This is a genomic window from Deltaproteobacteria bacterium (assembly GCA_016235345.1).
GTDB lineage: Bacteria > Desulfobacterota > Desulfobacteria > Desulfobacterales > Desulfatibacillaceae > JACRLG01.
The window spans coordinates 1-40,633 of sequence record JACRLG010000021.1 but is presented as its reverse complement, the minus strand read 5'-3'; the positions used below and the strand labels follow the sequence as shown (position 1 = coordinate 40,633).

The window sequence follows — 40,633 nt, the reverse complement described above, 5'->3', positions numbered from 1 at the left end:
GGGAGACACAACATGGAAATTCTGGTTTGCGTGAAGCGCGTTCCCGACACCGCAGAGAACGAGATTGCGGTGAACAAGGACGGAAGCGACATCGTGCGCGACGATCTGGTCTACTCCGTCAACGAGTGGGACAACTACGCGGTTGAGGAAGCCATCCAGATCCGCGACAAGGTGGGCGGCTCGGTGACGGTTGTGGCGGTGGGCGACGACGACGCGGAAGAGATCGTCCGGCGCGAAATGGCCATGGGCGCGGACACCGGCATCATCATGAAGGATTCGGCGTTCGAGGGCTCCGACGGCCTTGGGATCGCAAAGATTCTGGCCAAGTGCGTAAGCATGGGGAAATACGATCTGGTGCTCACGGGCGCCATGGCGGACGACGGCGCGGGCCAGGTGGGCGGCATGCTGGCGGCCCTCCTTGACTGGCCCTACGCCTCGGTGGTCAACAAGGTGGAAGCCGGAAGCGGCAAGCTCACGGTTGGCCGTGAAATCGAGGGCGGCAACCAGGAGATGAACGAAATCGAGCTTCCCTGCGTGCTTTCCATCCAGACCGGCATCAACGAGCCCCGCTACGTGGGCATCCGGGGCATCCGCAAGGTGGCCTCGGTTGAAATCCCCTGTCACGGCAAGGACGCCTGCGGCCTCGACGCCGCCTCCATCGGCGACGCGGGCGCGAAAGTGAAGCGGGCCGCCTATTTCGTGCCGGTTCTTGGCGAGGGCGCGGAGATGATCGAAGGCTCCACCGACGAGCAGGTTGATAAGCTCATCGAACTTCTGAAGGCAAAGGGAGGGATAAAATAATGGCCATTTTCGCCATCATCCAGCACAAATCCGGCAAGGCCGACGACACCGTGGCCGAGCTTTGCCTTGCAGCCAAGAAGATTGACGCCGCTGCCGCCGTCACCGCCATCGTGGTGGGAAAGGCCGCAGATTGCGACGCCGTGGCCGCCGAGGCCGCCAAGTATTACGCCAACGTGTGGAAAATCGCGGCGGACGCTTTGGCCTATCCCAACGCCGAGCTTATCCGTCCCATGCTGGTGAAGCTCATCCCGGCGGGCTCCATCGTTCTGGCGCCCTTCACGCCCTTTGGCATGGACCTCTGCCCCGGCCTGTCGGTTAAAATGAACGCGGCCTACTGCGCCGACGTGGTGGGCGTAGACGGCCTCGAAGGCGCCGCCCTCACCGTCAACCGCCAGGAATACGCGGGCCAGGTTTACGCCAAGATGAAGATCGACGTGTCCGGCGGCGCGGTTCTCACCTGCCGTCCGGGCGTGTTCGCGTCCGACGATGTTCCCGTCGTTAACGGCGCAGTTGCCGACAAGACCGCCGACGCCGGAGCCGTCCCCGCCGCCAAGCGCCGCTTTCTCGAAGTGGTGGAGGCCGAAGTGGGCGACGTGGACATCACCAAGAGCGACGTCCTGGTCTCGGTGGGTCGCGGCATCGAAAGCCAGGAAAATCTCGAAATCGCATTCGATCTGGCCAAGATCATGGGCGCGGACGTTTCCTGCTCGCGGCCCATCGTGGACGCCAAGTGGCTGGAAAAGAGCCGCCAGGTGGGCACATCCGGCCAGACCGTGAAGCCCAAGGTGTACATGGCCATGGGCATTTCGGGCGCTTTCCAGCACCTGGGCGGCATCAAGGGCAACCCCTTCATCGTTGCGGTGAACAAGAACCCCAAGGCCCCCATTTTCCAGGTGGCCGAGGTGGGAATCGTGGGCGACATCCTGGAGCTTATTCCGGCACTCACGGAAAAGATTTCCGAGATGAAGGGCTGAAGCCCTGAAAGCGCGAATTGCTGTGTCAGCGCGGGTGGGCGGGGTCGTTATGTACCTTGAGTACACGGCCTCCCCCGCCCACCCGCTTGCACTTCATCGCTTTCAGGACTTCAGCCGCGTGCCGTAATTGCGGGCGGCGAAAGATGGATTTATAGGGGACGCCGGCTCATCGCTTGTGATCACCCTGGTACTGCCGGTAGGGAAAGTTGGGAAAGCCCTTGTCAGGAGGCGTTGCACTTGGGGTGAAGTCTCAAACCTGTCCTTGGAGTTGGAATGGCGCAGCAATTCCAACTCCAAGGCCCCGATAAAAGGGGGTCTGGGGGAGCGCAGCTCCCCCAGCCGCCGGAGGCTGCTTTTGCCTTTGCCTTTAGGGGGCGGATGAGCGTGATCTTCAATGCTGCGGCTCTTGCACAGATCATGAAGCGCCTTGCGTGCCCGCATTGCGGGCATTGGCAGGACCGGACCCGCAGCATTCTTGCCCACGGGCGGGTAACCTGCCATAAATGCAAGAAAACCTTTGCGGTGGCCGAGGGCAGGAAGGCCGGGGAAGCGAAAACGCAGCTTAGAAAGCGGCACTGAAACGGCTGAAGTATTGATGAGCGATTTTTGAGCCCCCTGACGGTTTTTCCGTCACGGGGTTTCGTTTTTTTCGGGGGGCGGGGTGATTTTTGCGCCGAAAAGTTTCATGGCCCGGTTCATGGCCTCCAGCTGCCCGACGAGAAAAAGAGTGTCACCCGTTTTTATGGGGCCTGCCGAATCCGGCGGATCGAAAAGCACTCCGTCCCGTTTCACCGCAACGGCCAGAGCTCCGGTTTTTCGGCGAAGGTCCAGTTCTGCAAGGGTGTTTCCAACGGCTGTCGAATCTGCGGCAACCATTACGGATTCTATCTTGAGTTCCGAAAGCGCCCCGGTTTCGCACACGGTTATTCGAGGCACGGTAATTCGCCGGTTGAGGGATCCAAGCTCCTGCCTTGTCTCGCTGATCCTGTTTTCTATCACGTTCCGGGGAATTTCAAGGCGGCGCAAAAGCCTTGCCAGGACTTCGACCCCGGCTTCCACTTCCTCGGCCACAACGTCTGTGGCCCCCATTTCCAGAAGCCCCTGGGCCTCCCCAAGATAGCGGCAACGTATGATGACCGGAATCGAAGGCGCTGCTGCGTTGACGGCCAAAGTCACCCGGCGGGCGGCTTCCGGGTCGTTAATCAGCACCACCACTGCGCGGGCGGTTTCCACGCGGGCGTGCAGAAGGGCTTCCCGGCTTGTGGCGTCGGCGTAATAGATCGGCACACCCGTTTTTCTCGCCTTTGAAACGGTGACTGAGTTCAGTTCCAGTATGATGTGGGCCGCGCCGCTTGCGGTGAGGGCCTCGGACACCAGCTTTCCGGCCACGCCGTAGCCCACCATTATAACGTGGCCGGAGAGCTTTTCGGTCTCCGGGTCGTCATCCATGCTTTTTGCGCCCAAAAGTCTGGCAAGGGGTGCCAGGATGCGTTCTCCGGCGGTTATGTGGGGGGCGAGCCCGATGAGGACCGGGGTCAGAAACATGCTGATCACCCCGCCCGCCATGAGGATGTCCGAAAAATCCTTGTCTATGAGCCCCAGCGGCTCCCCGGCTTTAAGGAGCACGAATCCGAATTCGCCGAACTGGGCAAGGCCGATGCCGGAAAGCCATATCGCCCTTGCGGGAAATCTCATGATGGCTGCGGCCAGCCCTGCCAGAAGTGCTTTTCCGAAAACCAGTGCAAAAAGCACTCCGGCCACTTCCAATGGATGATTGGCGATGGTGCGAACATCGAAGAGCATTCCAAGGGACACGAAAAATACGCTCACAAAGGCGTCCCGGAAGGGGATGATGTCGCCCAGGGCCCTGTGCTGAAATTCGGTTCCGGCAACCACCATTCCGCCCAGAAAGGCCCCAAGGGCGAGGGAGAGCCCGGCCAGGGAGGTCAGCCAGGCCGTGCCCACGCACATGGCCAGCACCGCCAGCAGGAACACTTCCCGGCTGCGGCTTGCGTCCACGCGCCTAAACACATAGCCCGCAAGGTGGCGGGCGAAAAAAAGGGTCAAGACTATGGCGAAAGCTGCTTTTCCAAGGGCGGCGGCCAGTTGCAGGGCTGTTTCGGCGGGCGGAGCCGGGCTGGCGAGGACCGGCAGAACCAGCATCATGGGGACTATGCACAGGTCCTGAAAAATGAGGGTTCCCACAATGAACCTGCCATGTGGGGCGTCGGTTTCGCCACGGTCAGCCAGTGCGCGCAAAACGATGGCGGTGCTGGAAAGGGATACTGTGATTCCCATGAATACGGCGCGGGGGGTGGAGGCTCCGAAGGCATGGGCGACAAGGGCGGATACTGCGAGGGTCCCGGCCACCTGGACAAGGCCACCGACCGCCACCCGGCGGAAAATGTTGGCAAGGCGGTCCAGAGAAAATTCAAGGCCGATGGTGAAAAGGAGAAACACCACCCCCACCTCGGCGATGGCCTCGATGGCGTGGATTTCACTTACCAGCTTAAGCCCGTAAGGCCCCACCAGCGCCCCTGCCGCCAATAGCCCGGCAACGGCGGGGAGCCTCAAGCGCCAAAGCGCAACCGTCACGGCGGCCCCCACGGCGGCGATGACCGCAAGTTCCCTTAAAAGAAAAAGATCGGGCATCAATTTCCAGTCGCAGTTGCGGCCTTTCTGGGCACTATTCCCAGCACGTTGGGAAGCGGGTAGAGGTCGAACGAGCCTGCCCACTGTTTCCGCACCGAGCCAGCCGAGACGTACAGCCCGGCGGGCGGCCCCCCTTCGGCGTACATGGTTGTCCGCACGTCCATTGGAAGCAGGAGAATGGCCCTGGCAAAATCATGCACGGTGTATAGGGATTCCGAAAAAATGAAAAGCGCCCTGCCCTTGCCGTCCACCGAAACGCAGGCGATGGGCGTGGCCGATCCGCCTGCAGCCCAGGTGATCTTGCGTTCGGAATTGATCATGCGGTAATTCTGGACCGCAGAGCGGTACTTTTTGAGAGATCCCTTGAGGGACCTGTCTTCCCGGTCCATCATCCTGAAGGCGGGCAGATCGGCGCTTGAGGGGTCGAAGAGCAGATAGGCCCCGAAGCGCTTGTTTTTCCTGGGGTTGTTCACGTGGCCGGGGCGGCGCATGAGGCCGGTGGATGTTTTGTGGTCGGCCTGATACATGCTGGCGTTGATACATGCCAAAAGCTCCCCCGCCTCCGCCCATTCCTTTACCGTGGCGAGCCGCCCGCCGGTGTGTGAGGACATAAACAGGGCGAGGTTGGTTTTTTCCGGATCGGCCCTGACCGCTATGATTTTTGAGGTTCCGGTGGTGGCCTTTACCGGGGAGTCGAACTCGGCGAGCCAGATTCCGGGCGCGATTTCACGAAACCCGTCCTTGGACGCCTGGGAGGCGCAGGCCAGAAGGGCGAAGGCGGCCAGCACAAGAAGCGGGATCGGCCTTCTCAGGAGACGCGCAAAAATTTCATTCCGCATTGCCATATTCATGTCCACCCCGGTCAAAACGACAAGCGGGCAAGGGCGTCAATCGCTCCCTGATGGCCCGGATTGCGGAGCAATACGTCCCGGCATAGAATCGCCGCTTCGTCCCTTCGGCCCTGGCCTTCGAGAAGCTCCGCCAGGGCCAGGGCGGCCCGGATCGAGCCGGGGTCCTGGCGAAGCGCCCCGTAAAACTCGGCTTCCGCGCCGCGAGCGTCCTTTTTCACCAGGAGAGTCACCGCAAGATTTATCCGGGCGTCGACAAGTCCGGGCTCATTTTCGCATATCTGGCGAAAGAGCCTTTCCGCCCGCTCCACCTCTCCTGCGGAAAGACAGGCCGCGCCCAGGCCCATTTTGGCCGGTACGGACGAAGGGTCCACCTTAAGCGCCGCCTGGAATGCGTCCACGGCCTCCGCGTTTCTTTTGCCCCTCAGCAATACTTCGCCGAGCACCCTGTGGTTTTCCGCCTCGTGGGGAGCCAAACGGATCGCCTCGCGCAGATGGCGCAATCCGGCCTCCATGTCCCCGGTTTCGGCCAGAAGAGCCCCCAAGTCCTTATGGGCCGGAGAAAGGTCCGGCTTTATCCCGATGGCCTTTAAAAACGCGCTCTTGGCCTCGCCTGGCCGGTTTTCGTAGTAAAGGGCCTTGCCCACGTTGGTCCAGGCGCGGGAGTTGCCCGGAAGTTTTTCCACGGTATCGATCCAGATGGAAAGCTCGGTGGCGTAGGCCGCGTTCCGGTTATGTGTGGCAAGGGCCAGTACCGGCACCAGGACGGCGAAAAGGCCGATTGCCCAGCGTGAGTCCTTCAAATATCTTGCGAAAAATCCGTGCACGGCAAAAACGAAAAGTACGGTTAGGCCCGCCAGAGGCAGGTAGGCCCTTTGCTCCGAGGCCACGCACCATAGGGGAAGCACCGATGACGTGGGCGCAAGGATCACGAAAAACCAGACAACCGGATAGGCCCAGGCCCGGCGTTGAAAGGCCCCCCAAAGGGCCAGGGCCAGAACCGCCCCAAGGGGGAGGGCGTAGGCGAGAACCCTTAAAGCCTTCGGATGCGGCCAGCCGAAAAGGCCGTCCGAGGGCCAGCCGTAGTCGAAGCAAAGCCTGTCCGGCCAGAAAGCGAGCCTTATGTAGCCCGCCACGGCTTCGGGCTGATTCAGGAGATAAGCGAGGGACGTGTACTGGTCGTGGCCCGCGTACGCCTTGGACGAGGTGCCGCCCCCCGCCACCAGGAAGAAGAGGAAGCCCAAGCCCAGGGCCAGCCCGCCGTAAAGGACCGGAGATCGCCTGATTATCCTGGCCGAAGACGCCTCGGTGAAGGTCCTTTCGTACAGAAAGACCAAGAGCGGCGCGGCAACGATGACCTCCTTCGAGCCTGCGCCCAGGAACATGGCGCAAACTGCGCCAATCTGCCACAAAACGGGCCTTTTTGACCCAAGCGCCCGAATTGAGCAATAAAGTACCAAAAGAAAGAAAAAGGCCATCATGGCCTCTATACGCTGGGTCACATATGTCACAGCCTGGGTCGTGAGCGGATGCACAGCCCAGACCAGCGCGGAAAAAAAGGCCAGGCGGAGGGACCATTTTCCGTACCGTTCATTGAGGGCGGGCAGAAGAAGGCTCCGCCGCACTACTCCGAACAGGGCGAAGGCGCAGCCTAAGTGAATCAGGATATTGAAAAGGTGGTATCCAAAAGGGTTATCAGCCCCGAAAGCCCAGTTTACGGCCAGGGTAAGGTTGCTGACCGGGCGGCCCGCCACCCCGGTATGAGCCGAACCGGCCAGTACCGCCGCGATATCCCGCAAATTCCTTATGGACGGGTTGTTTCCCACGTTCAGGGCGTCGTCCAGGAGAAAGGGGACCCTGACCGCGTTGCCATAGGCCGCAAAAACCGCCACGGCGATCATGGCCAGGGCCGCCGCCGCAAATCGGTCGTCCGACGCCTCTTTTATGACGCGATGTGTCGTATTTTCTGTTTCAATCGCTACCATTTTTTGATAATACTACCACTGTCTTCATCCATCAACCCGAAACCGGCAAAGGGCCGCCGAATCTTTCCCTTGCGGCAAAGCCAGGATTCATAAGCCTTCTATTGCTTGCCAAAATTTTTTTCCGGGTTTAGGGTTATTTGTTTGTATGAAGCTGATCAAGACAAGGGTAAAATGGCCGCCTTTCGCATAGCGAGCCGATATCACAAGGAAAAGCTGAGCAATGACAAGCCTTGAACCTGGAATCGCCATGCCGGGCGAAGGAATCCCGCTTTCTCGCCTTGCCCCTTACGTGAAGGGCCTTCGGAAGTTTTTCATCAAGGATTTCGAGCTGATAAACCCGGAAGCCGCCCTTCCCGACGGCGACCGCCCGCTGGTTTTCATAGCCGCCCACGGCCCCCTTTACGCGCCCACGCCAATGCTCTTGCTGCTTGGGGAATATTTCATCGATCACGGCCTTTCGGACAAGGTGGTTGGCATCTATCCCCATCCCATGCTCATGCGCTTTCCGGGCATGAAGGCCCTTTTTTCCCGCCTTGGGACCCCCACCAGGGTCTACGACCTGGAAGGGCTGGTTGCGCGCCTGAAGGACGGCAGGATCAACATCACCGGAACCGGGCCTGAGGGCATGTACTGCCACCTTTCGTGGACCGACTACGTGGGGCCCTTTGACAACGCGGGGATGATCGCCGCCGCAGTTCTCGCGGACGCGGACATCTGCCTCCTGGCCCACCAGGGGGGCGACGCATGGAACCTGCGCCTCAACCTGCCCTTTGGCTGGACCGTGCCCCTGACTCGCGGACTTCGGGGGATCAACGTTCCCATCGGGCCGGTAAGAAGGGTTGAACGCATGGTGGTCTCCTGCGAAAGGTACTCTCCCGGAGTGTCGCGCAAGGAACTTGAAAAGGCCGATGGCCGCGAAAGAAGGCTTCTCATAACCCTTGAGGTTGAAAAGATAAGGCACCGGCTGAACAGCATGACGGATGAGCTTGTGGCAGGCCGCTAAATCCGGTTTTTAGAAAGGTATTGTTCGTGAAGATTGAAAGATTGATGAAAAAAGCCCGGCACCGCATGTTCGAGGGCCTTTTTGAAGGCATGGCCCTTGTTTCGGATTTTTCCAGGCGTCAGAGGGAAATAAGGGACTTGAGCGACATAACGCGGGACCTGCCCTATGACGGGGGAGCCGACCCCGCCTGCACCCTGGACGTTTACAGGCCGAAACAGTCCGACGGAAAGCTTCCGGTCCTCATCTACCTACACGGCGGCGGCTTTTCCATGTGCTCCAAGGAGACCCACCGGGCGGTGGCCCTTGCCTACTCCCATTACGGGAAAATGGCGGTTTTCAACGTGAATTACAGGCTGGCCCCCAAGCACCGCTATCCTGCGGCCCTGGAGGACTCCTGCCGGGCCTATCGCTGGGTTACGGAAAACGCGGCCCGCTTCGGGGCCGACCCGTCCCAGCTTTTCGTGGCCGGTGAATCCGCAGGCGGCAACCTCACCCTGGGCCTTGGGATCTGCGCCTCCTTCGAGCGCCGTGAGCCCTATGCAAGAATGGTTTACGAGACCGGAATTACGCCCAAGGCCATAATGGTCCTGTGCGGCATCCTGCAGGTGAGCGAAACCACGCGGTTCGACGCCCAGGCGATAGAGGGGTTTTCCGGCAGGTGGCTGGGCGTTCACAGCAAGATGGCCCAGGACGTCTCCCGTGGCTACCTCGGGCGCGGCTGGGAGAAGCCCTCGCCGGAAACCGCCCTGGCCGACCCGCTTCTGATACTGGAATCGGAGGCCAGGCCGGAGCGTCCGTTTCCCCTGGTTTTCGCAATGGTGGGGGACAGGGACATCCTCCTTTCGGACACCCGCCGCCTGGAAACCGCCCTTTCCGGCAGGGAAGCGCCCCACGAGGTGAAATACTACCCCGGAGTCGGCCACGCCTTTCACATGCTCAAGGGCAACAGCCAGTCCAAGCGCTTCTGGGGCGACAATTTCAGCTTTCTGCGCCGGAACATCGTGCGGGGTTGACCAAGGAGGAGGGGCGCGAGCGGTTTCCATTTAAAACGAATCTGCCCGCTGGAAGCCTTCCCCTGAATTTATGAGCGGAATAAGCAAAAGGCCCGGAAATCTTTCCGGGCCTTTTGCATAAGCAGGTTTGACAACATCATGAATGCAGCGTTTTTCCGTACTTCTCCACCATGCGGATAAGATTTTCCTTTTTAAGGGGCTTTGAGATGTAATCGTTCATTCCTGCGGCAAGGCAGCGTTCCCGGTCTTCGGGCATGGCGTGGGCCGTCAGCGCTATTATGGGAACGTCCGTGAATCCGTCCTTGCGGATCATCTTCACTGCGGCAAATCCGTCCATTTTGGGCATTTCCACGTCCATCAGAATCAGATCGTAGCCCTCATGCGATTCCAGCACCATCTTTACGGCCTGCTCCCCGTCCATGGCCCCGTCCACCTCGTGGCCCGCCTTGGTTAAAATGAACTTGGCCAGCTTGTGGTTGTCCGGGTTGTCCTCGGCCAGAAGGATTCTGAGCGAGTTGACCGGCCTGCCTGCGGACGTGCTCACCACCGACCCGCGCGTGAGCAGGCGCGCCAGGACCTCGTACAGGGCCGCCTTGCGGATGGGGGAAGTCATCACCTCGTCGAAACCGGCCTTGGCGCTTTTTTGGGCGTCGAGCCCGGTTAAAGGGGCGATGGCCACCAGGGGCAGGCGGGCGAAGTCCCCGCCGAGAAGCCTTATCTGGCTGCCCACCTCGTAGCCGTCCATTCCGGGCATGGCGAGGTCGCAGAGTACCAGGTCCAGGGGGTTTCCCGCTTCCCTGGCCCTTTGAAGGGTGGGGACCACCTCCAGGCCGTTCATGATGGGAACGACCCTCATGCGGGCTGCGGATAAAATTTTGGTGAGGCTTTCCACGTTGCGCTCGGAGTCGTCCACAACAAGAATTTTCTTGCCGGTGAGGAGCTTGGGAGGCTGGGCCATTTTCTCGGCATCGGGAACCCGGCCAAGCCAGGCCGTGAAGGAGAAGGTCGAGCCCGACCCTTCCCGGCTGCTCACCGTGAGGTCGCCGCCCATGAGAAGGGCGATGTGGCGGCAATAGGCCAGGGAAATGTCGCCGGCCTCATCGGCGGACCTTTGAAGGCGGGGCTTGGCCGAAGGCTGGAAAACGCCGCCAAGCCTCTCCTTTGGAATGCCGATACCCGTGTCTGCCACCGAAATTTTTATCTTGATCCTTTCGGCCTCAGCCGCCTGGGATTCCGCCAAAACCCTGATTTCACCGCTTTCGGTGAAGCGCACGGCGTTTCCCACAAGATTTGAAACCACCTGCCGGAACCGGTCCGGGTCTCCGCTCACCACCTCTGGAATTCCCGGATCAACCTGAAAGGAAAGGGAAAGTCCCTTTGCCGTCGCCTTCACGCCGAAGGACTCAGCCACGGCAAGGATGATGCCTTCCGGGTCGAACTCAGTCTGAATAAGGTCAAGCTCCCCCGCCTCCATCCTGCTTGCGTTCAAAAGCCCGTCGATCACCGCCAGAAGCTCCCGGGCGTTTTTCCCGATGCTCCGGGCCTGATCCGCCTGGGTGGGGTCCTGCCTGTTTTCGGCGAGTATGTCGGCGAAACCCAGAACCGAGTTCAAGGGCGTGCGAACCGCGGTGGAAAGCCTCTCCAGAAGCTCGGCCTGGCGGGCCTGGGCGTCCTCCTCGTTTCTGCGGGCGCGGGCAAGGTCCTCTTGGGCCAGTTTGAGCGCGGTGATATCGGTGACGGAAAACACGAAACCCCTGGCCACGCCCGAAACGTCTCGCAAGGAGGCCACCGCGACGCGGGCGGCCAGCCTTTTTCCATCCTTGCGCACAAGGGTCCAGTCGCGCTCGAAGGGGCGTCCGTCGCGCGCCCTGGCCGTGATGGCCTCAAAACCCGTGACCTCGCGTTCCATTTCGGATGAAAGGACCTTTGCATAGACATCCAGTTCGGCGGCCAGGAACAGTTTTTCGATTCCCTGGCCCAAAACCGCGTCCGACGGAAGGCCGAACATGCGGGACGCGCCGGATGAAAAGGCCGTGATGAGCCCGGATGGGTCGGTCACGGCCACGGCTGCCTGAAAGGCGGCTTTTAAAACAACGCGCAAAGCTCCCTTTTCCACCGGATCGATGGAAGAAGCCGCGGGCGCAGGGTCGCTTTTGGGCGGAACCGCAAAATTCGGCGAGGTCACCTCGTTTCTTTCCATCTCCTTCCTGATTTTTTGGAATTCCCCTATCATTTCGTCCGTGGGCGGCTCCCCGAACTCCTCCAGAAAGGTCTGGCTGAATTTGGCCGCAGTGGGGTTCGCGCCGATGGCAACGTTTCTGGCAAGCGCGAGTTTCATGCCGTGGTAGGCGTCTTTGGAATTCATGATGGCCGGTCCATGTGCGGGTCGTGGAAGGGGCAGACATATTTTTCAATAATAACATCCGGCCCGTCCGAATACAATATTTCCCGATTCCTCCTTGTTAAAACGATTCCGAAAAAATCCGACTTTTTTTATGCGCCGGGCGTGCGCCCGCAAACCGGATTTCGCCCTTGCAAGCAAGGCCTCAAACGGCGTATACAATGAGGTACTTTCATGGAATGAAATCACGGCCATAAACGCCGGATAGGTAACGCTTTTTTGATCCGGGACCGACACCTTGGGAGGGCGCATGATACGAAGGGCGGATTTTGCCGGTTCCTGGTATCCGGGAACCCCGGGGGAATGCAGGGCGGCCATAGAGGGCTTTCTCGAAAATGGCCTCCCTAAGCCCGCTCATGGGATTTTGGGGGTGGGAGGAATAGTCCCCCACGCGGGCTGGTATTATTCGGGCGAGGTGGCGGCAAAGGTGATGGCCGTGATGGCGGCCCTTAGAAAGCCAGATCTAATCTGTGTTTTCGGAATGCACCTGGGGCCTTCGCATCCCAACATAATAATGGATAAGGGCGAATACGAAACCCCGCTGGGAAACCTTTCCGTGGCCGAAGACGCTGCGGCGCTATTGGTGAAGGGCTTCGATTTTCTGGTGGAAAGCCCTGAAAGCCACAGCCCGGACAACACCATAGAGCTTCAGCTTCCCCTTGTGAGGTATTTTTTCGGGGACGTGAAGGTGCTGGGAATCGGCGCGCCGCCCACGATCCGCTCCCTGGCAGTTGCCCGCGCGGTGGTTGACGTGGCCTCTCACCTCGGATACCGCCTTTCGGTAATAGGCTCCACGGACCTCACCCACTACGGCCCCAACTACGGGTTTTCGCCCAGGGGCCAGGGGCCGGGGGCCGTAAAATGGGTGAAGGAGCAGAACGACTTTGCGGTTATGAATAAAATGATGGAACTGGATGCGGAGGGAGTGATAAGCGAGTCGCTTTCCAACCATAACGCATGTTGCGGGGGCGCGGCTGCTGCTGCCATTGCGGCGTCAAAGAGCCTGGGGGCGGTAACGGCCCAGAAAATCGCCTACACCACAAGCCTTGAAAAGGGCGGGGGATCGAGCTTCGTGGGCTACGCCGGAATGGTTTTTTAAGGCCGGAAACAGCTTCCGGGTGCAGTCAGTTGATGCGAACCACCCTAAACCCATCGTTGTACCTTCTGAAATTGGCCGTTCCGTAGCTCCGGTTCGCGCAACGGACCCCGGCTGGCGGGTTGTCCCAGCTTCCGCCCCTGACCTGGCGGCCCTCCTTTGACTGGGCGGGCCCCGTGGGATTCACCAGGGGAGCCTTCAAATCCTTGGGGTAATGGCCCTTCCAATCTATGCACCATTCCCAGACGTTGCCCAGAATATCGTAAAAGCCCCAGGGATTGGGGGCGAATTTCCCCACCGGCGCGGTCACCACGTACTTGTCGTCGCAGGGAAACATCTTCTTCCACTTGGAAAATTTTTCCTTGGCGGAAGCGTCGGCCACATTGGCGTATTTGCAAGCGTCTTCTGGCGCGTCCCCCCAGAAGCGGATGGTGGTTGTACCGGCCCGGCAGGCGTATTCGTGTTCCGCCTCGGTGGGGAGGCTGAATATCCACTTGTTGCCGGACTGGTCGGAAAGCCACCTGCAAAAGGTCATGGCGTCGTTCCAACTCACGTTCACCACGGGCTGGTCGTCGTCGTTCAAGGTAAAGGCCTTGGGAACGTTTCCCGGAACCTTGTACTCGCCGCTGTTGTGCTCCTTGCGAAACTTTCTGTACTGGGCGTTGGTCACCTCGTACCTGCCCATGTAGAAACCGGTTAGGCACACCCTGGTGACCGGCCCCTCGTCGTCGTCGTCCTCAGGCTCCCTCAGTTCCGGCGGGCTGCCCATCATGAAGCAGCCGGAAGGAACATAAAGCATTTCCATGCCGGTTACAGGTTCGACCCAGACCTCGCCCTGTTTCGGCTCCGTTGCATCCTTGGGCATGGCCCTGTCGGACGGGGCATGGAGCCAGTCCAGGTCGGGGCCTATCTGTTCCCCCGGAGCCCAGGCCAGGGCCGGGGAAAGCCCGGAAAGCAACAGGAAGGCTGCAAGACCGGCAGCCACGGCGAATCGTTTCGCGTTCATTTTCAATCCGTTCTCCGCCTTTCCATGATTTTTCCGTCACTATGCCATAATTTCCACCCCCTGGGCAAGTCCAATGAGGTTTTTCACGGGTACGGTCTGCACTCTTGACTTAAAGGTCCTGGCCGGGAATAATCCCTTCATGGGACGGAGAAACTCAAAGATCAGGGTCGAGCCGGAGGCCTTTTCGCTGGTTCTGGACCGAATCATGGGAAAGGCCGGAAAAACGGACTTGGGCGCAGTCTGGCGCGCCTGGGAAAAGGCCTGCGAGGCCGCGCCCATACCGGCGACTCCTGCAGCGTTCAAGAACGGGGTCCTGGTGGCCAGCGTGGAAAACGCGGCCCTGTGCCAGGAACTGATCTATCTGCGGGACGACCTGAAGGCCCGCATCAACGCATTTTTGGGCGGCGACATCGTTTCTGAAATCAGGTTCAAGGTGGGAAGGTGAACCCTTTGAAGGAAACCGCAGAACCTGAGGCCGGGATTGATGCCTCTTCGGACGGAGACGGCGGGCGGTACACCGAAGACGCTATTTTATCCGGTAAAATCACCGTGTTGCAACCGAAGAACGGCTACCGGTTTTCATTGGACGCGGTTTTGCTGGCCTTTTTCGTGAGGGCCAAAAAAAGCGACACCATTGTTGACCTGGGCTGCGGAAGCGGAGTCATCGGGCTCATACTGGCCCACAGGTTTCCGGATGTGTGCGTTTACGGCCTGGAGCTGCAGAGGGAGCTTGCCGAAGCCGCCGCGCAAAACGCCATGCGCAATGGCTTTTCGGACAGGGTGAAGGTCATTCAGCGGGACTTTACGACTCTCCCCTGCCCCGGCCTTCCCGGAAAAATCGACGCGGTTGTCTCAAATCCCCCGTTTCGCAAGTCCGGGTCAGGCAGGCCCAACCCTCTCTCCCCCAAGGCCATCGCCCGCCACGAAATCGCCGGAAGCCTTGCCCAGGCTGCGGAGGCCGCCTCCCGGCTTCTCTCTCCCAGGGGGAGCTTTTTCTGCGTTTACCCGGCGTCCCGCCTGGCCCACTGCGTAAGCACGCTTTGCGCAAACGGGCTGGAGCCCAAGCGCCTTCGCATGGTCCATCCCAAAAAGGACGAGCCCGCAAGCCTTATACTGGTGGAGGCCAGAAAGGGTTCAGGCCCGGAACTTCTTCTGGAGCCTCCCCTTTTCATCCACGAAAACGGGGGCTATACGGCGGAAATCTCCGCCATGCTGGGCCTGGACGGCTGAGGGAAGGGCCTCGAAGGCCCTATGATTGAAGCCTACTGCCCTAACTGCTCGATGAAAAAAGCCCCTGCCCGCTCGATGAGGGCTTCTGCGGAACCCACCAGGGGGGCAAGGGCCTGGAACACGTGAACCGGACCATCGTAGGGCAGAAACCTTGCGTCCACCCCGAAGCTGCGGGCGTGTTCCGCAAGAATCCTTCCGTCGTGCCGGAGCGGCTCCGAGCGGCCCGCTGTTATCAACATGGGGCAGACGCCGGTGAAATCGCCGTAGACCGGGCTGATGAGGGGATCGGCAGGGTCACTTTCCCCCACGTACATGGCCGCCATGGCGTCGGCTCCCCAGTCCACAACGTGTTTCGCCCTATGGCGCATGAAACGGTAATAGCGGCGGCTGGCGGTGAGGTCCGCCCAGGGGCTCATGAGATGGGCCGCGCAGGGCATGGGTAGATTCTCTCGGGCGATTGCCAGCAGAAGGGCCGCCGTAAGACCTCCGCCTGCGGAATCCCCTGCCACCAGGATGTTTTTTGAATCCATCCCGTTCTTCACCAGAAAGCGGTATACGTCCAGGACGTCTTCCAGGGCCGCCGGAAAGGGATGTTCGGGGGCCAGCCTGTAATCCACAACCAGCCCCTTGGCCTTGGACGCCCGGCACAGGTAGGCCGATAGGCTGCGGTGGGTTCTTGGCGAGCCCATCACGTAACCGCCTCCGTGAAGGTAAAAAAGAAGCGGGCCGCCCTTTTTCTCGTAGCCACCTATCCACATGACCGGAACGCCCGCGAGGCGCGAATAGCGATACCGCGCCCCCTTTGGCGTGGGAAGCAGGGCCACCGCCGAATCCATGAAAAACCTGTGGGAGCCCAAGGCATAGCCGCGTGTGTTGAAAAGGAGCTTGAACAGGAAATCCGGCTCGGAAAAATCCGGGGCGTTTCTTGCCGTGGCGCTGCCCGCATGAACCGACGGACGAAGGCTGTTCCGTAAGGAGACGCCGCCCACCGGCCCCAAGGGGCTGATGAGCCTTCTTGCTGCGGCCACGCCCCTGGCCGCTCCGGGCTTGATGACCGAATTGATCATGACTGTTTCAGAAGCTCTTTCCTGGCAAGATCGAGGTCCAAGGGCAGCACCTTGTCCGGGTCGGCGTAAAGGCTTATGGCCCCCTGGGCGCAGCTGTCAACGCACAGCTCGCAGCCCATGCAAAGGGCCTTGTCGTAGACCGGCGCACCGCCCTCCATGCCCACCGCCCCGAAGGGGCAGATTTCCGCGCATTTTCCGCAGGAGATGCATTTTTCCGTGTTACGCTCTACAGAATAACCCGATTCCGCGTTCATATAAAGATTTTTGTCGAATTTTTTCGCTATCCGGCTGGCGTCCAGGCTGACGCAGCACTTGGGGCAGCAGTTGCAGATGACGCCGGTCAAGCCCCCGGTCCCCACCTTTAAAAAGGCCTGCTGAACGTGGCCGGTCTTTCGCATCCTGTCGATGAGCTCCAGCGCCTCGGCCTGGGTCACCTGGTGGGCGTTGTAACGCTCCCGGCAATGCTCCAGCCAGATGGGGGCGAAATCCCTGCCCACCGCTATGCAGCAGCCCACGGGCTTGCAGGACTTGCGGGCGACCTTGCACGGGCAGTCCATCACCGCGATCAGGGTCGGCTCCCGGAAGATCACCTTGTTGGCAAAGGCGAAGGGGATTATGCGCTTGTCCCTGTCCGGGCCGAGCAGTACGTCACGGTCAAGGGTGAGTATCTTTTTCACGTCCCCCCGTGAAAGCACCTTGGAATGATAGCGGTTGAACACGGCCCGCACGGGCTTCGCCAGGGGCTTGAACCACAGAAGGTGTTTTTCGATCAGGCGCTGGCTTATGAACGCCGATTTCACATACGGGCGGTAAAAGAAGAAATATACCCAGTTGTGAAGGGCCCGGTCTATCCGCAGCCCATGCCGCGCAATAATTTGCCAGGATGATGGTTTCAGCATTCCTTCTTCTCCGCCCGGTGGATTGATTCGCTTTTTCGTGAGGTTCCGGCCCTGTTTCCCTTTTCCGCAAACTATACCCGACTGACGGGTCAAGTCAAGTGGCCAATTATCCTCCACAGCCTTTCCAGCCGGTAATTGCCGAAGCATTTCATGAAGGCGGGCCTTCCGGGAAAAAAGCCCGGATTCATGCTTGCCTGTAAGGGGCAAACGTGATTTAATGCAGGGCGTGATCAGGATGCCCGACCGCTCATTTCGGGCGTCCGCTCCGGCCTGCTATGCGCGTGTCGAGTCACTTCGCGCCATACGGCCCGCCTCCTCTTTTCGGAACGCGGCAAATAAATTTTTTTGGGGCCTTTACCGAAACCGGCCCGCGCGCGGTTTTCGGGACCTGTGTATCAAGCTGTTTTTCGGGCAACTTACAGCCTGTATGAAGACGGTGAGGCCTTCCAGCATTTCACCGTTTTCATCCGGGCTTCGCATTTAGCCTTTTTCAACGGGTGTTCAAGACGCCAGGAGGATCGAATGCTTTACGGAATAATCGGCGGTGTGGTTGCAATAGTCATCATATTGGTTGTGGTCCTTGTTCTCAAATCCAGAAAGGACGCCTCCGGCGAGGCAGTGGGCCGGGCAGAGGAATCCTACGAAGATGTGGGCGTCACCCTGGTGGAGAGGGCGGAACCCGAACCGGAGCTGACCCTTGTTGAAGAAGCCGCGCCCGCCTATGAGCCGGAACCCGAACCGGTCTACGCCCCGGAGCCCGTCTATGCCCCCGAACCGGCTGCGGAACCGGAACCCGCCGCCCCGGTTGAGATTTCCTTCGATGACGACATCGCCGACGACTCAACGGCTGATGACGCAGTGGAAATAAGCCTCGAAATCGACGCCCCGGCTGACACATCCTTCGATGTCGAACCGGCCGTGGGAGTTGAGGACATGCTGGCCATGCAGGCCGACGCCGACGCCGTGGAAGTGAGCCTGGAGACAGTTGAAGATGTCCAGGAAGCGGCCCCTGAAAAGGCCGGTGACACGGGCAAGAAAAAAGAGGGCGAGGCCGGATTCGCCACGGAAGTGGATTCGGAGGTGGATGCTTTGTTCGGCGACGACTTTTAGAGAGGGGCTTCGCGGAGGGCGTCGGATGCTGCGTCAGACTTCGCCTCGCCGGTCGGTCGCGTACAAAAAAGTACGCTCGGTCCCGGCTCATCTCGTCTTCCTTGCCTGCGACGACCCCGCGAAGCCCGGAAGTGCGGGGAAGGCATAACAGAAGAGACATCGGCGCGAGCCTGAAAAATAAGGATTCACAAAGGAGGGCGCGGAAGCCGGATCAGGCTTCCGCGCCCTCCTTTTTTTGTGCCGCGATCCAACCACAAAGGATCACTGCAAAATCACGCTTCGTTTCAAGCAGGCCCGGATGTCCGCCTCAAATCCGCCCGACAGCGCCCCTTGCAGCCTTCCTCCAAATGTTCCCCGCCCCGCCGGATTTTCTTGACACGGGCCGGATCAGATTATAGTGTTTCAATCTGATTTTTCGTGAAACACTATTTGGCCCTGCTCTGGAAACAAGAAGGGCCAAACGTGTAACAGGCCACCCGCAGGACGGCCTGCAACAATTTTTGGGGAAGCACCCATAACGTAAAGACATGCTAAAAGCTCTGCAAGTCCTGCGGTTGCCGCCGGTTATTGTGGTAATGCGGCTTGCGTGAAAAAACCTGTCGTGCTTCTTGACTTGTTAGGCTTTTGGCGCGAAAAGCAGTTGCCTGAATTTTCGCCGTCCTTTTAACCGGCCCCCTAATAACGGGCCGCACTCAAACGCCTGGGGAGACAACATGCATTCTGCCGGATTCGCATTCTGGGCCTCGACGGCCATTTTCGTGATAGCCTACGCCATCATCGTTTCCGAGAAGATTCACAAGACCAAGGTGGCGCTTTTCGGCGCGGCGCTGGTCTTGATCTTAAAGATACTGACCCAGGAGGAAGGGCTCCACAACATGGAGTTCGGCGTTGACTGGAACGTCATCTTCCTGCTCATATCCATGATGATAATAATCAACATCATGCAGAAGACAGGCGTGTTCCAGTACATGGCGGTCAAAAGCGCCAAGGCGGGCAAGGGCGAGCCCTTCACCATCATGGTCATCCTTGCCGTGGTGACCGCTGTTACATCGGCCTTTCTGGACAACGTCACCACCGTGCTCCTTATCGCCCCGGTGACCCTGGTGATTGCGCGGGAACTGGAAGTGGACGCAGTGCCCTTTCTGGTCACCGAGGTAATGGCCTCCAACATAGGCGGCACCGCCACTCTTATAGGCGACCCGCCCAACATAATGATCGCCTCCAAGGCCGGCCTCAATTTCATGGATTTCATCTACCACGTAAGCCCGGCGGTCATCATAATGATGGTGGTGTGGCTCATCGTGTGGCGCATCGTGTTCAAGAAAAGGCTCGTGGTCTCCGAAGAGCGCAAATTGCGCATAATGGCCATGGACGAATCAACCCTCATAACCAACCCGGCGCTTCTCAAAAAAAGCGGAATCGTGCTTGGCTTCACCATACTGGGCTTCGTGCTTCACGGCTTTTTCCATTACGAACCCGCAACGGTGGCCCTTATGGGCGCAACCACCCTTCTTCTTATATCAAGGGAAGACCCCCACGAAATCCTTACCCACGTTGAATGGGTCACCATAGCCTTTTTCGTGGGACTTTTCATAATCATCGGCGGCACGGTGAAATCGGGTCTCATTGAGGCCCTTTCAGTCAAAATGATAGCCCTCACCAACCCGCACCCGGACAGCATGTTCACCCTGGCAATGGTCATGGTGTGGTTTTCGGCCATATCCAGCGCAATCGTTGACAACATCCCCTTTGTGGCCACCATGAACCCGCTAATAATCGACATGGCCCACAAGGTTTTCGCGCCTGCCGCCGGAGCCCACATAAGCGAGGGCATCCAGCACGCAACCCTCATGCCCGTATGGTGGGCGCTTTCCCTTGGGGCCTGCCTGGGCGGCAACGGCACGGCCATAGGCGCTTCGGCCAATGTCATCGTGGTGGGCATGGCGGAAAAGGCCGGGACGCCAATCAGTTTCGTGCGGTTCCTTAAATACGGCATCCCCACGATGTTTCTTACCGTTGCAGTTTCCACGGTGTACATCGCGGTGCGGTATTACGTTTTGAAAATATAGTTGTTGCGGATTTAACGAAAAGTGTTAGGCTGAATCAAGAAAGTCATTGGGGCGCCGGAAAAGTTTCCGCCGCCCCAATAACTTTTGCATTTGAGAAAGCCGGACGACAACATTTTGAAGGGCGCGTTTTCGAGGCATGGAAAACGATTTTCATGCCCCTTTGCCTTTGGACCGGCAAGAATTGACCAGGATTGAGCGCCCCAACCCGGCCAAAAAATAACTTTGGAGGAAAACGCATGAAAAAGACATTGGTTGCGATGATCACCATTTTGGCCTTCTGCCTCGTGGCTCTTTCCCCGGTCCTGGCCGAAGAGGCTCCCGCCGCTGCCCAGCCGGCCAATCCCCACGCGGATCACGCCGTTGCCCCGGCCCCCCCGGCAGCAGCCCCCGTAGCGGAAGTCAAGGCCACCCCGGCCCCCGAAGCAAAAGCAGCTCCCGGACATGATATGAAAGGCCACGAAATGATGGCTCCCGCAGCCGACGTGAAGGCCACCCCTGCTCCCGCAGCCAAGGCCGAACCGGCTGCAAAGCCCGCAAAGGCCAAAAAAATGCCCAAAAAGGCCGACATGAAAAAGGCTCCCAAGAAAGCCGGAATGAAGGCCCCTGCAAAGGCCGACAAGAAAGCCGGCGCCGAGCCCGCCGGTCCCGCCCCGGCAGGCGGCGGCTCCGCGACCCCAGGACCGGCACAGCCCGTTGTGCCGGAACCGGCGACTCCCCCGGTACCCGCGAAGTAAAAAATCCTGTGTTTTGGAAGGGCTGCGTCCGCTCATTCCGCAGCCTCGCCCCGGGGAAAACCCTTGAAAAAGGGTTTTCCCCGGTTTTTTTAACCCCCGAAACCGCTTTCGGGAAGGCCTGCGGCCCCAGGGCGCGGGCGCTTCAATCCAAAAATAACATACCGTATTTAAACGATAATATTTGAAGCAACAATTCTCTTGTAAACCGCGAAGGCTTTTGGTAGCTTTCTTTCATGGGGCGTCGGAACACCGTAACAATCGTGAGACCGACGGCGAACCTCGCTTAAAAAGTACTCCTTTCGCAGGCCAAACATCCGTTCATTTTAACCAAACAGGCCAGGTTTTGGCGGTGGATTTGTTTTTCCAAAACGCCGCCGGAACTTAAGAGCCATTAACCCGGAAGAGTCGCCATGAGTTTTTTCAATGCGTTTCACGGGTTGTTTTCCAACGACCTTGCCATTGATCTGGGTACGGCCAACACGCTGGTTTACGTAAAGGGCAAGGGAATCGTTCTTTCGGAGCCTTCGGTGGTGGCGGTGCGCACCGACGACCGCTACAAAAACAAGGTTCTGGCCGTGGGGGCGGAAGCCAAGCGCACCCTTGGCCGCACCCCGGGCAATATTCTGGCCATACGTCCCATGCAGGACGGCGTCATAGCCGACTTCGAGGTGACCGAGGCCATGCTGAAGCACTTCATACGGAAGGTCAACAACCACCGCACCTTCGTGCGCCCCCGCATCGTGGTGGCCGTGCCGTCGGGCATCACCCAGGTGGAAAGCCGGGCCGTGCGCGAGTCCGCAAAGTTCGCGGGCGCGAGGGAGGTCTTCCTCATCCCCGAACCCATGGCCGCAGCCATAGGCGCCGGCATGCCCATCACCGAGCCCACCTGCAACATGGTGGTGGACATCGGCGGCGGAACCACCGAAGTGGCCGTCATTTCGCTCGCCGGAATCGTTTTCTGCCGCTCCATAAGGGTCGCGGGCGACAAGATGGACCGGGCCATCATCCAGTACATCAAAAGGAAGTACAACCTCCTGATCGGCGAACGCACGGCTGAAGCCATAAAGACCATGATCGGCAACGCCTACCCAGACCCGGACAACGTGGAAACCATAGAGGTGAAGGGCCGCGACCTGGTAAGCGGCATTCCCAAGATTCTCGCCATAGACTCCGAGGAAGTCCGGGTCGCCATTTCCGAGCAGATAGAGGCCATTCTGGAAACCGTGAAAATCGCCCTGGAGCAGACCCCGCCGGAGCTTGCCGCAGACATCGTGGACCGGGGGATAATGCTCACGGGCGGCGGAGCGCTTCTGCGGAACCTGGACAAGCTCCTCAGGGAGGAGACCAGCCTTCCCATCACCATCGCCGACGACCCGCTGTCGGCGGTTGCAAGGGGCGCGGGCGCGGCCTTGGATTCCATAGACCTGCTACGCGAAGTCGTCGTCCGCTAGGCAGCCCGTCTAAAAACGCGAACTGCTGTGTCAGATCAAAGCGGGCGGGTCGTCATGTACGACAAGTACTATTCCTTCCCGCCCGCTTTGATCTTCCTTGCATTTCATCGTTTTTATCCAGGCTGCATATCAAGCTGTTTTCACCAATTTTTCCAAACTGGCTGGTGAGGCCAAACTGACCGGATTTTTGGCCCCGAACAAGGGTGGCATTTCGGGAAACGGCCAATGTTCTCGCGCAAGACGGCCACCCTCGTGGCGCTTCTTTTCTTCATGGTGCTCTTCGCCGTTATCGTATCCATATCGGCGCGCAGCAAGGCCAATCCCCCCGCCGCCGCTCGCGCGGTGCTGGCCGTGGTGTCGCCCTGCCAGGAGGCCGCCTTCAGGTTCACCTCCTTTTTCGTATCCATCTGGGACAACTATTTTTTCCTCGTTACGGCAAGCCGTGAAAACACCCGGCTCTCCCGTAAGCTCGACTTGGCCCTGGGGGAGATCAACAGAACCCGCGCCGCCATTTACGAAAATAAAAGACTCAAGGCCCAGCTTGCCCTAAAGGACGATCTGGCCTATACAACGGTTTCCGCCAAGGTGGTGGGCGAGGGCCCGGGCAGGTGGTTTTTAAGCCTCGTCATCGACTGCGGGAAGGCTGACGGCGTCCTGCCGGGCTTTCCCGTGGTGACCCCGGCGGGGCTGGTGGGAAGGGTGATCCAGGCCTCGGACCACTACAGCCTGGTTGTGCCGATATCCGACCCCAACCACTCGGTGGACGGGCGGGTTCTGCGCACCCGCGCAAGGGGAGTGGTGACCGGTGCAAGGGAGGCGGGTTGCCGCTTCCTGTACGTGACCCGCAAGGAGGACATCAGCCCCGGCGACACCGTGGTCACAACCGGCCTGGACAGGCTCTTCCCGCCCGGACTGGCACTTGGAACCGTGAGCCAGGTTTCCATGATGGGAGAGGGCATGTTCCAGGAAATAACCATCACTCCCATGGTGGATTTCAGAAAGGTGGAGGAGGTGCTGGTGATTTTTTCCGCCCTTGCCCTCCCGACCTGGGAAACGTCGTGAAGGTTCTATTCCACTCGTTTTTCGGCCTCGTCTTCCTGGTCTTCGACACCGTCCGCCTGCCATTTTCCCTGCCCTTCGGAATCGATCTCAACCTGTGCCTTTTCTACGTGCTGTTCACGGCCCTTTCGCGCCCCTTAAAGGAGTCGGTGATTGTGGCCGCCATTCTTGGGATAGGGATGGATTCGTTTTCCGGCGCGGCCTTCGGGCTTCATTTCACGGTCTACCTCTGGGTAGCCATCGCCCTTGCATGGATTCCCGGCTACGCCGACGCTGAAAACGGTTTTTTCGTGGCCCTGGCCTCGGCAGCCGGGGTCCTTGTCCAGGGCCTCTACTTTTCCGTGGCCGCAGCCTTCATGGCTGGCGGAAGGCAGGTCGCCGCGCCCTCCTTTGGAGAACTCGCCCTTGGAGCCTTTTTTGCAGCCCCGGCAGGCTGGTGGATCATCGGCAGGCTGAGGAAACTTTTCGTTAAAATGAACGGTCGCACGGACCGGACGGAGCCTCGCGTATACCTTGGGGACAGTTATCAGGACAGACTGGACTGACCACAGCCGCCGGAGGATTCCGGGGGTCCTGGTCTTCATCCTGGCCGGGCTGTGCGTTCTTTTCGTGCGCCTCTACCAGCTCCAGGTGCTGGACGGCCTGGAATATGCGAGGCTTAGCGAGAACAACTGCGTGCGGATTCAAAGGGTTGTCCCCGCCAGGGGACTGATTCTGGACCGGACCGGCCAGGTCCTGGCCGACAACCGCCCCTCCTTCGACGTATCCATAACCCCAAGCGATGCAAAGCCCGTAAAGAACATCTTCCCGCTTTTAAGGGAATACCTCGATCTCGACCTCAAAATCTGGGGCCCCAGGCTCCTGAAGGCGGAAAAGGAGGCCCCTTTCACACCGGTGGTGATAAAGACCGACATCGACCGCGACCGGCTCGCCATCGTCAGCGCCCACTCCCTGGAACTGGCCGGGATATCCGTTCAGACAAGGTCACAGCGGTCCTTTCCCCTTGGGGCCTCCTTTGCCCACCTTTTGGGCTACGTGGGCGAAATAACGGAAAAGGAGCTGGAAAAGAGCGGCACGGGGAAAATCGCCGGGGACATGGTGGGCAGGACAGGCGTGGAGCGCATGTTCGAGGACCAGCTCGCCGGGGGCAAGGGCGGCAGGCAGGTGGAAGTTGACGCAAGGGGAAGGGTTGTTTCCGTGATGCGCACGGTTCCGGCGGCGCCCGGAAACAACCTGCGGCTCACCGTGGACGCCGGGCTCCAGGCAAAGGCAGTTGAACTTCTGGGCGAGGAAACCGGGGCCGTGGTGGCCCTGGACCCATTTTCGGGCAGGGTCCTGGCCCTTGCGAGCACCCCTTCCTTTGATCCCAACCTCTTCATCACCGGCATGACGGCCCGGCAGTGGGCCGGGCTTGTGAATGACGAGCGCCGCCCCATGCACAACAGGGCCATTTCCGGGGCCTATCCCCCAGGCTCCACCTACAAGGTCATAACCCTCATGGCGGGCCTTGAGGAAGGCGTGGTTAACCAGGAAACCCTGCTCTACTGCCCCGGTTTCTATTCCTTCGGAAACCGCGATTTCTGGTGCTGGAAACGGGGCGGGCACGGGCCGGTGAAGGCCGTGCAGGCCCTGGCCGAATCCTGCGACGTCTATTGCTACAGGGTGGGGGAGCAGCTTGGAGTTGACCGGCTGGCCTATTACGCACGTTCGGGGGGCCTGGGGGCGGTCACCGGAATCGGCCTGGACGGCGAGGCCAGGGGGCTTGTGCCCACCATGGAGTGGAAGAAGAAGCACACGGGCCGCCCCTGGACAAAGGGCGAGACCCTCTCCGTGGCCATAGGCCAGGGCTACAACCTTGCCACCCCCCTCCAGATGGCCTCCCTCATGGCTGCGGTGGCGAACGGGGGCGTTCTCTACAGGCCCCAGGTGGCGGAGCGGGTGGAAAGGCCGGATCATTCCGTGGCCCATCGCTTCGTACCGGAGGTTCTGGGCCGCCTTCCCGCAAGCCCCAAAAACCTCGCCATCATAAAGCAGGGCCTCTGGGAGGTGGTCAACACAAGAAACGGAACCGCCTGGGCCGCCCGGTCCGAAAAATACGGCATTTACGGCAAGACCGGCACGGCCCAGGTGGTGGGGCGCAAGGACAGGGAGAACTTTCTGAACCAGACCAGCTCCCACAGGCGTTTTCAGGATCACGCGTGGTTCACGGCTTTTTGCACCCCCAAGGGCCTGCCCGGAATCGCGGTGGCCGTGATAGTGGAGCACGGTGGCCACGGCGCGTCCACAGCAGCCCCCGTTGCGCGGGATTTGATACTGGAATACATGAGGATGTCCGATCCGTCCGCAGATGACGAAAAAGCCCCGTCCGAGGCCGCCGCAGGCGTCACCCCCACCACGGCTTCGACTTACACTCCCACCACGGCTGCGGCCTTCACTCCGGTCGAGGGAAGGCGGGAATCGCCATGATGATCGACAGAAGGCTTGTTTCGCATTTCGACTGGTGGCTGCTGCTTCTGGTCTTCATCCTGGCCGGGGTCGGGGTGGCCTCCATTTACAGCGCGGCTGAGCCCGGCGCGCGCGGGCTGGGGCAGATTTTCGCGGTAAAGCAGGCAATCTGGTTCGGCCTGGGCCTTATGGTGATGGCCCTTGTTTTTTCCTTTCACTACCACTTCATGGACCGTTGGGTCTGGATCATCTACATATTGACGGTGCTGTCCCTTGCCTGGGTCCTGGTGTTCGGAAAGACCGTGTCGGGCTCCCAGAGATGGATATCCTTGGGCCCCCTGGCCTTCCAGCCCTCGGAAACCGCCAAGCTCACCGCTGTCATAGTCCTTGCCCATTTCTATTCCAGGTCGGGCTCGGCCTCCGGTCTCGGATTGCGGGAAATAGCCCTTCCGGCGGCCCTGCTTTTTGTCCCCTTCCTGCTGATTCTGGCCCAACCCGACCTGGGAACCGGTATGGTGATGGCCATCATCGCCGCCTCCATGACCTTCTACGCCGGGATAAGGCGGCGCACCCTGGTCTTTCTGGTCTCGTGCGGGCTGGTGGCGCTACCTCTTCTGTACATGAACCTGAAGGACTACCAGAAAGAGCGGATAAAGACCTTTCTGGACCCCGACCGGGACCCGTTGGGAGCCGGATATCACATCATCCAGTCCAAAATCGCCATAGGCAGCGGGATGTTTTCGGGCAAGGGCTACATGGAAGGCTCCCAGAAGGCCCTTTCCTTTCTGCCGGAACAGCACACGGACTTCATTTTCGCGGTTCTGTCCGAGGAATGGGGGCTCCTGGGGGCCACGGCCCTCCTAATCCTCTTTTTCGCATTTTTGTGGAGGGGCCTGAATGCCGGATACCAGTCCAAGGACCCCTTCGGCGCGTACATCTGCGTGGGCGTGGTGTCATATTTCTTCTGGCAGGTGTTCATCAACACCGGAATGGTCATGGGCATCCTGCCAGTGGTGGGGGTGCCGCTCCCGTTCATATCCTACGGCGGCAGCTCCATGCTGGTGGCCATGATGGGGGTGGGCATGATCCAAAACGTGGGCATGAGGCGCTTTTCGTACGATTGACGCCAAGCCGAATCAAAACAGTAAAAGCAGAACAGCATAAGCAAAAACGCCGAAGGCTTCCCGGGGGGCCGATGGCCCCCCGGACCCCCCGTTATTTTTAGGCGCGTGCTACGCACACTCCAGTAGGAGGCATGAACCCTATCCTTCCTTCCGGCCAGATTTTCCCACATCGAAGCCCGGCCCAGGCGGTGTGAACGCGATGAGATGCAAGGAAGGCGAGCCGAAAAGGGAGGACGCGTACTTTTGGGTACGCTACGAGCTTTTCGGCGACGCCTGACACAGCAGATCGCGTGTTCACACCGCCTGGCGCGAGCTCAGGCCGCCTGGCGGACCAGGCGGAAGGCGAAGCTCGCCACCTTCCGCTGATCCAGGGGCGTTCCGTCATCGTAGTAAAAATAAAATGGTATGTTCTCGTTGTGGCGCAGAAGGCTCTCCTCGATCAGGCTGTTGTCGCAGCCCCAGCAGCTCGTCATGAGAACGCCGTCATAAGCGCCCGTGTCCCAGTGATGGAGGACGCTGCCCACCGCGTACCCGGAAGCTCCGTTGGTTTCGGGGTCTATGATGGCGGCCCCGCGTTTTATGGCCGCCGGCATGTCGGGCATGGGAAGCCAGGGGTTGGACTTTTGCGCGGTTTTGTAGAGCCTTTCCCGTATGGCCTTCATTGCCGCTATGTACATGCGGTTCTTGAGAGGCTTGCTGTTCTGTCCGAACAGTATTCCCGGATGCACGCGACCGAAATATTCGATCACGTCGCTTGCGGGCTCCACCACGGCCCGCACCCCCTGGTCGCCCAGGACCTGAAATATGCCCGCGTTGGCCACGTCGTTGCCCTTTGTCATGGGGTCCCCGGAAACGAAAATGGTGGAAAGGGGCCGGGGTTTTCCGGCGCTCCTTTTTTCCATCCCGGCAAAGTCCCGTGAAGCCCTTGCCACGATGGCGTTCAGCCTTGCCCAGTGAAAGGTGGTCTGCGCCGGGCCCCTTACTCCGCCCCTGGTTTTTCTTTCGACGAGTTCGAGTATTTCCCCGCTGTATTTTTGGTATAGCCGCTTCGCCTCGCCCGGCTCGCCTTCCACGGGCAGATGGTAGATGTAAAGCTGCCGTATTATATCCAGGGCCGCTATGCCCGCCGAGGTCCTGGCCGCCATGCCCGGCCCGCCCGCCAGGCGCATGGAGACCACGCTCACGCTGCCGTCCCTGCCCATCCTTTCGATGGCAAGGCGGTCCTTCACCGGGTACATGCCCGCCCGGCACATCCTGCCCGAAAGCTGCATCAGCCTCGTGGGCTTGTCGGACGGGTTCTTCTCCAGGTACTCCCTGAATGCCCCCCATATGAGCTGGTAGGACATGCATTCCTTGCCGGAGCAGTCCTTTTTCCCCTCGGTGTAGTTGTGCTCGGAAACGGGCGGGGCCGAGACCGCGTCATAGCCGTAGGACCGGTAAACTGCGGCCAGCACCTCGCCCAGGTAATCCACGCTGGAGAAAAACACGTAGCGGATGTCCCGGTCCAGGTATTTCCCGGAATGCCCGCCGGAGGAGATGTAGGACAGGGCCTTGGAACAGTCCGGCAGGTCAATTTTTCCGGTTTCCGCCCGGAACTGGCGCACCGACTGCAAAAAGGCCTGGATTCGGGTGACGAAGCCCGCAGCCCCGCCGTGGCCATCGCTTTCAAGTATTGTGTGGGGGTATCCTTCAAGGAGCGACTGGAAAACCTGCTCGGTGAATGACGCGGGGCCGCAGCCGAAGGATGAGAGCATGAGGGGAAAGGCGTCGCCGGTGTTTCTGGCCGAAACCGCCGCCCTCATGTACCGGTTGGCGTCCCCCCAGTAGACCCTGTGCAATTCGGGTGTGCCTGGGGCTATGGGGTAGCAGTCCGCCGGAATGGCCATGGCCCCGTTCAAGCGCAGAATGTCGGGAATGCCGGAATTGGCGGCGACGTCGTGGATCACGTGAAGGGAGCCGCACACCACCACAGCCGGAAAATTTTTCTCCCTGGCGTATTTTAGGGCGTTCTGGCCGATTTCCTCGAGGCTCTTTTCATAGGCGTCCTGGGCCGCTTTCGCCTTTGAAAGGGCCGGGCCCAGAAGGGCGGGATCGGCGCTCAGGGCCCCGGCCAGGGGCTTTAGGGCCTTTTCCATCTTTTTGCCGTCAAGGCCCTTTAAAAGATGGAGCTTGGGGCGGATCACCCGGACGTTCTTTTTCCGGGTCTTCAGGGTTTCCTCCACCATTTCCGGCATGGCCTGCTCGGTGACGCATGGCGAGCCTCCGGGGCCAAACCTGTCGGAAAAATCCATTATCTTGGGAAAAAAGAGGATCGGATCATCCGTGTCGCATATGGCGTGGGCGATTTTCACCGGCCCGCAGGAATCGTAGGAGTTGCACAGGTGCTCGCCGCGAGCCAGCGACGAAGAATTTGAACGCAGCACCTTCACGGAATGGCCCAACTCGGTTACAAGGGTCGCCAGAAAGGGGATGTAGCCGCCCACCGGGCCGGTCATGGGGATTGCCACAACGGGCGCGCCGGGGATGTCCTTTTCAAAGGCAGCAAGAAGCGCGTCGCGTTCCATGAACGGGTTTGGCGCGTCCTTTTCCATCTTGGCGAGGTTCTGGGCCGCGATCTCGTACTTGGGGCAGGCCCCGCCGGACGTTGCCGTGAGTTTTTCGCCCCTGTAGGAGATGGTGGTTTTCTGGATGGGGCAGAGCGTCCTGCATTTGCCGTCCCTGCAGGTGAATTCGCCGCGCTCCAGAATTTCAGCCGCCAGGAACTGGTCCGGGTCAAGGGGCTTTGCGGCCAGAAGGGCCTCGGCCCCCGCCTGTTCCGTAGCGCAGATGCCGATTCCCCAGGCCCCCATGGCTCCGGGATTGGCGGGCACCACTATTTCGCGGTTGGTGACTGCGGCCAGGGTCCAGGCAAGGGAGGGGTTGCTTGCGGGCTTGCCCTGGAAGAACACCTTTTTCCCAAGGGTCCGCTGGCCCATGACCCGATTGAGATAATTGTTGATAACCGAATACTGGAAACCCGCGAAGATGTCGGCCAGGGAAAAGCCGTCCTTCAGGGCCTGGGCCCCGGAATCGGCTATGAAGACCGTGCACATCTGCCCCAGATCGGGCGGCTTTTGGGCGGTTTCGGCAAGGGAGACGAACTCACCGATATCGTTTACGTTGTAGCACAGAGCCTGCTCCTCCAGAAACGAGCCTGTGCCCGCGCTGCAAGCCTTGTTCATGTCGCTTTCGATTATGCGGCCCCCGCTTATGCGGATGTACTTGGCGTCCTGGCCGCCTATCTCCACTATGGACATGTCCGCGCCCCTGTCCGGGTCGCTTCTTATGGCCGCCGTGGCGTGGGCCACTATCTCGTTCAACACGCAGACGCTTCCCTTTTCGGGGTACACGGCCCTGGCAAGGGTGGCCACGGCCTCGCGCCCGGAGCCGGTGAGGCCCACGGCCCTTATATCCGGGCGGCCCATTTCCAGAATGGCGGCGATGAGCCTGCGGCTGGCGTCCACGGGGTTGCCCCTGGTGCGGTCGTAGACGTCTAAAAGCGGCTCGCCCGTTTCGATGGAGGTGAGGACCGCCTTGGCCCCGGTGGAGCCCAGGTCGAGACCCAGGACAGCCGGAATGTTTTCCCAGCCCGCCGCTATTCCGGCTTCCGGAGACATGGTCACCCTGTCCTTGTGAAGGGCCGCCGGGGAAAGCACGGTGAAGCGCTTTTGGCTTGCGGTGAACAAGGCCGACGGGTCTTTGGGCAGGCGGAACGCCGGGTTTTTCAGGGCGTGGTTAGCCGCCATGCGGGCCGCGCCCAGGGCGTCGAATACCAGGCGGTTTTCGGGAAGGATGATTTCCTGGTCAACGGACCTTTTAAGGGCGTTCACGAAGGATTCTATCCGCGAGCAGCCGCCTATGAGGTAAACCGGGCCGTTCACCTTGTTGCGGGTAAGAAGCGCCGCCGTGTTCTTGGCCACCGAATCGAAGAAGCCCGCGAAAAGGTCGCCCGTGGCCTTTCCGGAGTTGGCGTAATGGGTCATTTCGCTTTTTGCGAACACCGAGCAGCGGGCGGTTATGGGTATGGCCTTGGCCGCCCCGCTTGCCAGGGCGTCGGCTTCGGAAAGGCTTAAGCCGAACCGGGCCGCAATTTTTTTCATGTTCTCGCCGGTTCCCGACGAGCACTTCTCGTTTTCGATGAACCTGTACTGGAAGCGCCCCTTTCCGCCGTTTTCCACGGGTTTCCGGGAAAGGATGCCGTAGCCCCTGGCTCCCACGGAAACGAGGTTCATCACGTCGGGAAGGCTTTCATCCTCTTCAAGAACCGCCTGGCGGCAGGCGTCTTCGGGAAGCACGAGGACCGGCGGCAAAAACTCGGCGGCATAGAGCCCGGTTACACCCATGGCGCAGAACCCGCCCAGGTCCCTTTTTCCGCACCATTCCAAAAAGACCTCGAAGGGCCTGCCCTCGTGGTCCCTGTATTCGGCTTCCTCGATGGAAAAGACGCCGTCTTCGCTTATGCTGGCCACGACAAAACCCACAGACGCCTTGCCCAGATCGCATCCGGCTATTTTTAGCATCATGTCTTCCTCGCAGGTTTTTTGGGGGAAAGTTCACTGGTACGGCTTTTGCCGTTGGTTATCCATAGCTCTTGACCGGGCGGATTAAAAGAGGCATATATGACATATTCGGGGGCAAATGCGCCATAATGGACTTATAAGTCTTCTAAGTCCAGAGCCGACCGCTCACTTTTCCCCGCCTTTTTCAGGTGAAAACCTTTTTGAAGGAGACCCGCCGTGGCCAGGATCACCATACTCGCCGAGAACAAATGCGCGTCCTCATCCATAACCGGCCTTGTGGACGCCCTTGCCGTGGCCAACCTCTGGTGGAGCCTTCTGGGAAACGGCGGCCCCCTTTTCAGGTGCCGGATCGTCACCGTGGACGGAAAACCGGTCACGGCCAACGGGGCCTTCGAGATCAGGGCGGACTCCTCCATCCATAAGGCGGACGGGTCCGACGTGATAGTCCTTCCGGGCTTTCTTCCCCCCTTTGATTTTTCCACCGAAAGGATGGACGAGGTAAGACGCTGGCTTTTGGAAAGGCATGAAAAAGGCGAGACCATAGCGGCCATCTGCACCGGCACCTACATCCTTGCGGAAACCGGGCTTTTAAACGGGCGCACCGCCACCACCAACTGGCAGTTTGCGGGGGATTTCAGGCGCAGGTACCCCGGAATCGACCTTAGGGCGGATGAGATTCTCACCGAGGAGGCCGGGCTCATCTGCACGGGAGCGGCCTCCTCCTTCCTGAACCTCTGCCTTAAGATGATCGAACAGTACGGCTCGCCGGAGCTTGCGTCCCTTTGCTCCAAGGCCCTTCTGATCGACCCGGAACGCCTGAGCCAGGCCCCGTACATGAACCACGATTTTTTCAAGAGCCACGCGGACGGAAGAATTTTGAAGGCCCAGCAACTGATGGAGGAAAGCCTGGCCGCGCCGGTTTCCATAGACGGAATCGCAAGCGAGGTGGCGCTAAGCCCCCGGCACTTCAAAAGAAGGTTCAAGAGCGCAACGGGCGACTCGCCCTTGGCCTATCTTCAGAACCTCAGGGTGGAAACGGCCAAGAAGCACCTGGAGGGGGGGAACGACTCGGTGAACGAGATAGCCTACAAGGTTGGCTACGAGGACGTGAACTCCTTCCGCAAGGTTTTCAAAAAAATCGCCGGAATGTCCCCCAAGGACTACCGAAGCAAATTTTCAATCTTCGCCGCAGCCTGAGCCATGCCGCCGGGACGGCATCCTATCTTTTTGCGCGTCCGGCAGGATGCGAGCTTGCGCCCTTTTTCCACGCAACATGGCCAACGCGGAGTTGCCGGGCAACCTTGATGCCACGGTTGCCCGGCCGCCTGCAGGTTATCCGAAATCGCCCGCCTTTATGAATCGATTAATGAATCAATCCGTGAACCGGTCCTGGAATTTCATGGCCGCGAGAATCGCCTTGGAGCTCATGGTGCGCAAGGGCTCGGGCGGCCAGGGGATGGTTTTCCGGTTGACAAAAAACACGTCGGTGAGATCGGATTTCTTTTCGAGAACAAGGTCCGCAAGGGTCCGTCCGTTCAAATGCGTAAGGCTCACCCCGTGGCCCATGCAGCCTAGGCTGTAAACCACATTTTTGTCCCCCACAAAGCCCATGGCCGGGGCAAGGTCCAGGGTTACGGACACGGGGCCGCCCCAGCGGTGGGTGAACCTTGTGTTCCTAAGCTGGGGGAAGATGGCCTTAACGTCCTTTTCAAGGCCGTCGAAAGCGACTGGGCTTTGGTCCTTGTCCATGTCGTCGCCCCAGGCAAGCCCCGCGTCCCGGCCTCCCATGAGAAGGCGGTTGTCGGCGGTGAGCCTGTAATAATGCACCAGGTTCCTGGCATCCTCTATTCCCTGGCGATTCTTCCAGCCGATCTGCCCCAAAAGAGCGTCCGAAAGGGGTTCGGTTAATACGATGTAGGTCCACAGGGGCACCTGTTTGCGCTTGATGGCGGGAAGAAAATGAGACCAGGCGTTGGTTGCCAGCACCACCTTATCGGCCCTGATCTTCCCGCCGGGGGTTTTGAGGATGATTTTGCCGCCCTGGCGGGTAATGGATTCCACCGGCGATTTTTCGTATACCGACACGCCCTGTCTGGCGATGACGTCCTTCCAGCCCCAGGACAGCTTGGCCGGGTTGAGTATCCCGCAGCGGGGCTCCCACCAAGCGCCCAGGTACTGGGGACTTGCGACCTCCTGCCTTATTGTGTCTTTCTCCAGCCACTCGATGCCGGTAAGGCCAAGGGAGTGGGCCAGCTCCATTTCGTGCATTATCCGCTTTTTATAGCTTTCGGACGTGGCCACGCGGAAAAAGCCTGAGTGTTCGTAGTCGCAGTCGATTTCAAGCCTGGTTATCAAATCCCTCGTGGTGTCCACCGCCCTTTCCATGTAATGGTGGGCCTCACGAGCCCCGCTCCGGCCAAACCGCAGTTTCGTGATGCCCATGGTGAGGCCGAACAGGGTCATGTTAAAGCCCCCGTTTCTTCCGCTGGCCCCGAATCCTATGATCTGCGACTCCAACAGGGCCACCCGCCTGGCCGGATCATCCTTCTTGATGTGATGGGCCGTGGAAAGCCCGGTGAATCCGCCGCCCACTATGGCCACGTCAACGTCCAGGTCTTCCGAAAGGCTTGGGTTGGGTGAATAATCCCTGGTGGTCATCCAGAAACTTTTTTCCTCGAACGACTTCATGAGAGCCCCCTTTTATCATTTCAGCAGGTTTTTGACGGTTTGCTCCACCATGCGCCAGACACTGTCCTTATCAAGGGCGTCCGGGTCGATCATCCATTGCAGGGCCAGCCCCTCGATCATGGCGGCCAAAAGACAGGCTGCGGGCGCGCTTTTCACTCCCGCCCCGGCTTCAAGGAAAATTCCCTCCGTGGTCCCGCGATAGGCCCCAAGCATCCGGCGCAGGGGCAGGTTCACGCCTTCGCGCTCAAAGCCCATTTGCACCAGGTTGTAAAAGGCCCGGTTGAGCCTCCGGTCGAACACAAAGGCCTCCACCAGGTATCGAAGCATCCGGTCCACCCGTTCCATGGGCGAGGCCACGCCTTCCATGGCTTTTTCAAAGAGACTTACGTAGGTTGCGGTTATGGACTCCACCAGGGCAGCCACGATGTCGTCCTTTTTTTCAAAATAATAATGGATCACGCCGTGGGGCAGACCGGCCCGGGCGGCTATGTGCTTTACGGTCACGGTCTCATGGCCGCTTTCTGCGAGGCAGTCGAACAAGGCCCAAACGATCTCGTCACGCTTTTGGATGGCGTTTGATTTTCGTCCCATAAGCCCCTCTTTTATAGTTTGGTCAACCGACCTAACAATAGCTCGACACAAATGCCTTGTCAAGGATTTTGGAGGACATGCGGCTTAAACCGAAAAAAAGACATGGGGTTCTGCGGATCAGGCGTTTTTTCGCTCACTTTTCCCAGGACTCGTTGTAACCCAGCGTTTTGCAGGCAATTTCGGGAGCCGTCGCCTGCATGGAGTCGAGAAAGTCCCGAAGGCAGTCCGGGCGCAACAGGTACTTGTTTAACGAGGGGGTCTTGAGCGTGAAATGATAATGCATGGGTATGGCGAGTCCGGCCCCGGAAGCCTTCACAATCCTCGCGGCCTCCAAAGCGGTCATATGGAATTTGAGCGGCCCCAAAGCGCCGCCTGAAACAGGCACAAGGCAGACGTCGGGCGCAGCGCCGCGCATGGCTTCTTCCAATTGGGGCGTGTAAACCGAGTCTCCCCCGAAAAAGACCTTCCCCTCACTGCCCTCCACCATGTAGGTGGCGATTCCGCCCGGATGCCTGCCGGGCATGGCCGTCACTTTCACCGTGCCGAAAGACCGGGAATCGCCCGGCTGAACCGGATGCACGTTTAAAAATCCCGCCTTTTTGGCGGCCTTCCCGTATCTCTTGAAAATCACCACGGGAGTCTCTTTTGGTATCATTTTCAGGGTGTTCGGATCAAAATGATCCTGATGCCCGTGAGAGGCCAGAACCAGGTCAATGGGGGGCAGCTCCCGGAAGCTCACGAAAGCGCCGGGGTGCGTCAGTTGCCCGAAGTACAGGGGGTCAGTCAGCCAGGGGTCGGTGATTATCCTCAGGCCGTCAAGCTCGATGAGCAGGGTGGCGTGTCCGAGCATGGTGATTTTCATGATTTCCCAAATCCTTCCGGTCTGATTGAAATCCCGGCCAACCCCAGGTTTTTTTGGACGGGTCGATGGACACTCGTATGTCATAAAGACGAGTGTCTTTCAAGTTGTCGCTTATCCATCAAAAGCTGGGGGACGCCGGGCGCTGCATCGAAACCGTTCGAGGGGTTGGCTACCGGTTTTGCGACTGAACGGAGACCCCCGCCACTGCCGGAACGGCTTCCTTCAGGCGGCAAATCTTGACAGCGCGGCAAGCCTTTCCTGTTTATCCGAGAGGAAGACCGCGCGCCATCTCCCGGTTTCTCTCCACGGGCCGGGGCTTACTGCGGACCGTTTTTGGTGAAATTCGGTATTCATATCTTCCCGCAGCAGGACCCTGGGCCCGCGCAGCTTCCGTGGCCAGGCTCGGAGCCGCAGCAGGTGTGGTCGCCGGGGCCGGGCATGTTTTTTCTGGCCGCGCCGGTAAGCGAGGACGGTGCGGAAAGAAGCCTTTCCATGCGCGAGCCGCCGCAGGCCCCGCATACGGGCGGAGCATCCGAACCCGACGTCAGCACCTCGGTTGTTTTTCCGCAATCCGCGCACTTGTAATCGTAGAGAGGCATCGCTTTTCTCCGGGATTTTTCAGATTATTCTTTTGAGGGTCTCCAGAAGTTCCCTGGCCTCATGCGGCCCCGGTTTTTCGGGAAGCCGCATCAGTATGCCAAGCCCCTCTGTTTTCTCGTGGAACTCGTTGTCGGAAAGACCGCTCACCATCGCCGTATTCATCATGGCGTTAACCGCAATGAAATCCGCCGCGAGCTTTTGGGGGTCGGCATCTGAAAGTGCGGAATCAACCACCGCAAGATGAAAACTGTCCCCGCCCGCGATTTTCAAGGCGGCTTCCGCCGTTTCAGCCTTGGCCAGTTCCACGTCCGGGTAAGTCTGCAGCTCCTTTTCAAGGGTTTTGAAATTATCCGGCTTTGAAGAAACCAGAAGGATTTTGATCATAAAATCTCCTCAAGGGCCTTCCGGCCCGGATTATTCCTTTGAAGGTCTGTTAATGAGGATTGGGGCCTGCGCCGCCGCCGCAGGTGTGCTCCTGGCTGAACCGGGGAAGCCTGCCTTCGATCAAGGCCATTACGGCCTCGCCCACGGTGGCCGCCTGCCCGCCGAAAAAGACATCTATGCCGACCTGGTTGAAGCCCATGAGGGGCCGGTATCCCATGCCGCCCGCGATGAGGAGGTTCACGCCGTTTCCGGCAAGGTGCTGAACCGGAGCCATGCAGCCGCCCTGCTGGTGGGGAACGTTGGGAATGACGCGCTCCTCGGCGATTTTTCCGTTTTCGACCTTCACCAGGGTGTAGAGGTCGCAGTGTCCGAAATGGGCGCCGATGGGGGAATTGAGTCCTCCGGGCGTGACCGAAGGAATTGCTACCAGTGCGTTCATCAACATCTCCTTTTTGTTTCGTGAAAAAAGCCCAAAAGGGCGGTGAATGGGAATCAGACGGATTGCTTTACCCCGGCGAGGTCCATGACCTCGTTGAACACGTCTTTAACGAGCCTGCCGAAACCGGCGGGATCGAATTCCGTTACAGCAAGGCCCTGCACCATCGCCCCGGTTACCGCAGGGTCGTGGGGAAGACGGCCCAGAATCCTAACGCCCCTTGCCGCGCATAAATCCTCCACCAGCGCGGTTTCCTCCCCGTTGATGTCCCACTTGTTGACGATCACTCCCATCGGAAGCCGGAAATGCCTGCAAAGGTCCATCACCCGCAAAAGATCGTGGCGGCCCGAAGGTGTCGGCTCGGTCACGGCCACGGCCAGGTTCGCTCCCGAAAGGGACGATATCACCGGACAGCCGATTCCCGGCGCGCCGTCGCAGATTATGAGTTCCCGGCCCTTGGCCTTGGCCAGTTCCTTGGACTTGCGCTTCAAAAGAGTTACCAGCTTGCCGCTGTTTTCCGAGCCCGGAAAAAGCTGGGCGTGAACCATTGCCCCGAATCTGGTCTCGGAAACGCGCCATTGCCCGCAATGTCTTTGTGGAAAATCCACGGCCCCGGCGGGGCAGAAATGTACGCATACCTTGCACCCCTCGCATTTTATCGGGTTTATTCCAAAAACACCGTTCGTTACGCTTACCGCGCCGTAGCGGCACATGTCCCGGCAGATGCCGCAGCCAGTGCAGAGGTTTTGGTTGATGATGGCCTCGTTGCCGGAAAAGAACTCGCCGGTTTCAAGGTTTTCGGGTTTGAGGATAAGATGCAGGTCCGGGGCGTCCACGTCCAGGTCGCAAAGCACCTTGTTTTTTGCCAGATGCGCGAAGGCTGCGGTGAGGGATGTCTTGCCGGTGCCGCCCTTGCCGCTTAAAATGACAATCTCAGGCACGGAAAGCCCCCTTTCCCCCGGCAAGCCCACGGATTTTTTCCGCAAGGCCCAGGAAGGTCGTTTTCATCCGTTCCGACGCCTCGGCCACCACCAGCCCTTTGGAGTAGGCCTCCGCAACGGCCCTGTCGTAGGGGATTTCCGCCAGGATGGGTATGCCCTTTTCCGCGCAGAATCCGTAAACGCTGTTTTCCCCCACTCCTGCCCGGTTGATGACAGCGCCCATTGGCTTTTCAAGAGGGGCAAACGCCTCTATAGCCAGCTTGAAGTCATAAAATCCGAAGGGAGTGGGCTCCGTCACCAGGACGATCACGTCCGCGTCCATCACCGAATTGATGGCCGGACAGCTCACGCCGGGCGGGCAGTCGATTATGGCGTCCGTCGGATGAACGGTAATCATTTCCGAAAGCCGCGACTTGACGAGCCGCATGAGGGGTGGGCTCATGGCCTCGCCCACCCGGAGTCGGCCCATGAGGAAATCGATCTTGCCGCTTTTGCCCCATAAAATCTCGCCAAGCTCCCGGCTTCCCGCCGAAAGCGCCTTCTGGGGGCAGCCCGCGATGCAGCCTCCGCAGCCGTGGCACATTTCGGGAAAGATCATCAAAATCTTGCCCATCACTGTGATGGCCTTGTACTGGCAGAAATGCGAGCAGGCCCGGCACAGATTGCACAGGCTCTCGTCCGCCACCGGCGTTTCGAGGTTCGCGGGGGCGCTCCCGGAGATTTCCGGCTTTAAAAATAGATGAAGGTTGGGTTCCTCCACGTCCAGGTCAACGGCGGTGACGCCCTTGTCCCAGACCGAGGCCAGGGAGGCCGAAACCGTGGTCTTGCCTGTTCCGCCCTTGCCGCTTGCAACGGCAACAATCATGCCGGTTTCCTTTCCGAAACGAAAATCGCCTGCAAAGCGGCAGGCGAAAGAGCCTATCTGTTAGGGCCTTCGGCGAATTCCACGCCGCCTTCGGCGCAGCGCCTCAAGGCCTCTCTCACCGTGATTCCGCCCAAATCCTGCACCACCTTAATTCCAACTGCGGTCAGAGCCTGAAACGCCTTGGGGCCGACGTAGCCGGTAAGCACCACGGAGGCTTCCGCATCAGCCACAATTTCGGCAGCCTGGATTCCCGCTCCCTGGGCCCTGGCCTGTGATGAGCCGTTGTCAAGATAACTGTGAACCTTCGTCTGGGTGTCGAATATGACGAAACCGGCGGCCCGCCCGAAACGGGGGTCAACCAGGTCGTCGAGGCTTGGGCCTTCGCTTGAAATGGCAATCACGGACATGCTGTTCTCCAATCCTTCGGTTTTGTCTTCCATGCGGCATATTCCGCCCATTTTTCCGGGGACCTCGTAGGTGCTTTCCGCGCCTTCCACCGTAAAGGCCCCCCCTTCTATGCGAAGGGCCATGCCAAGAACCACGGCCTCCGCCACTGTCTTCCGCGCCATTGCCAGAACGCGGCCAAAGGTGTGGCGGGAAATTTTCATGCGTACCGCCGCTTCGTCCTGGTCAAGACCCATGATTTCAGAAAGCCTCAGTGCCTCGAAGCCTTCCACCGAGAGCCTGACCTCTTTCAAAAGGCCCATGGGAACCCCGCGAGGCTTGAAGTAGTCCACCGTGGGCGAATTTTCCACGAATCGGCATTTTCTCGGTCGGGTCATGGCCTTGCCTCCTGTAATGCTCACACGAGCAAAATCAATATGGCCCCAATAAGCCGCCTTGTCAATGATTTACCTTATTTTTTTCAGGGATTTTGTTCGCACTATAGCGCCCCCGGTTTTCTTGGACACAGATTTCCTGTAAGGGAAAGTGTCCAAGAAAACCGGGGGCGCCATACCGGGTCAATTTCAGAAGGGAGCGTCATGAAACTCACCAATCAATACAACCGCATGATCTATAAAATTTGGTCCCCGGTCTACGACGCGGTATTGGGCGGCTTTTTCAACAAGGGGCGAGTAAGATCGATTGCCGTGGCCACTCTGCAACCGGGCGAAAAAGTTCTCCTGGTCGGCGTCGGTACGGGTTCCGATTTGCCGCTTTTGCCACAGGGCGTGAGCGCCGTGGGAACCGACATAAGCGAACCGATGCTTACCCGCGCAAAAGCGAAGCTTCCTCTGCCGGGCCGGGATATTTCCCTTCTGCAGGGCGACGCCATGGACATGGCCTTTGCGGACGGCACTTTCGACGTTATTTTGATGAACCTTATTTTGAGCGTCGTTCCCGATCCGGGTAAATGCATGGCCGAAGCCCTTCGGGTTCTCCGGCCAAACGGCAGGATCGTCATTTTCGACAAGTTCCTTCCGGACGGCGCGAAACCGGCCCTCCGCCGCCGCCTGGCCAATCTTGGCTCAACGCTTGCCGGCACCGATATCAACCGCCGTCTTGGCGACATTCTTAAAGGCCTGCCTGTAAGAATCGTTCATGATGAACCGAGTATTTTAGGCGGAATGTACAGGGTCGTGCTCCTGAAGAAGATTTAGAGCTTATTCGTAAATAATATTTACATAGACAGAATTTTTAGCTATAATGTCTCATTGTTAATCATAGTCATGGAGACATTATGGCAAAAATCCAGTCGTGGGAAGTTTCCGATTCTTTTTGGGCGGTGGTCGAGTCTCT

The 40,633-nt window shown here is 59.4% G+C and carries 35 protein-coding genes; 18 read left to right on the top strand and 17 right to left on the bottom strand.

All coding sequences use genetic code 11. The features are described from left to right. Nucleotides 1–12 precede the first annotated feature (12 nt). The 3 genes from HZB23_10260 to HZB23_10250 all read left to right on the top strand — a co-directional run bounded on the left by HZB23_10260 (nucleotide 13) and on the right by HZB23_10250 (nucleotide 2,354). Nucleotides 13–801 (top strand): electron transfer flavoprotein subunit beta/FixA family protein, encoded by a 789-nt coding sequence (locus HZB23_10260; protein ID MBI5845039.1) that lies wholly within the window; start codon nucleotides 13–15, stop codon nucleotides 799–801. Next, complete coding sequence (locus tag HZB23_10255) at nucleotides 798–1,775, top strand: electron transfer flavoprotein subunit alpha/FixB family protein (GenBank protein ID MBI5845038.1); 978 nt, start codon at nucleotides 798–800, stop codon at nucleotides 1,773–1,775. Before HZB23_10260 ends, HZB23_10255 begins: the two co-directional genes overlap by 4 nt. A 378-nt stretch (nucleotides 1,776–2,153) precedes the next feature. After that, nucleotides 2,154–2,354 (top strand): hypothetical protein, encoded by a 201-nt coding sequence (locus tag HZB23_10250; protein MBI5845037.1) that lies wholly within the window; start codon nucleotides 2,154–2,156, stop codon nucleotides 2,352–2,354. Nucleotides 2,355–2,405: 51 nt separating this feature from the next. On the opposite strand, the gene HZB23_10245 is transcribed toward HZB23_10250, so the two are convergent. The 3 genes from HZB23_10245 to HZB23_10235 are packed head-to-tail and all read right to left on the bottom strand — an operon-like array spanning nucleotide 2,406 to nucleotide 7,260. Next, nucleotides 2,406–4,427 (bottom strand): cation:proton antiporter, encoded by a 2,022-nt coding sequence (locus HZB23_10245; protein ID MBI5845036.1) that lies wholly within the window; start codon nucleotides 4,425–4,427, stop codon nucleotides 2,406–2,408. Further along, nucleotides 4,427–5,278, bottom strand: a complete 852-nt coding sequence (locus tag HZB23_10240) for a phosphodiester glycosidase family protein (protein MBI5845035.1) — start codon at nucleotides 5,276–5,278, stop codon at nucleotides 4,427–4,429. Before HZB23_10240 ends, HZB23_10245 begins: the two co-directional genes overlap by 1 nt. 11 nt (nucleotides 5,279–5,289) lie before the next feature. Continuing rightward, nucleotides 5,290–7,260: a tetratricopeptide repeat protein gene (locus HZB23_10235; GenBank protein MBI5845034.1), complete on the bottom strand. Its 1,971-nt coding sequence runs from the start codon at nucleotides 7,258–7,260 to the stop codon at nucleotides 5,290–5,292. Between the two features lie 220 nt (nucleotides 7,261–7,480). Between HZB23_10235 and HZB23_10230 the strand changes: the two genes are divergently transcribed. Next, nucleotides 7,481–8,263, top strand: a complete 783-nt coding sequence (locus HZB23_10230) for a hypothetical protein (protein MBI5845033.1) — start codon at nucleotides 7,481–7,483, stop codon at nucleotides 8,261–8,263. 26 nt (nucleotides 8,264–8,289) lie between these two features. Next, a complete protein-coding gene (locus tag HZB23_10225; protein MBI5845032.1) occupies nucleotides 8,290–9,276 on the top strand; it encodes an alpha/beta hydrolase in 987 nt (328 codons plus the stop codon). 136 nt (nucleotides 9,277–9,412) lie between these two features. Here the strand turns inward: HZB23_10225 and HZB23_10220 are convergent, their stop codons facing one another. After that, nucleotides 9,413–11,641: a response regulator gene (locus HZB23_10220; GenBank protein MBI5845031.1), complete on the bottom strand. Its 2,229-nt coding sequence runs from the start codon at nucleotides 11,639–11,641 to the stop codon at nucleotides 9,413–9,415. Between the two features lie 286 nt (nucleotides 11,642–11,927). Here HZB23_10220 and amrB point away from each other — a divergent pair, with 286 nt between their 5' ends. Continuing rightward, nucleotides 11,928–12,776 (top strand): AmmeMemoRadiSam system protein B, encoded by an 849-nt coding sequence (gene amrB / locus HZB23_10215; protein ID MBI5845030.1) that lies wholly within the window; start codon nucleotides 11,928–11,930, stop codon nucleotides 12,774–12,776. 25 nt (nucleotides 12,777–12,801) lie between these two features. Here the strand turns inward: amrB and HZB23_10210 are convergent, their stop codons facing one another. Beyond that, complete coding sequence (locus tag HZB23_10210) at nucleotides 12,802–13,779, bottom strand: formylglycine-generating enzyme family protein (protein MBI5845029.1); 978 nt, start codon at nucleotides 13,777–13,779, stop codon at nucleotides 12,802–12,804. Nucleotides 13,780–13,918: 139 nt separating this feature from the next. Here HZB23_10210 and HZB23_10205 point away from each other — a divergent pair, with 139 nt between their 5' ends. Together HZB23_10205 and HZB23_10200 are read left to right on the top strand one after the other, a co-directional pair. Continuing rightward, nucleotides 13,919–14,224 carry a DUF721 domain-containing protein gene (locus HZB23_10205; protein ID MBI5845028.1) on the top strand — a complete coding sequence of 102 codons (306 nt, stop codon included), beginning with the start codon at nucleotides 13,919–13,921 and terminating at the stop codon, nucleotides 14,222–14,224. Then, nucleotides 14,221–15,009: a tRNA1(Val) (adenine(37)-N6)-methyltransferase gene (locus tag HZB23_10200; GenBank protein ID MBI5845027.1), complete on the top strand. Its 789-nt coding sequence runs from the start codon at nucleotides 14,221–14,223 to the stop codon at nucleotides 15,007–15,009. The genes HZB23_10205 and HZB23_10200 overlap by 4 nt, the downstream gene beginning before the upstream one ends. Before the next feature lie 32 nt (nucleotides 15,010–15,041). On the opposite strand, the gene HZB23_10195 is transcribed toward HZB23_10200, so the two are convergent. Both HZB23_10195 and HZB23_10190 read right to left on the bottom strand, forming a co-directional pair. Then, a complete protein-coding gene (locus tag HZB23_10195) occupies nucleotides 15,042–16,076 on the bottom strand; it encodes an alpha/beta hydrolase (GenBank protein ID MBI5845026.1) in 1,035 nt (344 codons plus the stop codon). Continuing rightward, nucleotides 16,073–16,975, bottom strand: coding sequence for a 4Fe-4S binding protein (locus HZB23_10190; GenBank protein MBI5845025.1), 903 nt, complete (start codon nucleotides 16,973–16,975; stop codon nucleotides 16,073–16,075). Before HZB23_10190 ends, HZB23_10195 begins: the two co-directional genes overlap by 4 nt. Nucleotides 16,976–17,497: 522 nt before the next feature. Here HZB23_10190 and HZB23_10185 point away from each other — a divergent pair. The 8 genes from HZB23_10185 to rodA all read left to right on the top strand — a co-directional run bounded on the left by HZB23_10185 (nucleotide 17,498) and on the right by rodA (nucleotide 26,967). Beyond that, nucleotides 17,498–18,085, top strand: a complete 588-nt coding sequence (locus HZB23_10185; GenBank protein MBI5845024.1) for a hypothetical protein — start codon at nucleotides 17,498–17,500, stop codon at nucleotides 18,083–18,085. A gap of 713 nt (nucleotides 18,086–18,798) precedes the next feature. Next, nucleotides 18,799–20,154, top strand: a complete 1,356-nt coding sequence (locus HZB23_10180; protein ID MBI5845023.1) for an ArsB/NhaD family transporter — start codon at nucleotides 18,799–18,801, stop codon at nucleotides 20,152–20,154. A gap of 236 nt (nucleotides 20,155–20,390) precedes the next feature. After that, on the top strand, nucleotides 20,391–20,888 hold the full coding sequence (locus HZB23_10175; GenBank protein MBI5845022.1) for a hypothetical protein: 498 nt from the start codon (nucleotides 20,391–20,393) through the stop codon (nucleotides 20,886–20,888). A 410-nt stretch (nucleotides 20,889–21,298) separates the two neighbouring features. Then, entirely contained in the window at nucleotides 21,299–22,339 is a 1,041-nt protein-coding gene (locus HZB23_10170) for a rod shape-determining protein (protein MBI5845021.1), read from the top strand. A 225-nt stretch (nucleotides 22,340–22,564) separates the two neighbouring features. Beyond that, the gene (gene mreC, locus HZB23_10165; protein ID MBI5845020.1) at nucleotides 22,565–23,401 is read left to right on the top strand and encodes a rod shape-determining protein MreC; all 837 of its coding nucleotides are present in this window, start codon (nucleotides 22,565–22,567) and stop codon (nucleotides 23,399–23,401) included. Next, nucleotides 23,398–23,943 carry a hypothetical protein gene (locus HZB23_10160; protein ID MBI5845019.1) on the top strand — a complete coding sequence of 182 codons (546 nt, stop codon included), beginning with the start codon at nucleotides 23,398–23,400 and terminating at the stop codon, nucleotides 23,941–23,943. Before mreC ends, HZB23_10160 begins: the two co-directional genes overlap by 4 nt. Beyond that, nucleotides 23,912–25,864 carry a penicillin-binding protein 2 gene (mrdA, locus tag HZB23_10155; protein ID MBI5845018.1) on the top strand — a complete coding sequence of 651 codons (1,953 nt, stop codon included), beginning with the start codon at nucleotides 23,912–23,914 and terminating at the stop codon, nucleotides 25,862–25,864. Before HZB23_10160 ends, mrdA begins: the two co-directional genes overlap by 32 nt. Continuing rightward, nucleotides 25,864–26,967 carry a rod shape-determining protein RodA gene (gene rodA / locus HZB23_10150; protein ID MBI5845017.1) on the top strand — a complete coding sequence of 368 codons (1,104 nt, stop codon included), beginning with the start codon at nucleotides 25,864–25,866 and terminating at the stop codon, nucleotides 26,965–26,967. The genes mrdA and rodA overlap by 1 nt, the downstream gene beginning before the upstream one ends. 314 nt (nucleotides 26,968–27,281) lie before the next feature. Here rodA and HZB23_10145 read toward each other — a convergent pair whose 3' ends face one another. After that, complete coding sequence (locus tag HZB23_10145; protein MBI5845016.1) at nucleotides 27,282–31,529, bottom strand: hypothetical protein; 4,248 nt, start codon at nucleotides 31,527–31,529, stop codon at nucleotides 27,282–27,284. A 213-nt stretch (nucleotides 31,530–31,742) separates the two neighbouring features. Here HZB23_10145 and HZB23_10140 point away from each other — a divergent pair, with 213 nt between their 5' ends. Beyond that, nucleotides 31,743–32,723 (top strand): helix-turn-helix domain-containing protein, encoded by a 981-nt coding sequence (locus HZB23_10140; GenBank protein ID MBI5845015.1) that lies wholly within the window; start codon nucleotides 31,743–31,745, stop codon nucleotides 32,721–32,723. Nucleotides 32,724–32,897: 174 nt separating this feature from the next. Here the strand turns inward: HZB23_10140 and HZB23_10135 are convergent, their stop codons facing one another. The 9 genes from HZB23_10135 to HZB23_10095 all read right to left on the bottom strand — a co-directional run bounded on the left by HZB23_10135 (nucleotide 32,898) and on the right by HZB23_10095 (nucleotide 39,675). Next, nucleotides 32,898–34,214 (bottom strand): FAD-dependent oxidoreductase, encoded by a 1,317-nt coding sequence (locus tag HZB23_10135; protein ID MBI5845014.1) that lies wholly within the window; start codon nucleotides 34,212–34,214, stop codon nucleotides 32,898–32,900. Between the two features lie 15 nt (nucleotides 34,215–34,229). Continuing rightward, nucleotides 34,230–34,805, bottom strand: coding sequence for a TetR/AcrR family transcriptional regulator (locus tag HZB23_10130; GenBank protein MBI5845013.1), 576 nt, complete (start codon nucleotides 34,803–34,805; stop codon nucleotides 34,230–34,232). A gap of 133 nt (nucleotides 34,806–34,938) precedes the next feature. Then, nucleotides 34,939–35,667: an MBL fold metallo-hydrolase gene (locus tag HZB23_10125; protein ID MBI5845012.1), complete on the bottom strand. Its 729-nt coding sequence runs from the start codon at nucleotides 35,665–35,667 to the stop codon at nucleotides 34,939–34,941. A gap of 350 nt (nucleotides 35,668–36,017) precedes the next feature. Continuing rightward, on the bottom strand, nucleotides 36,018–36,266 hold the full coding sequence (locus tag HZB23_10120; GenBank protein MBI5845011.1) for a zinc ribbon domain-containing protein: 249 nt from the start codon (nucleotides 36,264–36,266) through the stop codon (nucleotides 36,018–36,020). 19 nt (nucleotides 36,267–36,285) lie between these two features. After that, nucleotides 36,286–36,651: a response regulator gene (locus HZB23_10115; GenBank protein MBI5845010.1), complete on the bottom strand. Its 366-nt coding sequence runs from the start codon at nucleotides 36,649–36,651 to the stop codon at nucleotides 36,286–36,288. A 49-nt stretch (nucleotides 36,652–36,700) separates the two neighbouring features. After that, on the bottom strand, nucleotides 36,701–37,090 hold the full coding sequence (locus tag HZB23_10110) for a NifB/NifX family molybdenum-iron cluster-binding protein (GenBank protein MBI5845009.1): 390 nt from the start codon (nucleotides 37,088–37,090) through the stop codon (nucleotides 36,701–36,703). Nucleotides 37,091–37,143: 53 nt separating this feature from the next. Then, entirely contained in the window at nucleotides 37,144–38,028 is an 885-nt protein-coding gene (locus HZB23_10105; GenBank protein MBI5845008.1) for an ATP-binding protein, read from the bottom strand. After that, the gene (locus HZB23_10100; protein ID MBI5845007.1) at nucleotides 38,021–38,893 is read right to left on the bottom strand and encodes an ATP-binding protein; all 873 of its coding nucleotides are present in this window, start codon (nucleotides 38,891–38,893) and stop codon (nucleotides 38,021–38,023) included. Before HZB23_10100 ends, HZB23_10105 begins: the two co-directional genes overlap by 8 nt. Before the next feature lie 53 nt (nucleotides 38,894–38,946). Next, entirely contained in the window at nucleotides 38,947–39,675 is a 729-nt protein-coding gene (locus tag HZB23_10095) for a DUF134 domain-containing protein (GenBank protein MBI5845006.1), read from the bottom strand. A gap of 201 nt (nucleotides 39,676–39,876) precedes the next feature. On the opposite strand from HZB23_10095, the gene HZB23_10090 reads away from it, so the two are divergent. Then, on the top strand, nucleotides 39,877–40,494 hold the full coding sequence (locus HZB23_10090) for a methyltransferase domain-containing protein (GenBank protein MBI5845005.1): 618 nt from the start codon (nucleotides 39,877–39,879) through the stop codon (nucleotides 40,492–40,494). Nucleotides 40,495–40,633: the final 139 nt, after the last annotated feature.

Coding starts and splice junctions, on each gene's coding strand:
- HZB23_10260 (MBI5845039.1), top strand. CDS start 13: ATGGAAATTCTGGTTTGCGTGAAGCGCGTTCCCGACACCGCAGAGAAC.
- HZB23_10250 (MBI5845037.1), top strand. CDS start 2,154: ATGAGCGTGATCTTCAATGCTGCGGCTCTTGCACAGATCATGAAGCGC.
- HZB23_10245 (MBI5845036.1), bottom strand. CDS start 4,427: ATGCCCGATCTTTTTCTTTTAAGGGAACTTGCGGTCATCGCCGCCGTG.
- HZB23_10240 (MBI5845035.1), bottom strand. CDS start 5,278: ATGAATATGGCAATGCGGAATGAAATTTTTGCGCGTCTCCTGAGAAGG.
- HZB23_10235 (MBI5845034.1), bottom strand. CDS start 7,260: ATGGTAGCGATTGAAACAGAAAATACGACACATCGCGTCATAAAAGAG.
- HZB23_10230 (MBI5845033.1), top strand. CDS start 7,481: ATGACAAGCCTTGAACCTGGAATCGCCATGCCGGGCGAAGGAATCCCG.
- HZB23_10220 (MBI5845031.1), bottom strand. CDS start 11,641: ATGAATTCCAAAGACGCCTACCACGGCATGAAACTCGCGCTTGCCAGA.
- amrB (MBI5845030.1), top strand. CDS start 11,928: ATGATACGAAGGGCGGATTTTGCCGGTTCCTGGTATCCGGGAACCCCG.
- HZB23_10210 (MBI5845029.1), bottom strand. CDS start 13,779: ATGAACGCGAAACGATTCGCCGTGGCTGCCGGTCTTGCAGCCTTCCTG.
- HZB23_10205 (MBI5845028.1), top strand. CDS start 13,919: ATGGGACGGAGAAACTCAAAGATCAGGGTCGAGCCGGAGGCCTTTTCG.
- HZB23_10195 (MBI5845026.1), bottom strand. CDS start 16,076: ATGATCAATTCGGTCATCAAGCCCGGAGCGGCCAGGGGCGTGGCCGCA.
- HZB23_10190 (MBI5845025.1), bottom strand. CDS start 16,975: ATGCTGAAACCATCATCCTGGCAAATTATTGCGCGGCATGGGCTGCGG.
- HZB23_10185 (MBI5845024.1), top strand. CDS start 17,498: ATGCTTTACGGAATAATCGGCGGTGTGGTTGCAATAGTCATCATATTG.
- HZB23_10180 (MBI5845023.1), top strand. CDS start 18,799: ATGCATTCTGCCGGATTCGCATTCTGGGCCTCGACGGCCATTTTCGTG.
- HZB23_10175 (MBI5845022.1), top strand. CDS start 20,391: ATGAAAAAGACATTGGTTGCGATGATCACCATTTTGGCCTTCTGCCTC.
- HZB23_10170 (MBI5845021.1), top strand. CDS start 21,299: ATGAGTTTTTTCAATGCGTTTCACGGGTTGTTTTCCAACGACCTTGCC.
- mreC (MBI5845020.1), top strand. CDS start 22,565: ATGTTCTCGCGCAAGACGGCCACCCTCGTGGCGCTTCTTTTCTTCATG.
- rodA (MBI5845017.1), top strand. CDS start 25,864: ATGATCGACAGAAGGCTTGTTTCGCATTTCGACTGGTGGCTGCTGCTT.
- HZB23_10145 (MBI5845016.1), bottom strand. CDS start 31,529: ATGATGCTAAAAATAGCCGGATGCGATCTGGGCAAGGCGTCTGTGGGT.
- HZB23_10135 (MBI5845014.1), bottom strand. CDS start 34,214: ATGAAGTCGTTCGAGGAAAAAAGTTTCTGGATGACCACCAGGGATTAT.
- HZB23_10130 (MBI5845013.1), bottom strand. CDS start 34,805: ATGGGACGAAAATCAAACGCCATCCAAAAGCGTGACGAGATCGTTTGG.
- HZB23_10125 (MBI5845012.1), bottom strand. CDS start 35,667: ATGAAAATCACCATGCTCGGACACGCCACCCTGCTCATCGAGCTTGAC.
- HZB23_10120 (MBI5845011.1), bottom strand. CDS start 36,266: ATGCCTCTCTACGATTACAAGTGCGCGGATTGCGGAAAAACAACCGAG.
- HZB23_10115 (MBI5845010.1), bottom strand. CDS start 36,651: ATGATCAAAATCCTTCTGGTTTCTTCAAAGCCGGATAATTTCAAAACC.
- HZB23_10110 (MBI5845009.1), bottom strand. CDS start 37,090: ATGAACGCACTGGTAGCAATTCCTTCGGTCACGCCCGGAGGACTCAAT.
- HZB23_10100 (MBI5845007.1), bottom strand. CDS start 38,893: ATGATTGTTGCCGTTGCAAGCGGCAAGGGCGGAACAGGCAAGACCACG.
- HZB23_10095 (MBI5845006.1), bottom strand. CDS start 39,675: ATGACCCGACCGAGAAAATGCCGATTCGTGGAAAATTCGCCCACGGTG.
- HZB23_10090 (MBI5845005.1), top strand. CDS start 39,877: ATGAAACTCACCAATCAATACAACCGCATGATCTATAAAATTTGGTCC.